This is a genomic window from Pyxidicoccus sp. M6, from assembly GCF_055568925.1.
In genome coordinates, this window is sequence record NZ_CM145714.1 from 57672 (window position 1) to 115342 (window position 57671).

The window sequence follows — 57671 nt, forward strand, 5'->3', positions numbered from 1 at the left end:
CGTCGAAGTAGCGGATGCCGTCGGAATACGCGGCGTCGAGCACGGCATGTGCCTGCCGCTCCATTGCGGAGACGGAGCGGTCCTGCCCAAAGTCCGAGCCATGCCCCAACGTGATGTAGCCCGGCCGGCCAAGTGCGGCGAGGCCGAGGCCCAGCGAGGAGACGGCAGGCCCATGAGCACCGAGCGTTCGAGTCATGACCCCCTGCGTAGTGCGTGTCTGCGATTGCCAACAACGCTTTTCATGACGCGCCACGTCGCAAACCAGACAGCCCGCCAGGCGAACCCGGTTATTGACACTGTGCCAATAACTTCCCATCATCCCCTTCCACAGAGGCACGGAGGCCGTCACCGCATGACCTACCAACACATCCGGTCTTCCATCTCGGACCGGGTTGCCACGCTGGAGCTGCACCGTCCGGAAGCGCGGAATGGATTCACGGTGACCATGGCGGACGAGCTCGGCGACGCGCTCGAGGCCGCCGATGCGAACGAGGACGTCCGCGTCGTCGTGCTCACCGGCGCCGGCAAGGACTTCTGCGTGGGCGCGGACCTGAGCGGCCAGTCCTTCGAGGTGATGAACACGCAGACGCTGGAGCGCGGCTGGGTGGAGCCGGCCACGCGGGTGACGCGCCGGATGTTCGCGCTGCGCAAGCCGGTCATCGCCGCCGTGCAGGGTGCCGCGGTGGGCGTGGGCTCGACGATGATTCTCCCCGCGGACTTCCGTCTCGCGGCGAAGGACAGCCGCTTCGGCTTCGTCTTCAGCCGGCGCGGCATCTACCCGGAGGCGGGCTCGAGCTGGTTCCTGCCTCGCATCGTCGGGATGGGACGCGCGCTCGACTGGATGGTGAGCGGCCGGCTCATTCCCGCGGAAGAGGCGCTCGCCGCGGGCCTCGTGAAGTCGCTCCATGAGCCCGGGGCGCTGCTCGATGCCGCCTATTCGCTCGCCCGCGAGTTGGTGGAGACGACCGCGCCGGTGTCCGTGGCCGTCATCCGGCAGGAGCTCTACCGGATGAGCGCGCTTCCCTCGCCCGAGCCCGCCTTCGCGCTCGACAGCCAGCTCATCGCGAGCCTGGGCCAGAGCGAGGATGCCGTGGAGGGCGTGATGTCCTTCCTGCAGAAGCGGCCCGCGAAGTTCCCCCGCACCGTGGGCCAGGACCTGCCGGCGTTCCTGCCCTGGCTGGAGAAGAAGTCATGAGCCACGCCGCGGCCAAACACCGGAAGAGGCTCGAGCCGGACACGCGCAGGGAGCAGATTCTCGAGTGCGCCGTGCGGCTGTTCGGCGAGCGCCCCTATGCGGACGTGTCCACCACGGACATCGCGAAGGAGGCGGGCGTCGCCCGGGGGCTCATCAACCACTACTTCGGGCAGAAGCGAGACCTCTACTTGAAGGTCGTGAAGAGGATGCTGCTCATGCCCGGCCTGGAGGAGAGCGTACCCATGACCGGGAGCTTGAGACAGCGGGTGGAACGCAGCGTCGAGTGGTACCTCGACACGGTCGCGACGCACGGAAAGACGTACGTGGCGGTGACGGGCTCGGCGAGCGTCGGCTCGGACCCGGAAGTCGAGCGCATCATCTTCGAGGCGGACAACGTGGCCTCCTTGAAGACGCTCGAGTTCCTGGGCCTCAAGGTCGAGGTGGGAAGCGACGCGCGGCAGCGCGCGATGATGCGCTCCTACGCCGGCCTGGTGAAGGCCACCATCCGCGAGTGGATTCGCGGCGGCACGCTCTCCCGCGAGGAAGCGCACCTGCTCCTGAGCGAGGCGCTCATCACCATCGTGCGTGACGTGTTCCCCCAGCTCGCCCAGCAGACGGGCCCCGAGCGCGACGAACCGAAGCCGATGCACAAGCGAGGAAAAAGCGAATGACGACCTCCAGGCCGCTGGCGGGACGCACGCTGTTGATGTCCGGAGGGAGCCGGGGAATCGGGCTGGCGATTGGCGTCGCGGCCGGACGGCTCGGCGCCAACGTCGCGCTCCTGGCGAAGACGGACACGCCGGACCCGCGGCTGCCCGGGACGGTGCACACGGCGGCCGCGGAAATCGAAGCCGCGGGCGGCAAGGCGCTCGCGGTGGTCGGCGACGTGCGCGACGAGGCGGACGTGCAGCGGGCCGTGGACGAGACGGTGGCGCGCTTCGGCGGCATCGACTTCTGCGTGAACAACGCCAGTGCCCTCGCTCCGCTCAAGACGGAGGAGCTGCCCGTCAAGCGGTTCGATTTGATGCAGCAGATTCAGTTGAGGGGGACGTTCCTGCTGACGCGCGCGTCGCTGCCGCACCTGCGGCGCTCGTCGCATCCGCACATCCTCTCGCTCTCGCCGCCCATCAATCTCGCGCCGCACTGGATGGGCAAGCATCCGGCGTACACGATGGCCAAGTATGGGATGACGCTGCTCACGCTCGGGTGGGCGGCGGAGCTCGCCGAGGCCGGCATCGCGGCGAACGCACTCTGGCCCAAGACGCTCATCGCCACCGCCGCCGTGAAGAACCTGCTCGGGGGCGACACGTCCATGCAGCGGGCCCGCACGCCGGACATCATGGCGGACGCGGCCGTGGCCATCCTCCAGCGCCGGCCGCGCGACTGCACCGGAAACACCTTCATCGATGAGGACGTCCTCCGCGCCGAGGGCGTCACCGACTTCACCCGCTACGGGGGCGGCACCGACATCCTCCTCGACCTCTACGTCGACCCCTGAAGAGGAACACAGCTCCCAGTAAGTCCAAACCCTGAAGCGCAGGAGGTGCCCGTGCGTCCGTCACTCGCAGCCATGGAAGCGCAGTGCAATTCGCAGGCGGACAAGCTCACGCTACCGCTGCTCCTCCAGCGCAATGCCGCTGAATACGCGGACGCTCCCGCGCTCACCGCCGGGGACAAGACGCTCACCTGGGCGGAGCTTCGCGAGCGGACGGCGGCGCTCGCTCGCGGGCTCGGCGCGCTCGGGCTGAAGCGGGGCGAGCGGATGATGATCATGATGTCGCTGCGGCCGGAGCACTGGCTCATCGACTACGCGGCGGCCCACCTCGCCGCCATCTCATGTACCGCGTACCAGACGCTGAGCACGGAGCAAGTGGGCTTCGTCGCGCGGCACAGTGCCGCCACGGTGGTGGTGCTGGAGGGCGCGGACGAGCTCGCACGGTGGAAGCCGGTGCTCCACACGCTCCAGGCGCTCAAGCGCATCGTCGTCCTCGACGCCTCGGCCATCCCCGCTGGCGATGCGCGCTTCATCTCCTTCGCGGAGGTGGAGGCGGAGGGACGCGCTCTGCACCAACTGGACGCCACCGTCTTCGAGGACGGCTGGAAGGGCATCCGGCCGGATGACGCCCTCTCGATGATCTACACCTCGGGCACCACCGGCGACCCGAAGGGCGTGGTGCTGAGCCACCGCAACGTCTTCTACGAGGCCATCGCGGTGGACCTCGCGGCCCCCGTTCCGATGCGGGTGCCCTCCGTCGCCTACCTGCCGCTGGCGCACATCGGCGAGCGCGAGCTGGGCCTCTACCGCGCGCTCTACAAGGCGCTGCACGTGCACATCTGTACGGACCCGGTGGGCGTGGTTCCGCTGCTGGCGCGGACGCGGGCTCCCGCGTTCTTCGGCGTGCCGCGCCTCTGGGAGAAGCTCGCCGCGGGCCTGCGGGTGAAGCTGGATGCGCTCGAGCCCCAGAAGCGCGAGCCCATCCTCGCCGCCCACGCGGTGGCGATGGAGGCCTTCCGGCTCGAAGGTTCGGGCAAGCAGGTGCCTCCGGAGCTTCAACGGAAGGTCGACGAGGCGGAGGCCCGCGTCCTCAAGCCGCTGCGCCAATCCATGGGCCTGGACGCGCTCGTATGGGCGAGCAGTGGCTCCGCGCCCATCCCCGTCGAAGTCCTCGAGTACCTCGGCGGCTTCGGGCTCAAGGTGCTCGAGGTCTGGGGCATGAGCGAGACGACAGGCTGCGCCACCGTCAACACGCCCGGAGACTTCCGCGTGGGCGCCGTGGGCCTGCCCATTCCCGGGGTGCAGATCCGGCTGGCGGAGGACGGGGAAATCTTCGTCAAGGGCCCCATCGTGTTCCTCGGCTACCTCTCCTCGAACGGCGACATCGTCAGCGCGACGGATGCGGATGGCTGGCTCGCCACCGGTGACATCGGCACGGTGGATGCGGACGGCTTCCTCTCCATCACCGACCGCAAGAAGGAGCTGCTCATCACCTCGTACGGGAAGAACATCGCGCCCTCCAAAATCGAGGCGATGCTGCGCGCGCATCCCCTCGTCGGCAATGCGATGGCGATTGGCGATGGGCGTCCCCATGTGACGGCGCTCATCTCCCTCGACCCGGAGGCCGCGCCGCTCTGGGCCAAGGCCCGCGGCGTCGAGGCGCAATCGCTCGCCGACCTCGTGAAGGCGCCGGCGATTCGCGCCGAGCTGGACTCGCTCGTTGCCTCGACCAACGCCCGGCTCTCCCGGGCGGAGCAGGTGAAGCGCTTCGACGTGGTCTCCGAGGTGTGGTCTCCCGCGACGGACGAGCTCACCCTCACCCTCAAGCTCAAGCGCCGCGTCATCCTCGCGCGGTACGCCGAGCGCATCGCCTCGCTCTACGCCAACGCCTGAAAGGGCCTCTTTCTCATGCACGCGAGAACACCGGAGCAAGCCTCGTTCGCCGCCGCCATCGATGCGTTCTGCCGTGACAAGACGGGGACGCGCGCGCAGCGCGACGCGCTGACCCACCACGGCACCGAAGCGCACAACGCCGCGCTCTACGCGCAGATGGCGGAGCTCGGCTGGCTCGGCGTGGGCATTCCGTTGAAGTACGGCGGCTCGGGCGGCGGCATGACGGACATGTGCCTCTTCGCCGAGCGCATCGCGTACGGGCTCGCTCCGGTGGGTGGCTATGTCACCACGGCGGTCGCCGCCGGCCCGTACCTGAAGTTCGGCACCGAGGCGCAGCGGGAGAAGGTCCTCGGCGGCATCACCCGGGGCCGCGTGGAGGCGATTTCGATTTCCGAGCCCGGGGCCGGCTCGGACGTCGCCGCCATCACCTGCCGGGCGACGCGGACGAATGGGGGCTTCATCATCAACGGGCAGAAGACGTGGTGCTCGAACGCGCACCTCGCGGACCACCTGCTGCTCGTGGCACGCACCGGCGCCGCGGGCTCGCGGCACGAGGGCCTCACCCTGTTCTGCATCCCCTCCAACACGCCGGGCGTGGAGATTCGCGGCATCCCGACGATGGCTGGCAAGGACGTCAACGACGTCTACTTCACCGACTGCTTCCTGCCCGAGAGCGCCGTCGTCGGCGTGGTGGACCAGGCGTGGCCCCAGTTGATGGCGGGGCTCAACAGCGAGCGGCTCATCCTCGCGGCCACCATGCTCGGGCGCGGCCGGCGCGCGTTCGATGACGCCGTCGCGTACGTGAAGGACCGCAAGCAGTTCGGCAAGCCGGTGGGCTCGTTCCAGGCGCTCAAGCACCGCATCGCGGACCTCGCCACCGAGCTCGACTGCTGCGAGCTGCTCGTCTACCGCGTGGCGGCCATGGCGGATGAGGCCCCGGAGCGGATGCTCCCGCGCGAGGCGTCCATGGCGAAGCTGAAGACGAGTGAGACGGCCAAGCGCGTGGCGCTCGAAGGCATGCAGATGATGGGCGGCTACGGCTACGCCACGGAATACGACATGGAGTCGCATCTGCGCGCCACCGTCATCTCCACCGTCTACGGCGGCACCAGCGAAATCCAGCGCGACATCATCGGCAAGACGTTCGGGCTCTAGCGGCACACCGCCCGGGAGACACAGACATGACGGCAGCACGTTCTCGGTGGAGCTCGGACGAGCTCGAGCAGGTGCGCGGCCTCGCGGCCAACTACTTCACGAAGGAGGTCATCCCCAACGTGCCCAAGCACGTGGCCCAGGGGTACCCGGACAAGGCGCTCTACCGGCGGGCAGGCGAGCTGGGGCTCCTCTGTATGTCCATCCCCGAGGCCTACGGCGGCGCTGGCGGCACGTTTGCCCATGAGACGGTGCTCATCGAGGAGCAGGTCCGCGCCGGGGACCCGTCCATGGGCTTCGCGGTCCACAACACCATCGTCGCGCACTACGTCCTCGCCTACGCGTCCGAGGCCCAGAAGCAGAAGTGGCTGCCCAAGCTCGCGAGCGGCGAGTGGGTGGGCGCCATCGCGATGACGGAGCCAGGGACGGGCTCGGACCTCCAGGCCATCTCCACCCGCGCGGTACGTGAAGGGGACTTCTACCGCGTGAGCGGGGCGAAGACGTTCATCTCCAACGGCTACGTGTGCGACTTCCTCATCATCGCGGTGCGGACGGGGGAGAAGGGCCACGCCGGAATCTCGCTGCTGTGTGCCGAGGTCTCCGACACGACGCCCGGCTTCGAGCGGGGGCGCATCCTCGAAAAGCTCGGCGGGAAGGGACAGGACACGACCGAGCTCTTCTTCGATGACCTGAAAATCCCGGCGGTGAACCTGCTTGGCGGTGAGGAGGGCCAGGGCTTCATCCAGCTCATGCAGCAGCTTCCCCAGGAGCGGCTGAGCACGGCCGTCATCGCCATGGCGAGCCTGGAACGCGCAGTGGAGGTCACCCTCGACTACACGAAGCAGCGCCAGGTCTTCGGCAAGCCGCTGTTCGCCATGCAGAACACGCGCTTCGAATTGGCGGAGTGTGCGACGCTCCGGCGCGTCTGCCGTGCCTTCATCGACGACTGCATCGAAGCCCACCTGGCGGGCAGACTGGACGTGGCCACCGCGGCCATGGCCAAGTATTGGATTACGGACCAGGCCTGCATCGTCGCGGACCGTTGCCTTCAGTTGTTTGGCGGGTATGGGTACATGAAGGAATACCCCATTGCTCATCTGTTCGCGGACACCCGCGTGCTGCGAATCCTCGCCGGTGCGAACGAGGTCATGAAAGAGCTCGTCGCCCGCTCCCTGTAGGTCCCTTCAACCGTTTCCCAAGGAGGCTCATGTGAGCCAGGAAGCTTTCATCTTCGACGCCGTACGCACCCCTCGCGGCAAGGGCAAGAAGGGCGCGCTGCATGGCACCAAGCCCCTGTCCCTGCTCGTCGGTCTGGTGGATGCGCTGAAGAAGCGCCACCCGAACCTGGACCCGAAGGCCATCGACGACGTGGTGCTCGGCATCGTCTCGCCGGTGGGTGACCAGGGCGCGGATATTGCCCGCACGCTGGTGCTCGCGGCCGGCCTTCCCGAGACGGTGGGCGGCGTGCAGCTCAACCGCTTCTGTGCCTCGGGCCTGACGGCGGTGAACATGGCCGCACAGCAGGTGCGCTCGGGCTGGGAGCAGCTCGTCATCGCGGGCGGCGTGGAGAGCATGTCGCGCGTGCCCATGGGCTCGGACGGTGGTGCGTGGGCCATGGACCCCGCCACCAACTACGACACCTACTTCGTGCCGCAGGGCATCTCCGCGGACCTCATCGCGACGATTGAAGGCTTCACCCGCGAGGACGTGGACCGCTACGCGGCGCGCTCGCAGGAGCTGGCCGCCAAGGCGTGGGCCGGTGGCTACTTCAAGAAGTCCGTCGTCCCGGTGGTGGACCAGAACGGCCTCACCGTGCTGGACCGCGACGAGCACATGCGCCCGGACACCACGGTGGCCTCGCTCGGCAAGCTCCCCGCGTCCTTCGAAGGCATGGGCGAGATGGGCGGCTTCGACGCGGTGGCGCTGCAGAAGTACCACTTCGTGGAGCGCATCAACCACGTGCACACGCCCGGCAACTCGTCCGGCATCGTGGACGGCGCGGCGCTGGTGCTGGTGGGCTCGGAGAAGGTGGGCAAGCAGCTCGGCCTGACGCCGCGCGCGCGCATCGCCGCCACGGCCACGTCCGGCGCCGAGCCGACCATCATGCTCACCGGCCCGCTGCCGGCCACGAAGAAGCTGCTCGACATCGCCGGCCTGAAGCCGGAGGACATCGACCTCTTCGAGCTCAACGAGGCCTTCGCCTCCGTGGTTCTCAAGTACCAGAAGGACCTGCGCATCCCCGACGAGAAGCTCAACGTCAACGGCGGCGCCATCGCCATGGGCCACCCGCTGGGCGCCACCGGCGCGATGATTCTGGGCACCGTGGTGGACGAATTGGAGCGCCGCAAGGCCAGGCGCGCCGTCGTCACCCTCTGCGTCGGCGGCGGCATGGGCGTGGCCACCCTCGTCGAGCGCGTCTGATTCCCTTCCTTTCCAAGACACCCTTTCGAGCGAACCCATGAGCGAGCAGAACACCATCCGCTGGGACAAAGACGCCGACGGCATCGTCATCTTGACGCTGGATGACCCGAGCCAGAACGCGAACACGATGAACGCCGCCTACGTGAAGTCCATGCGCGCGGCGGTGGACCGGCTGGTCCAGGAGAAGAACAGCATCACCGGCGTCATCATCACCTCTGCGAAGAAGACCTTCTTCGCGGGTGGAGACTTGAACGACCTCATCCGCGTACAGAAGGAAGACGCGAAGCAGGTCTTCGAGCTGGGGCAGGAAATCAAGGCGCAGCTCCGCACGCTGGAGACGCTGGGCAAGCCCGTCGTCGCGGCCATCAACGGCGCGGCGCTGGGTGGCGGGCTCGAAATCGCGCTCGCGTGCCACCGCCGCATCGTCGCGGACGTGAAGGGCGCGCAGATTGGCCTGCCGGAAGTGACGCTGGGCCTCTTGCCCGGTGGCGGCGGCGTGGTGCGCACGGTGCGCATGCTCGGCATCGTGGACGCGCTGATGAAGGTGCTCGTCCAGGGCCAGCGCTACCGCCCGCAGGAGGCGAAGGAGATTGGCCTCGTGCACGAGGTGGTGGACTCGGTGGACGCGCTGCTCCCGGCCGCGAAGGCGTGGGTGAAGGCCAACCCGAGCGCGCAGCAGCCGTGGGACGTGAAGGGCTACAAGATTCCGGGCGGCACGCCGTCGAACCCGGGCCTCGCGGCGAACCTGCCTGCCTTCCCGGCGAACCTGCGCAAGCAGCTCAAGGGCGCCAACATGCCCGCGCCGCGCGCCATCATGGCCGTGGCCGTGGAGAGCACGCAGGTAGACGTGGACACCGCGTTCGCCATCGAGTCGCGCTACTTCGTCGAGCTCGCCACCGGCCAGGTCGCGAAGAACATGATTCAGGCGTTCTTCTTCGACATGCAGCACATCAACTCGGGCGGCGGCCGGCCCAAGGGCTACCCGCAGCACACGGCGAAGAAGGTGGGCATCCTCGGCGCCGGCATGATGGGCGCGGGCATCGCCTACGTCTGCGCCAAGGCCGGCATCGACGTGGTGCTCAAGGATGTGAGCGTCGAGTCCGCCGAGAAGGGCAAGCAGTACTCCGCCAAGCTGGTGCAGAAGGGCATCGAGAAGGGCAAGGTCACCAAGGAGAAGGGTGACGCGCTGCTGGCGCGCATCACTCCGACGGCCGACCCCAAGGCGCTCGCCGGCTGCGACCTCGTCATCGAGGCCGTCTTCGAGAGCGTGGAGCTGAAGCACAAGGTGTTCCAGGAGATTCAGGACGTCGTCGCTCCGGACGCGGTGCTGGCCTCCAACACGTCCACGCTGCCCATTACGCTGCTCGCCGAGGGCGTGAAGCGGACGCCGGACTTCGTGGGCATGCACTTCTTCTCGCCCGTGGACAAGATGCCGCTGCTGGAGCTCATCGCCGGGAAGAAGACGAGCGACGCGACGCTGGCGAAGGCCATCGACATCGCGGTGCAGATTGGGAAGACGCCCATCGTCGTCAACGACAGCCGCGGCTTCTTCACCAGCCGCGTCATCGGCACCTTCCTCAACGAGGCCATCGCCATGGTGGGCGAGGGCATCCACCCCGCGTCCATCGAGCAGGCCGGCCAGCAGGCGGGCTACCCCGCGGCGCCGCTGCAGCTCATGGACGAACTCACGTTGACGCTGCCCCGCAAGATTCGCGAGGAGACGAAGGCCGCCGTCCTGGCCTCGGGCCAGCAGTGGCCGGACCACGGCAGCTACGCCGTCGTGGACGCGATGATTGACAAGCACGGGCGCAAGGGTCGCTCCACCGGCGGCGGCTTCTACGATTACGTGGACGGCAAGCGCACGGGCCTGTGGTCGGGGCTCACGCAGCACTACACGAAGCCCGGCTACACCATTCCCTTCGAGGACATGAAGGAACGCATGCTCTTCGCCGAGGCCATCGACACGGTGCGCTGCTTCGACGAGGGCGTGCTGCGCTCCGCCGCGGATGCGAACGTGGGTTCCATCCTCGGCATCGGCTTCCCGGCGTGGACGGGCGGCGTGGTGCAGTACATCAACGGCTACGAGGGGCCCACCGGTAGGGGGCCTCGGGGCTTCGTCAACCGTGCTCGCCAGCTCGCGGAGCGCTACGGCAAGCACTTCCTGCCCCCCGTGTCGCTCGTCGAGAAGGCCGAGAAGGGTGAGTTCTTGAAGTAGTTCCTCCCGCACACAGAAGGAGATGTCCCATGGCTCGGAACCTCAGTCCCCTCGCTGCCGAGCCGTTGCCTTCGCTCGACGCGAGGGACCTTGTTGAAAAGCAGCGCGCGTACTTCGAGACGCGCGTCACGCTCCCGCTGGAGTGGCGGCGGGAGCAGTTGCGGGCACTCGAAAGGGTGGCTCGCAAGTACGAGGCGGAAATCCTCGCCGCGCTCAAGTCGGACCTGTCGAAGAGCGCGGAGGAGGCGTACCTCACCGAGGTCGGCAGCATCTACGGTGAGGTGAAGAACGCCCTCAAGAACGTGAAGGCGTGGATGAAGCCACGCCGGGGCTCGGCGCCCATCGTCATCCAACCCGCGCGGGCCTATCAGTACCTGGAGCCGCTGGGCGTGACGCTGGTCATCTCGCCGTGGAACTACCCCTACCAGCTCGCGATTGCGCCGCTCATCGGGGCGCTCGCCGCGGGCTGCACCGCCGTGCTGAAGCCCAGCGAGCTGTCCCCCGCGACGTCCAGCGTGCTCGCGCGGATGCTGGGCGAGGCGTTTCCGCCAGAGGTCGTCTCCGTCGTGGAGGGTGGCGTCGAGGCGAGCCAGGCGCTCCTCGCGGAGCGCTGGGACCTCATCTTCTTCACCGGTGGCACCCAGGTGGGCCGCGTCGTGGCCCAGGCCGCGGCGAAGCACCTCACGCCCACCGTCCTGGAGCTGGGAGGAAAGAGCCCCTGCATCGTGGACAAGAGCGCGGACCTGGAAGTCACCGCGCGGCGCATCGCCTGGGGCAAGTACGTCAACGCCGGGCAGACGTGCATCGCGCCGGACTACGTGCTCATCCCCTCCGAGCTGAAGGGCCGCTTCACCGAGTTGGTGGGCAAGGCCGTCAGGGACTTCTATGGCGCGGATGCGCGCGCGAGCAGCGACTACGGCCGCATCGTCAGCGCGCGTCACTTCGAGCGCGTCAGCGCGCTCGCGTCCCACGGCACCGTCGCCTTCGGTGGTGAGCGGGACGCGGCCAGCCGCTTCTTCGCGCCCACCGTCATCACGGATGCGCCCCTGGAAAGCCCGCTGATGCAGGAGGAAATCTTCGGCCCGCTGCTGCCGCTCGTGGACTGCCCGAGCGTCGAGGACGCCATCCGCTTCGTACGCTCCCGTCCGAAGCCGCTCGCGCTCTACAGCTTCGCGCGCGACGCCGCGGTGAACGAGCGCGTCCTCGCCGAGACTTCCAGCGGTGGAGCGGTCACCAACGACGTGTGCGTGCACTTCGCGGCGGAGGGGCTTCCGTTTGGAGGCGTGGGCGAGTCCGGCCTGGGCGGCTACCACGGCCAGGCGAGCTTCGACGCCTTCAGCCACAAGAAGAGCGTGGTGAAGCGACCCTTCGCGCTGGACATGAAGCTGCGCTATCCGCCGTACGTCGGGAAGCTCGGCCTGTTCAAGCGCCTCATGTGACGGGCGTCACATGACTTCGAATGCCTGGCGGCCTCGCCAGCGCCCGACGACCTGACCTGTGTCGTCGAACGCCAGGCACCAGACAGAATCCAGCGGGACCTTGGGCCCGGCACCGCGGATGTCGATGCCCCGGTCGAGGAGCGGGTCGCCCGTGGGAGCCGTTTTCGCTTCGGCATCGAGCTGTCGCAGCGTCACCACGGGAGAAGGAACCCACCCTTTCTGCTCACAGGAAGCAGGGGGCGCCGTGACGTGAACCGAGGGTTCTGCCGCGAGGAGCTGCGAGAGCCCTTCTCCGGCCTCGGTTCGCGGCAGCCCCGAATTCCGGTAGGGCGTCACACACCAGCCCCGGGCCGTTGGCCCCGTGGAGGAGAGCAACTGGGGATGGAGCGCGTGGGTGGATGCATGGTGTGGCACGACGCGGGCCTGACCGAAAATCACCTCCAGCACTGCGCTCAGGTGGTTGGCGTTCCTGGCAACCTGGGCTGAAGGAGGAGGCCCCAGCAAGCGGGCGATGTCCGCGTCCGTTGGGGCACGGCATGCGATGGAAGCGGGACTGGTCCCCGTGGAGATGGCTTCACCATCTCGCAAGGGCAGCAACTGCCGGCCCGTCTTGAACTCCCACTCCTTGATGGCCCTGGCCGCGGCCCGGACTGTCATCGCGACATTCCTGGCACTCGTGACCTGCGAAGGGGTTGATGCGAGCAAGGCGTCGATGGCCTCCACCAGGTGGTACTTCGGCGGTGGATTCCCGGTGGTGGCAATGGCTTCCGGGACGAGCACGTCAACCAACTCGGCGAAGCCGGAGGCGTGGTCTTGGTGGGGATGAGTCAGGACCATGGCATGGAGGGGGTCCACGCCGGTGGGGTTCCGGTACTGCTCGAAAAGAAGCTGCTGAGGGAGCTTTTCCTCGACCTTGCACGAGTCGACGAACACCCAGCCCGAGCCCGGCAGCGCGAGAGCCAATCCCTCGCCGACTCCGGGCCCGCAGACGAACAGGTGCAGCCAGCGCCGGTCCAGACTCGTTAGTGTCGCCAGAGGCTGGCTGGCCGTCAGGTGCGTGTCCATTGGCTCAGGTGCGGATCCGCTGGAGGGGCTTCCGAGGAGGCCCATGGAGGTAGCGGCACGCTCTGGGCAATGAGGCGGGCTTCACCACTCTCGTAGCGCGCAAAGATGAAGAACCCCGAGACTTCAGGCAGGGGCCCCCAGCCGCCGTACTGCTGCCACTCCTCGGCCGATAGACTGGTGCGGATGACCCGCCGCTTCTGGGGCTCCGGCGCGGGCACCGCGAGCACCAGGCTGACCTGGTCTGGGTCTGCATCCAGGATTCGCCCCGGAAACCAACCCTGAAGCGGAGAACCATCGGGGGCGACTGGAGAGACGGCATCGGGACGTCGCCACCGCTCGGAGACGGGAAGACCGGCGGGGTAGACCGACTCGCCGAGCGCCGCCGCCTCCTCCGCATCCTCGAGCCGCCAGGCCAGTTGGCGCAGACCTGCATCGCTGGCAATCACCCCGGCCGGAATCTCGTCGAAGGCCTTGCGTGCCCGAGAGACCTCGCCGCTGTCGAGCCAGGCACGAACCACCCATCGGTGGAAGCTCAAGGCCAGCCGCTCATCCTCATGGATTCGCACACGGTCGGGGTCCACCCGCTCCAGCGCGTTGGTCCATTCCTGCTCCGCGTCGCGATAACGCGCCTGGGAAATCAGGAAGGTCACCAGCCGACTGTTCCACCAGGGATTGTCATTCGCGAGCGTGACGGCCTGCCGGTACCCCCACTCGATGTTCTCGGGTTGCTCACCTGCACGGTCGAGGTTGTAGGCGTAGTAGTGGCAGGAGTAGTCGTCTTCCCCAAACTGCTTGATGCACTGCTCGTACAGTGCCGCGGCGCCCAGATGGTCCCGTTGCTCGATGCTGAGCGCCCGTGCCCGGTCCCAATAGAAGTCCCGGGCGGGCAACTCCTGGGCGCTCCACTGCACCGCGCCTGCTGGACCCGAGTGAGCCAGGTGGTGGACCTTCTCCAGCCACGGGACCACGGTCTCGGCCTGGAGTTGCAGAGGACTCGTGACGCCATCGAGGGAAAGGTAGTGCTTGGCCAGACGGTCATGGATGGTGGCGTCCACCATCGGTCTCGACGCGGGCCCGAGCAGCTGCCATCGCAAGGACTCCGGCATCCGCAGCGAAGTCCCGCCATAGGCAAGGCAGTCGGTGAGGAGCGGTGCGTGCTGCGGAGGCACTTCCGCCAGGGAAAGCGCAACCTGGGTAGGCAGAGGATAACGCGCCTGGGCGAAGCGAAGCACTCCTCGATGGAGCGGTGCGTTTTCAGGCTGTCTGAGCCGCAGCTCCAACCGAGCGAGCAGCCTCTCCAGGTTGAGCGTGTTGCCATACCCTGGCGTTGCGTCCTCGAGAGCGTCTTCAGGAGAATCGCCCAGCGCCACCAGCCCTACGAGGAGCCGAAGCTGAGGGGGCGTGAGGTTCAAGCCTTTGTTGAGTCGCGGCTGCAGAGCCTCTCGAACGCGAGTCGCTGCCTTCGCGTAGGGGCCCCAGCCCTGGATGTCGTCCAGGGCTCCCTTTCGCAGCTTCGCCCGGCCCAGCCGGATTCGTTGCGGCTCGAACTCGCCCAGGTCGAGCAGTTGGGCAAGGCCCCCGGTGCCGCCTCCCGTCAACAACACGACCCTGGGCCTGGGAACCGTCAGCAGGCCTCTCAATAGAGAAAGGCTTCGCTCACGAAACCGATCGCGATCTGGATCGCCTCCAAGCTGCCCCAGTCCCCAGGACTCCGGAAGGCGCACGAGTAGCAGGCGGTCGGATTTCGCCAGGGCCTGCCCGACTTCCCGAGCACGCTCGCGGAGGTTGCGCTTGTCGTCGAGCGCGGCCGCAATCACCTCCGGTCCCAATGGAGCAGCGGCCTGGAGCAGCGAGTGCAGCGCCGCGTCCGGGTGACCGAAGGACGGGGCCTCGACCACGATGGTCGCGGCAAACTCACTTGTCAGCGCATCCACGATGCGCGTACGGCCAGCACCGGCGGAGCCGCTAACCCAGATGAAAGGCTCGCCCTGCCGGACGCGCTGAATCACTCGCTCCGCGCTGGCATCAGGCTGGGTGTTGTCGATAAGGCGAAGCATGTGTCAGCGGACCACGCTAGCACGCTGCTCCCGGGGTCTCGGGGAGTTTGGAGCACCTGGACCTGCTCACAGAGGACGGGGAGCCAGGCGCATGACATTTCGCGGAGGTGACAGGGGCCAAGGTCAGCTCAGAGCGCATCCAGGAACGGTGCCCGCCGTACGGAGCGCCACGTCGCGCTCCCGCGGCTGCCCACTGCGGAAGAGGATGACGCCCAGGTTCCCGTGCCCTGGGCGTCATCCGGACGCCATCACCTGGCGTCCTGCCTCACAGCGTCTTCAGGTACTCGATGAGGGCCCAGCGCTCGGTGTCGGTGAGCGACTGGGTGAAGTCATGGCCTTCGTTGCCGAGCCCGTACAGGTGCGAATTGAAAATCATTCGCGAGCGAATCTGCTTCTGGGTGATGGGCGGGGGCGACTGGTAGGCGAGCGAGTTGTAGTTGGCGGCGAGGTTGGCGATGTTCGCGAAGATGATGTCGGGCGTCGCCATCTCCTGGCTGCACGGGATGAACGGGTCATTCGCCGGCGCGTCGCCGCAGGTCAGGGCCGTCACCTTCCAGCCGAGCTTCGCGAAGTCATACGACGCGAAGCTCGGGTCGTAGCCAGCATTGGTCCCCAGCACGTTGGTGGAGGTCTGCTGGCGCTTCCACACCTTGCGGCGGTCCGACGGCTTCAGCACCTCCCAGAGGGTGGGCACGCTGCCGTTGTGGAAGAAGGGCGCGGACGCCCACGCGCCATAGAGCGGCGGCGCGACGTAGCCGAACGGGTTGATCCACTCGTTGGGTCCCACGGGTGAGAAGACGGGGCCCATGCCATTGTCATACGCGGCGCGCGGCACGCGGCGCAGGGCGCTGGTGATGGGGTCGTCGTAGAAGGGGCCGTGGTCCGGGGCCTCGTCGTTGTAGCCGAGGAAGGACGTGTTCCAGGCCCTGCGCTTGCGCTCGTCCTCCATCAACCCCACGCGCGCCGGGTCCGTGCGGATGGTTTCAATGGGGGTGATGACACCGGCGATGCCCTTGAGCCGCGGGTCGGGCAGGTACGCCGGGTCCGCCGCGTGGCGCGGCGAGTAGACGCCATGGCAGCTCGCGCAGGAGCCATTGCCCGGCGTCTTCGGGATGTTGGCGTTGGCGCCGTTCGCCCAGAGGTCCCTCTCGTGGAAGAGGATGGCGCCCTGCTCGGCGAGCGCGGTGTTGACGGTCTTGGGGAAGGTGGGGGGCGAGAGCGAGAGGAAGAAGTTGTCGTTGTCGTCGAACTCGGCCGTCAAGGCGCGGCGCTTCGCCGCCGAGCGGCCCAGGTTGGCGATTCCGAAGGCCATCTCCGAGCGGACGTTGTCCGAGGTGAGCGCGCCGTCCCAGAACTGGCGCGTCTTGAACGCGCGGTACCACCAGTTGGGCGCGCGGGACATGCCGCCCGCGTGGGTGGGGAAGTACTCGAGCAGGCTCGGCACGAAGGCGAGCGAGTCCATGTCGAAGATGGCGGGCAGCAGGTCGACGATGCCGATGGCGTCGCTCGTGCCGCGGCCCACGCTCCAGGGAATGGGCGCGAGGAGCAGCGGTGTCTCCCAGACGGTGGCGCGGAAGAAGTCGGACTGGATGAGGCCGGCGTCAATCGCGTCGTTGCTGCGGCCCCACGCGAAGTACGCCTCCGACTCCGTCCCCAGCCGCGAGTCGTGGCAGCCCGAGCAGCCCGAGGAAATCTTGCCCGTCCAGCGCCCGTTGTCGTCCTTCTCCTGCATCATGCCCAGCGGGAGCTGGCCGCTGCCGCCGTTGGTGAGGTTGGGGTTCTCCCAGGGCAGCGGATAGGGATTGCGGAAGGGCGCCTTCGAGAGCCCGTAGCGCTTGATGACCTGCTCGTCGAAGTCGGAGGGGCGGATGAGGAAGCCCCAGAGCAGGTAGAGGTTGTAGTAGGAGGTCGAGTCGATGAAGGGTTGGAAGTAGGCGCGCGTCTCGATGTTCGAGCGGCCCCGGGCCACGCTCGCGCGGAACTCGCCACACGTCGTCGGGTTGGGCGCCAGCGTCGAGACGAACGGTGCCGGCGGAGTGTGCAGGTCCACCCAGTACGCGTTGAACTGCACCGCCGCCCCCGGCTTGTTGACGCCGGGCACGACGAGCGTGCGCGGGTCCACCGGCAATGGAGTCGAGTCCGGCTTCCCCTGACACGCCGCCGAGAACGGCGCGCGGATGGCCGTCGTGTCCAGCAACGGCAACGGGTCCGCGGCCGCCTGCGATGCGCCCATGGCGAGAGCCAGGGAGCTCGAAGCAGCCCATTTCCAAGTCCATCTCAGTCTCATGCGCGCAGCCCTCAATCGGTTATTGGCACAGTGCCAATAACGCAATACGTAGGCGCACGCGGCGTGTGGCCACAATACGCGTCGCGTCAATGCTGCTTCGTGGAGGGGGGCTGTCCGGCGGCGAACGGGTGGGCGCGAGCGCGCCCTCAGGAGCCTTCGCCGAGGAGGAACGGCAGCATTTCCTCTGCGCGTCCGAGCACTTCCAGGTCGAAGTCCGGGTGGCGGGGCTGCATGGGCGTGAGGTTGAGCAGCAGCGTCCAGGCTCCCGCGTACTTCGCTCCGCGGACGAAGTTCGAGGCGGGGGCGACGGTGCCGGACGTGCCCACCGCGAGGAAGAGGTCGCACTCGCGCAGGGCCTTCTTGGCGGCCCACTCCGCGTCCACGGGAAGCGGCTCATCGAACAGGGTGATGTCCGGCCGCAGGGGCTGTCCGCATCGCTCGCACGGCGGTGCCCGCACGTGCTCCGCGGAGTCTTCGAACGGGGGCAATGCACACTCCGGATTGCCGCAGCGGGTGTGGAGCAGCGAGCCGTGCAGCTCGACGACGTCGCGGCTGCCCGCGCGGGTGTGCAGCCCGTCCACGTTCTGGGTCACCAGCGTGAAGGAGTGTCCCGGAGGCATCCGGGACTGCCACCGCGCCAGCGCCAGGTGGGCGGCATTGGGAGCTGCGGCCTGGAGGGGCTTTCGCAGCGGACCGAACAGGCTCCAGACGCGAGACGGGTCCCTGGCCATCATGGCCGCGTCTGGAACCTCTTCCAGCTCCGGCCGGGTCCACAGCCCACCGGGGCCGCGGTAGGTGGGCAGCCCGGAGGCAACGGAGATGCCCGCGCCGGTGAGGACCACGACGTGGCGCCATGAAGTCGCCCCCAGTCGCTCGCGCACCCGCAGCAGCTCTTCCTCGCTCGTGAAGGAGTCCGCCATCAGCCGACCTCGAAGCGGGCGCCCTCGGTGGCGCGCGGTGCCCCGCGCGTGCCCTCTTCCAGCGCCTGCCGGAGCGCCTCGTCACGCACCCGAAGCCGCACGTGGGCGCCACCCTCCGTGAGTCCCAGGGCGGATACTCCAAAGGCCGCCCGGTCGAGGAGCCGTGGGCCCCAGTTCGAGAGGAACAGCGCGCCCGCCACGGCGACCCCGATACACACCAGCCGGAAGGCCTTGTCATGTTCCCCCAGGAGGAGGAGCCATGGCCCGAAGAGGAAATAGAGGAAGGCCAGGATGGGAACCGCCCAGGCGGCGAGGCCGAGCATCGTGCGACGCGACTTGCACGCGCGGCACACGGGCGCCTCGAAGTCCCGGACGAGGAAGAAGCCAATCAGCAGGAGCGTGAAGCCCCGGCGCGCCTCGAGCTCGATGACCGTGTCTGACGGACGCTGGCAGCCGATGCACTGCCCCTCTGGAAAGCGGAGGCTCATGAGGGGCAGGTCGAGCACGTCCGCTCGTGAGCTCCCGCGTCGCGGATGTGACGGGCTCGTGGGGAGCGAGGCGAGGAAGTCGGTGATGCTCGTCGCTTCCGGTCCCACCGCGGGGAGCAGGAACCACGCGCCGTCACGGAAGATGATGCGCTGCATACCGATGGGCCACAGCTCGAGGCGAGCGAAGTCCGACAGCGGGCGGCTCCAGCGCAGCCGTCCACGGCGGAAGAAGCGGATGTTCTCGAGGCCCACCTCGATGCGCCGAGCACCAACGAGGGCGATGAGCAGTGTGCAACCGAGGAGGCTGACCGCCATCACGTCGAGCAATTCGATGCCGATGCCGAGACCGCGTGAGACAGCCAGATACACGGCGGCCACGAAAGCGAACAGCATGAGCAGTGGCCAGCTCGTCACGTCCTCGTACACGGCGACGGCTGCTTCCGAGGGCTCCTGAGGCGACATGCCGGTCAGGATACCCACTTCAAAGTTGCTTCATCTCCGGATGTGGAAAAGCAACTCGATGGCATCCGTGGCCCATCCCTCAGGGGCTACGTCCAGCTCTATTGGATGCCCTGCTCGCGAGGCGCGCCGCCGGGTGCGGGCCACCCCATGCGACGCGTCAACCCGCCGGCCTGACGACGGGCACCCCAAGGGGCACGGACGCTACACGCAAAGTGCCTGCCCGTACCAGGGGTGAACCCGCATCGGCTGCGGGTTCGTCCAGGCATCCAGCCTGTCACGACACTCCCCGGAGAACCGACCCTGCGGGTGGACAGCCACCGCGCAGCCGATATGCTTCGGCCCGCGCAGGTGTTGGACACTGTGGTGGTATTCCACGGTGCCCACGCAGAGGCCGCCCGGGATGCACCCCCATTGGTTCCGGCGCTCGCGTGGAAGGAGTGCGGTTGCCCGGACGACCTTGGAGGTCCGGCGTGCGGCGGCTCCGTTGCATCGTGGGGGGCCTGCTCGGGCCCCGGGGGCATGAAGTATCCCGGGGCCCGAGAGTCCTCGTTTCCCTCTGACGCTACGGCTGCTTGCCCGACGCCTGCGCCGCCGGTGCTCCCGCGACGAAGGACATCAGGTAGGCGGGCTCGTCCTTCGTGTTCAGCTCCAGCAGCTCCTCCGTGAGCGAGTGCAGCGGCCAGCGCGACAGCTGCGTCTTGCGGAACGCCGAGACGGAGCTCTCCAGCGCCTCGATTTGCGACAGCGCCAGCTTCCGGCCCATCTCGTCGCCCATGTCCTGCGTGCCGGCGCGGACGAGCTGCAGGCCCGCCATGCGCTCCATCAGCGTCGGCTGCTCCACCATGCGCGCGCCGATGTCCCGGTTGATGCGCCCCAGCCGCTTCACTCCCTCGGGAGGCAGCTCGCCGCGCGTGCCCACGTTGCGCGTGCGCAGAATCCACGAGCCCCGGTCCACCACGCTGCGCGACACCGCGGCCATGGCCGTGGCGCCGGCGTCCGGTACTCCCGCGTCCTTCAGCAGCTTGTGCGCGCGCTGGTACAGCTCCGCGTACGAGTTCTCCCGCCACACCGGTAGCGCGGCCACCTTCTCCAGCGCGTCCACCTCCGCGGCGCTCATTGCCGAGCCCTGCTCCGTGTCACCCAACAGCAACAGCAACTGGAGCTGCATGGCGCGCGGGTGCGCCTTCGCCAGCTTCTCCAACTGCTGGCGGAACACCTTGCGGGCCTCGTCGAAGGAGGACTCGGGCAGCACGTTGCCGCGCAGCGCGTCCATCACCGCGTGGTAGAGGGCGGGGTCCTCCAGCTTCGGCACCTGGGCCAGCAGGAAGAGGGCCTGCTCGGTGTCCAGCCTCCGCGCGCCCAGCGCGAGCAGCAGCTTCACCTCGTCCGAGGTGGCGCGCGCCCACGTGGCCTTCTCCGCCTCCGCGATGGTCGGGTCCGGCGGCAGGGGCGTGGCGCCCGGCAGCAGGGTGCTCTTCTCGAAGTCGGGCCGGCCCAGGGACACCCAGGCCTCGCGGAAGGCCTGCTGCCACGAGGTGCCCGGTGCGCGCCGCAGCTCGCGCAGCCGATGCAGGAGCTGCGCTTCCTGGCTGCCCGGCGCGGCGTCCTCCATCTTCTGGAGCGCGGTGTCGGCCTCCGCGTCGTTCCCCGTCTCCAGCGCGAGGCACGCCTGGACGAGCAGCGCGGGCGCGTGGTCCGGCGCCTGGTTCAGCGCCTCGGCCAGCGCCGTGCGCGCCTTCTCCAACTCTCCCGTGGCGACGGCTCGCGCGGCGCGGTCCGTTGCGAGCAGGACGGGCATGGGGGCCCGGGGCTTCGCCGGCTTCGGGGCCTTCGCCTCGTGCTCGTGCCCATGGCCGTGTCCGTCCTCCGGCTTCGAGCTCGTGCCGGGACGGCCCTGCGTCAGCACGAAGGCCGCTCCAGCGAGCGCCACCACGAGGCCGCCGATGGCCCAGCGCAGGCCTCCACGGCGCCGGGGCGGGCCGGAGGGGGAAGAGGGCGGAGCAGGCGTCGGGTCCGTCATCGGGGGTTCGTCTCCAGAGGGTGGGGGAGGCGCATTCCAGCGTTCCGGGGGATTCAGGGCAAGCCGGGTCGCGTCGCGGGGGCTGTCGGTCGCACCCCTCCTTGGCGAGCGATTGACGAAGGGTGCGGGCTGCTTCGGAATCGCCCCAGGCAGACGAGGCACAGGAGGCCTTCCCATGGCGCTCGCGTTTCCCGTCCACCCGGTAACGGTGGGTCCCATCGTCGGAGCCACCACGGACACGTCGGTGCGCCTGTGGGGGCGGGGCGAGCCCTCACGCCCGCCGGGTGGCCGCTACTGCTACCTCGTCGCCCAGGTCCTCATGGCGGGCTCCACCCAGCCCGTGCAGGGGGCCTATGTCCAATTGCGCGCCGAGGACGACTTCACCGGCAGCGTCGACTTCACCGGCCTCGAGCCCGGGCACATGCATGCCTACCGCATGGGCTATTTCTTCTCCGACGTGGAGCCGCACCTGCTCGCGCCCGCGGTGGGGTTGGACCTGCAGGGGGCGTCGGGCGGAGCCTTCCGCACCGCCCGTCCGCCGGGCAGCACGGAGCTGTCTTTCGTCTTCGGCTCGTGCCGTCACCCGGGCCCGCCCGGGGAAGAAGGCGTGGGCAACCGGGGGGACGTCGTCTTCGGCACCGTCTACGACCAGGTGGAGCGCACGCCCACGGACCTGCTGCTCATGGTGGGGGACCAGATCTACTCCGACGTCCGGCACGACGCGCGCACCTTCGCGGAGTACTGCGCCACGTACCGCGAGGCCTTCACGCAGCCGAACCTGAGAAAGCTCATGGCGCGGGTGCCCACGTACATGACGCTGGACGACCACGAAATCGCCGACAACTGGTCCATGGACAAGCTGGTGGACCCGAAGCTGAGCAACGAGGCGCGCTGGGAGAACCGGAAGCGCTTCCTCGCGGCGATGGAGGCGTACCGCGCCTATCAGGTGGTGCACGGGCCGGTGCTGGAGCGGCGCAATGAGCCGGGGCTCACCAACGCGCTGACGCGCTACTGGTACGACTTCCAGGTGGGGCCCGCGCGCTTCTTCGTGCTCGACACGCGCACGGAGCGCTACCACCACGCGAGGCCGCCGCAAATCATCGGCCCACCGCAGATGGAGGCGCTGAAGCTCTGGCTGACGAAGGACCCGGGTGGGCTGAAGTTCGTGGTGTCCTCGGTGCCGCTCTTCCCGGACGTGAGGCTGGCGGGCCTGATGGAGGCGGAGCGCGAGGACAAGTGGGCGGGCTTCCTGCTCCAGCGCCAGCACCTGCTGGACTTCATCCGCGATAACGATGTGCGGCGCGTGGTGTTCCTCTCCGGAGACATCCACGCGTCGATGTGGAGCGAGCTGCGCTGCTCCTCGCGGCCGGACTTCCGCCTCTACTCCGTCATCTCCTCGGCCTTCGCCGCGCCGGCCTTCGTGCCGCCGGAGTTCATGTACGAGCAGGCCGGCATCCTCGACGGACAGTCGGACTACGTCATCACGCGGCACGGCGGCTACGTGCAGCTCAGCAACTTCACTCGGCTCACCTGGCGGGAGCCGGTGCTGCGCGTGGAGATATTCGAGCGGAAGGGCGCGCGCCTCCACGACGCGGAGCTGCGGCTGGATGCGTGAGCGTCAGTCCTTGTAGGTGACGCGCGAGCCGCCGCTGGTGTCCACGTCGCTCTGCTCGGGGCGGGACATGAGGCGGATGGTGCTGCCGCCCGAGGCGTCACCGCTGACGCGCTGGGAGACGTCCGCCTCCACGCGCGAGCCGCCGCTGGCCTCGGCCTCCAGCGTCTTCATGCCCTTCACGTCGAGGGCGAGCACCTCGGCGCCGCCGCTGGCCTCGGCGTCCATCTCCCGCGCGCGGCCGGAGAGCTTCACGCGCGAGCCGCCGCTGGCCTCGGCCTCCACCTTGCGCGCGTCCACGCCGCGCACGGAGAGGACGGCGCCGCCGCTGGCCTCGGCGGAGAACTCGTCGGTGTCGGTGGCCTCGGCGTCGACATGGGCACCGCCGCTGGCGCTCACACCCTCGATGCGGGGGTTGGTGACGTAGAGGTGGACCTTGCCGCCGCTGAGGCCTCCGAAGAGGCCCTTGCGCTCCACCTCCGTGACGAGCGTCCCGTGCTCCACCTTCAGCTTCACGCGGGAGAGCAGGTCCGACGGGCCCTCGAGGCGGACGGACTTGGGGCCGACCTTCACCTCGGCCTGGATGCCGTTGGTGACGGCCACCTTGTCGAAGTCGGGTACGTCGCGGGGCTCGCCCTTCTGGGCGGAGGTGTCGCTCTTCTGCGGCTCCTGGGCCTCGGCATGGGCACAGGCGGAGAGCGCGAGGAAGGAGACGAGGAACGAAACGCGGGTGGTCTTCATGGGGGACGCTCCAAAGGCAGCGGGGGCCCGTGCAGGCCCGTCACGCCCAGGGTACGCATGACCCGTGAAGCCGATTGCGTACGGCTAATGCCCGGACAGCATCTCCAGCGGGACGCGCAGGGTGGTGGTCTCCCCGGGCTTGATGTCCACGGGGAGCTTCATCGCCTTGCCGTCGCCGCCCACCAGCCTGAGGACCTGCTTGCCGGAGGGCAGTGACACCTTGAAGAGCGGGGTGTCACCCAGCACACGGCCGCCGAGAGAGACCTTGGCGTAGGGCTCGGTGACCAGGGTGAGGAAGCCGGGCTCGGCGGCCTGGGCGCTCTCCGAGGCGGCGGAGTCGGCAGCGGCATCGGTGTTCGCCGCCGCGTCCCGGGCCTCGGGCTTGCGCGCCGTGGTGTCGCGGGTGCGCCTGGCGGGCTTGCCGGCCTTCTTCGTCTGAGCGGGAGACTCCTCGGACGAGGGGACCTCGGCCTGCGCCTCCATGGGCTGGGCTTCCGTGGGGGCTGCGTGCGGATTCGCGGGGGCTGCCTGCGGATCCACGGGCCTGGCTTCGGTGCCGGGCTGGGTGGCGGCGGTGTCCACCACCGTCATGGGGTCCACCGTCGGCGTCGGACCGGGGGAGGGCGTCTCCGTGCCGGTGGCGCCGGCCGTGGCCGGCTTCGCGACGGGAGCGGCGCCCTCCGAGGGAGTGTTGCCCTGGGCCGTGGCCGGAGGCGGCGTGTTCTTCGGCGCCATGCCGAGCATGGGCTTCACCCAATTGGAGACGCGTCCTCCGTCCAGTCCCAGGATGACGGCCACCGCGCCACCGCCGAGGAGTACCAGCACCACGGCAAGGGCAACCCAGACGCCGCCGCGCCGCTCGCGGAGAGGGGCGTTGAGCCCGGCCTGGGTGTTCACTCGCGCGTCGTCGTCATCGACCGCCGCGCCCTCGAGGTCCCCGGGGAAGACGTCCTTGCCGAGGGCGAGCGCGCGGACGGACTCCGTGCGGACCTCCGGCTCGGGGAAGACGGGAGGCGGGGGTGGCTGCCGGCGCCGGCTCGACTTGAGGCGGCGCGGTGTGTGCGTGGGCGTGATGGAGACGGTTTCTTCCGGGCGCTCCGCCGGCAGCACGTGGCCACGGCCCGACGACTTCACCTCGCGCTCCGCGGGGGGAGCGGGACGGGCCATCGCGCTTGGTATCTCGTGGCTGGGACGCGACGCCAGCATGGGCTGCGTCTCTCGCTCCGGTGGAGGAGGCGGGGGAGAGCGCGGGGACTGTGCTTCCCGGTCCGCGGAGGGTGTGGCCGTGCGGGAGGGCTGTGCCTCGCGGTCCGTGTGCTGCGAGGACGAACGGGAAGACGGGGCCTCGCGGTCCGCGTGCTGCGAGGGTGAACGGGAATTCGTCGGCTCGCGCTCGGCGTACATCGAACGAGACGGCGCCTGGGCTTCGCGCTCGGACGGAGGCGGAGGCGGACGGGAATTCGTCTGCACCTCACGGTCTGCCTGTGCGTTGGACCGTGCTCCCGCGCTCTGCACCTCCCGCTCGGACGGAGGCGGGGGCGGACGGGAATTCGTCTGCACCTCACGCTCCGACGGAGGCGGCGGAGGCGGACGCATCATCGCCGTCTGCAGGTCGCGCTCCACGGGCGGCGCGGGCGGACGCACCATCGCCGTCTGGAGGTCACGCTCCACGGGTGGCGAGGGCGGACGCACCATCGCCGTCTGGAGGTCGCGCTCCACGGGCGGCGCGGGAGGCCGCATCATCGTCGTCTGGAGGTCGCGCTCGGGCATGGCCCCGCCGGCGGTCCGCACCATCGCCGTTTGGAGGTCGCGCTCGGGCATGCCTCCGCCAGCGGTCCGCACCATCGCCGTCTGCGCATCGCGCTCGGGGGTGGGAGGTGTCAGCGCCGGAGTGATGCGCAGGTTGTCCATCGTGGCACGCCCGGCACGAGGCCGTGCGTCCGCGCGTGGTTCCTCCGTTGGCGCCACCGCGCGGAGCCCATCCATCGTGCGAGGACCCCGGGGCCGGGGCTCGACACGGGGCGCCTCCTCCTGGAGCGTCGCGGGCTCCGGAGTGGGCGCCTGCTGCGCGCGCAACGTGTGCTCCGGAGACAGCGCGGGCCGCCCCGGCTGTGTCCGCGCCGTCGAGTGCTCCTGCGCGGCCTGCGACATCGACTCGGGCGGAGGCGGCGGTCGCGACACCTCGCCGGACATGGTGCGCGCGGCCCCGCGCTTCTGCGCCGCCGGGGATGACGCCTTCCGCACCGTGCCCACCTCGGCGGGAGGCGGAGGCAGCGTGGGCGTGGACGCCGTGGGCCGCTTCACCGCGGGAGTCCCCTGCGCCGGAGTGACGGCGCGCGCCTGCGCACTACCCTTCACCGGGGGCGCCGCCACCGAGGGGCGCTGCGGCGCGGGAGCCGGCGTCATCGGAGGCGTCTCCGCGGCCTCCGAGCCCATGGCCAGCACCTTCGCGAGGTTCAGCTCCCCCGTCGAGTCCGCGGCGATGGACTGCCCGCTCATGAGCAACTGCCGCGTCTGCTCGCGCCGGTCCGCGAAGAGGCGGCGCATGAGCTCGCTGCTCTGCTCCGGGTGCCAGATGAGCGGGCCCACCGCGCGCTCCAGGGCGCGGGCGAACTCCAGCGTGGAGGCGTAGCGGTCCTCGCGCTTCCTCGCCAGCGCCTTCATGACGATGGCGTCCAGCTCCGGAGGCACCTGCTTGTTGGTGCGTGAAGGCGGCGTCACCTCGCACTTCAGCACCGCGTTCATCATCGCCTCGGCCTGCTTCGCGTAGAACAACCGCATGCCGGTGAGGCACTCGTGCAGCACCACGCCCAGGCTGAACAAGTCACTGCGAGCATCCAGCGGCTCGCCCATGATCTGCTCCGGGGACATGTAGCCGCTGGTGCCCTTCACCATGCCCACGGCGGTGCGGCTCGCGCGGGCCAGGCTCTTGGCGATGCCGAAGTCGAGCAGCTTGGTGACGCCCTCGTACGTCACCATGATGTTCTTCTCCGCCACGTCGCGGTGGATGACGGGGGAGGGGCGACCCAGCGGGTCCGTGAAGGTGTGCGCGTAGTGGAGCGCCACGGCCGTGTCGCGCACCGACATCAGGCTGAAGCCCATGGGGATGGGGTGGTTGGCCTGACGGCACGCGCGCGCCACCTCCACCAACGTGGCGCCGGGCACGAACTCCATGGACAGGAACAGCTCGCCGTCGGCGATGTCCAGGTCGTACACCTGGGCGATGTGCGGGTGGTTGAACGCGGCCGTCACCTTGGCCTCGTCCAGGAACATCCGGACGAATTCCTCTTCGCCTCGGATGTCCGGCAGAATCTGCTTCAACACCACCAACTTGCGGAAACCCGCGAGCCCACGCTGGGATGCGAGGAAAATCTCCGCCATCCCGCCTGTCGACAGGCGGCAGAGCACCTCGTACTTGCCCAGCGAGCGCGCATCCGGCGCGAGCGGCAGCGTGTTCCCACTCATTGGAAGGAACCCGAATCTACACTCCCAGCCGGACGGACGCGAAAGCCCGGGCCCCGTCGGTCTGTTACCAGACTCCCCGACTTCCTGGGATGGGCTGGATTTGAACCCCAATTCAGGTAGGGAATCGTGTGCGGACCCGGCCAGGCGGGTGGGTTGGCCGGGCGGCTTCAGGGAGAGGTGGCGGGGAGGGAAGGCTTCAGCCGGTCAGCGGGGATGACCTGCCTGGAGCGGTGGGCGCTGGACCCGGGGAGTGGCGCGTCCAAGTGTGCCGTCCACGCGCTCCACCTTGGCGGCTGAGAAGTCCTGGGTATCGAAGTACTCGGCGCTCAGGCCCGTGCTGGCGATGGAGGGGTGAAGAGGGCGGTGTACCGCGTGTCCAGGTCCGGCGTGTGCAGGTCATGCGAGGGCTATCTGTCCGGCTGGCAGACCCAGGGACGGTCGGGCTTCTTTCCCTGCTCACAGCGGTAGCCCTCGGCACAGGTGTTGGGGCCGTTGGGGTCACAGCTCGGGAGGCAGTGCCAGCGGTCACAGGTGAAGCCTTCGGGGCAGGGAGGCTGGTCGGGGCCGCAGCGTCGTACGCACTCGGTCCAGGCCTTGCCGGGGTGGGGAGTCGAGGTAATCACCTGGCACTCCCGGTCCTCAGGACACGGCGTCTGCTGGCAGTCGGGCCCGTAGACCACCGCGCACCGTGAGGCGCCGTTGTCGTGGCGGATGCAGTACTGTCCTTCGGGGCACCCGCGGGTCTCGCACGTCGGCAGGCAGAGGGGCTCTGGCGTCAGTCCCGCGCAGTAGAAGCCTTCCGGACAGCTCGCGGTTCCATCCCAATCGCAGGGACGCCCGCACCACTCCTGGCGGTTTCCGCCACAAAGCAAACCTGGCTCACAGGCGTATTCCGGGTCAGGCGCGAGCTCGATGCATCCCTCGCCCTCCTTCCGGACTCCCAGCGGGATGCAGAACCGCACCAGCGGGCCTCCACCGACGGTATTCAAGCTTCGGCAGATGGAGCCCTCCGGGCACTGCGCATCCGTCATGCATTGGCTGTCGGTGCAGTAATGCTTGAACACCCGTCCATCCCTGAGGCAGCCCAAGGGGGCCTCACAGTCGGAGCGCTGCTGGCAGCGACGGCGGTACGTCATGCGCTGTCTGCGCTCCTCGAAGGAGAGCATGGGGCTGACGCGTGGATCCTCGGAGGCGCGCGAACGCGCAGGAGGATTCAAGCTGAGGCCCAGCAGCATGAATGGCACCGGCAGGAACCAGCCGATGACCAGCCCGAGGATGACATGCCGTTTTGTCAGCCGCACTGCTCGAGACACTCCTTGCTGTGTTCCTTGCCCTCGCAGAACTCGCGGTGCTCATCCTGTGAGCATTTCTTGTCTTCGATGCGCTCCTCCATGTCCTCCCGGGACGCCTGGTCCACGGCACCGCCACGGCCGTACGTACCCGGACAGCCCGTCAGGACCCCCAGCAGCAACACGTCTACGCACACGGTTCGCCAACGCATTCGCGGTCCCCCCGGCGAAAAGCAGGCCGCTCGAACGTAGCAGGCCCCGGGGGACGTCACTTTCCGCGCGCTCCCACACTCCGTCCTCCCGTGGACACGCTCCACCGGGCACGAAGTGGGCTAAGACGCGCCCCAAGGCTCACTCACATGGATACCTCTTCTTCCTCGCGCACCGTCACCGGTCGCATCGACGTCCACCCTCGCGGCTTCGGCTTCCTCACCGTGCAGTCTCCCGACTCGCACGAGGTGCTCTCCGCCTTCATTCCTCCTCCCGACCTCAACCCGTTCTTCGCCGGTGACGTCGTCACCGCCACCGTGACGGCCGCGGCGGACGGACGCTGGACGGCGAGCAACCTTGCGCTCGTGGAGCGCCCGCGTACCCAGGTCTACGGTGAAGTCGTCCTGCGCAAGGGCACGCCCTTCCTTCGCGTGGACCGCGAGGTGGCCAACGCGGACTGGGCGCTCGACACCGCCGGCGTGCAGGTGGCGTTCGGCGACGCGGTGGTGGCGCGCATCGCCGAGGGCAAGCTTGTCCTCCTCTACCGCGTGGAGCCCGGGGAGGACCGCTCGTTGGAGCGCGTCATCGCCCGGCACGGCCTGCGCAAGTCCTTCCCGCCCGAGGTCCTCGAGGAGGCCCGCCGCGCCCGCGCGGTGCCGCATGCGCTCGGGGCCCGGAGGGACTTGCGCTCCATTCCCACGGTGACGGTGGATGCGCCGTCCACGCGAGACATCGACGATGCCATCTCCGTGCTGCCCGCGGGGCCGGACGGCGCGCTGCGGTTGCTCGTCTCCATCGCGGACGTGGGCGAGTACGTGACGGAGGGCTCGGCGCTGGACGTGGAGGCGCGCGAGCGGGCCACCAGCGTGTACCTCGCCGGACGCGTGCTGCCGATGCTGCCGGAGGAATTGTCCTCGCACTGGCTCAGCCTGGTGCCCGGCGAGGAGCGGCTGTGCCTCACGGTGGAGCTGCGCATCGACCCGCAGGGGAGGGTGACGGCGGCGGACGTGTACGAGAGCATCATCCGCTCGTGGGCGCGGCTGAACTACGACGAGACGGCCGCCTTCCTCGACAAGGGCGAGGTGTCCCCGGCCATGGAGCCGGTGAAGGACGTGATGCCGTGGTTCCGCCTCGCGGCGGCGCGGCTCGCGGTGGCACGCGCGGCTCGCGGCGGCATGGAGTTCGCGCGCGAGGAAGCGCGTTTCACCTTCGACGAGCGCGGCGAGCTCTCCGGCCTCGTGAGTGAGCAGCTCACCTCCGCGCACGGGATGATTGAGCGCTTCATGGTGGCGGCGAACGAGGCCATCGCCACGTGGCTGCTGGCGCGCGGCGTGCCGGGCGTGTTCCGCGTGCACGAGCAGCCGGACCCGGTGCGGGTGGCGGACCTGAATGCCTTCGCGGAGACCTCGGGCTTCGCGGCGGGCTTCGGGCGCGAGCTGACGCCGCTCGCGCTGGCAGCGTTCGACCGGCAGATTGCCGGTGCCGCGGCGGAGGCGGCGCTGCGCTCGGTGCTGCGTCGCTCGCTGGGCCCGTCGCGCTACACGGTGAAGCCGCTGCCGCACTTCGGGCTCGCGGCGCCGCTGTACCTGCACTTCACGTCGCCGATTCGACGCTACGCGGACCTCGCGGTGCACCGGACGCTGAAGGCGTACCTGCGCGGCCGGCGTGACTTCGTGGACATGGACCCTGCGATGGAGGGGCTCGCGGTACACATCAACGCGAAGGCCCGGGCCTCCGCCCGCGCGGAGACGGACCGGCATCGCGAGCTGGAGGCACGGTGGATGGCGGCGCGCGTGGGCCAGCAGTTCCCCGCGCGTGTGACTCGGGTGAAGCCCTTCGGCCTGGTGGCGCAGCTCGACGGCATGCTGGTGGAGGGCGTGGTGCCCGCGGACGGCCTGCCTGGAGGCCCGTTCCGCCCCGACGCTCGCGAGCTGTCCCTGGTGGGCAAGGAGCGGACCTTCACCGTCGGCATGCCGGTGACGGTGAAGGTGTCGTCCACGGACGAGCAGCTCGGCCGCGTGGAGCTGGCGCTGGTGCAGTAGCCCGTTACCGGGCCGCGGAGAGCTCCGCGGCCACGGAGTCCGCGCCCAGGCCGATGAGGAACTCGAGCCCCGCGCCTGGGTAACGCCGCTTCATCTCTTCGGTGAGGGCCTTCTTGCCCTCCTCCGTGAGCGTGTCGCGGCCCGCGCGCAGTGCCTCCACCTGCGCGCGGTACGTCTTCAGGTACTCGCGCTGCCAGGCGAGCAGCTCGCGGCCTCCCGGTGCTCCGTGTCCCGGGTAGAGCTTCGCCACACCCGCCAGCTCCCGGTCGAGCCGCGCCAGGTTCTCCAGCCACCGCGTCGTGTGTCCATCCGTGACATACGCATGCACGCCCGCGAGCACGGCGTCGCCGATGAACGCGTGCCCTCCCCCCGCGTCGAGCACCCAGTACGAGTCCGCGTGCGACTCACCCTGGCCCAGGGCATGGACGGTGAAGCGCAGGCCGTCGAACGTGACGCTCTCCCCAGCTCGCGCGGTGCGGTTGGGGAACGTCCGGTGCTCCGGCCACTCCGGGCCGAACATCGGCTTCCACTGCTTCTCCTTCGCGGCGTCGCTCTCCTCAATCACGTGCGCCACGTCGGTGGTGGCGATGACGGGCACTGCGTCCAGGCCCGCCGTGAGGATGCCCACGCCGTTGTAGTGGTCCGGGTGCCCGTGCGTGAGCAGCACCGCGCGCAGCGGCTTGCCCAGCGCATCCAGCCGCTGCCGCAGCGCCTTCGCGTCGCTCACCGTGAGCGCGCTGTCGATGGCGACGACGCCCGTGGCGCCCTCGACGAGATAGGAATTGACCAGGATGCCGCCGGGGCTGGCCTGCACCCGGTGGATGGTGGGGGACGCCGAGGCACCTTCAGGCGCGTGCGCGCAGGCGCCAACGAGCACACCCGCCGCGAGGGCGAGTGTGAGGACCGGGGTCTTCATGTGGGGAGCTCCGCTTGAAAGGAATTGAAGCGGCCCACTGATAAAGGCGGGGCTGTATCGCTTCAAGAGCGTACCGGAAGGAGCGGAGCGCACCTTCCGGTGCGGGCCTCACCCTTCCGAAGCGGGCGGCGCTTCGGTGCGCAGCAGCTCCAGCGCATGTGCCTCGGACCAGCGGCAGATGGCGTCGAGCGGCTCCTTCAGCGACTCACCGAGCGGCGTGAGGCGGTACTCCACCTTCGGAGGCACGGACGGGTACACGGTGCGGTGAATCAGCCCGTCCCGCTCCAGGGCACGCAGCGTCTGGCTGAGCATCTTCTCGGAGATGCCGCCGATGCGGCGCTGCAGGTCCGCGTAGCGCACCGTCTGTTCCCGCAGCGCGTAGATGACGAGCAGCGTCCACTTGTTCGCGACGCGCTCCAGCAGCAGCCGCGAGACGCACTTCTCATTGAAGACGTTGGGAGTCGTCGGAGCGTCCATGGCGGCCTCAGCCCGCGAGCGGCAGGTCGGAGGTCTTCCCCGAGAGGTCCTTCCCGGTGGCCCAGCCGAGCAGCCCGGTGGCGGACTTCACGAGGTAGAGGTACTCGCCCGGAGGGCCCAGGGGCGCGGCGGCCAGCACCTGAATCTTCGAGCCCTGCGCCAGCGTGGCCACGGCACTCTTGTCGGTGCGGCTGCGCTGGAGCGGGAAGGACTGCTTCACGGTGGCCTCGACGCCGACGGCGTACAGCTCCTGGGGCACCTCGGCGACCATGCCCTTCTTGTCGAGCACGTACTTGTCACGCCGGTTCCAGAAGCCCTGCCACGAGTCGGACAGGATGATGCCGTTGCCCTTGGCCTCGGTGAGCGCGGGGACGTTGCCGATGGACTTCAGCGTCTTTCCGTCGAAGGCGTAGAGGTGCTGCTGTTTGTCGTAGTCCGTGTTGCCCGTGGAGACGACGAGCTCCTTGCGCTTGTCGCCGCTGTCGATGTCCACCACGACGAAGCCCTCGGGCGAGTTGCCGTCCGTGCCACCGCGGATGGTGGAGTTGCCCGCCTTGAGGACGAACTCGTCCTTGGGCTCGTCCCACGTCAGGGAGATGGCCTCCGGCTTGCCGTCACCATTCAGGTCCACCGAGGCGGACTTCGTGGGCTCGCCCTGTGCGTGCGCGAGCGGCGCGGTGAGCAGGGTGAAGGTCATCACGGCCAGGGCAGGGGACTTCGTCTTCATGGCGGACCTCGGGGTGTGGCGCACGGTGGCGGCGCATCGTAGTCGGGGCGGCTCAGTCCCGCCGGCCGAAGCGTCCACGGAAGTGCTTGTCGAGGAACGCCTCCGCGCGCTCACGAGCGGCATGGGCCTGTGGTGGCAATGGGCCTCCGTGCTCCGGCTTCTCCGCGCGGCGGGCCCGCTGCATCACGGAGCGGGGCTCATCGCTGGAAGCGGGCGGCAGCTCCTGTCCCACGGCGTCCACCAGTGCTCGCGCTTCGTCCACCACGGAGAGGGCCTCATCGAGGGAGACCTCCTTCTCCGCGAGCGCCGCGTAGAGCTGGCAATGGTAGCGGCGGCAGCTCGCAGGGCGGTCCGCGTAGACGGTGCAGGTGCGCCCATCCAACGCCGCGCAGTGCTGCGCGAGCGCCGGGGACCCGTCCGCTCGCTGCGTCAGCGGGAGTCCGCGCTGCTGCAACGCGGAGACTTCCCCCGGCTGGAGTGAGACGTGCGTGAAGAGCGTGCCGTCACAGCACATGCCACAGCGCAGGCAGAGGGTGGAGAGGGGCAAGCGGGGACTCGGTGGAGGAGGGACTCTCTACCAACGCTCTCGCGAGGGCGCTCCATCAATCCGGCCCGCCGTGGAGGGGCCTGCCTGCCCGGGCGGGCCTCTCAGCGGAACGCCCAGTAACCGTCGATGAGGGGACGCCCCCCCTTCTTCGCCGTGCCGAAGTGGCGCAGGACTTCGTAGTCCCAGACCTCGTCCGACTGGAATGACACCCGCTCGCCAGAGGATGGAAGCTCCAGCTCGATGCGCAGGAGCGAACGGCTCTGGGCTGCGTAGTCGTACGAGACGTGCTCCACGGCCGCGCCCTTCAACACGCAGTAGATCATCGTCCGCATCTCCAGGGTCATCGGAGAGGCGAACGCCTGGATGAGGGGCTTGAAGGCCGAGGGGTCGGCTTCGAGCTGCTCCAGCAGGGACGGCTGCATGCGTCTCGACAGCTTCCGCTCATAGTGGGCCTGGACGGCTCGGACGTCCTCGAGGACCTGGGCAACACGTGCCTCACGTTCCTCACGGAAGAGCTGCCCGACGCCCGCGGCCTCGAAGGTGAGCACCACGCGATTCATTTCTTCCCGGGTCATGCTGCCGCCTCTCGTATCTGCCAGCGGTTCTGTTCGAGGCTCTCGATGAGCTCGCGCACCATGCGCCCCAACGGCGAGTTCCGGTCGTCGATGACGAACACCAGGCAGTCATCGTTCACGGCAATCCATATCAATGCATCCGAGTTCTGCTCGGTGAGCCCTTCCCTGCGCCAGGACTCGAAGCTGTCGCGGTCACGGTAGATGAACGCTTCCGCTGCATCCGTGAGGGGGAAGAGTGCATCGCTGGTGATGGGCAACACTCCACGTCCTGGAACATCCACGACGGCCTGCCGCCATTCCCGGCGAAGCCAACGCACGGCGAAGTCGAGCTCGCTACCGCGAGGGATGCCTTCCAGCACGAGGTCGTCCCCACCAATCATTCGAGCCCGCTCCCGCCATGAAACTCCTGCCGCTCCCGCTCTACAGAGTAGTCATCCGGCGAGTAGAAGATGGTCCTGAGCCGCCCACGCCCTCCAGGCAGGGGCAACAGGTCTCCCCGGTCCACGAAGGAGAACAGGTACTGAAGCTTCTCGCGAGGGATGCGCAGCCTGTCCGCCAGCCTGGGCTCGTCCGGACCGTAGGTGGTGAAGTACGCGCCCTTGGGATTGTGCGTCGCGGGAGGCTGAGCCGCCTTGAAGAGCCAGTGCTTCTGACTGCGAATCGCGTTGAAACCCGTCTGATTCGTGAAGTGGTTCACGCGACGGACGATAGACGGGGCGTCTGACGTCACAGGTAGACACCGCTGGACACAACCCGGTGAACCTCGTGCTTTACCTCGCGCGGTGCAGGCGGGAAACAACTGCCTCGATGTGGATGCTCTCCCAACAACCCGCCCGCGAGGTTCGACTCCGCCGCCGAGCGCTTCACATCCGCCATGTCCGCCCCGACGCCGCGTGTGGAACACACGTTGGCGGGAAGACACCGGCGCGCGCGTGTTCATCATGGGTGACACCGGACCCGATGGGGGATTGTCCGACACGCCGCTCGAAGTGCAGGTGCGATGTCCATGAAGCAATCCGCCGGGTTGCGAGCGGCGCCTCCCCGACACTCCCAACGTCACCCGAAGACGACTGTCCCAGAGAACGAGTTCTTCGCGGTTCATCCGTGTGCAGGCTGCCCACAAACACGCCCCACGCACTCGTACTCCAGGGCTCGTACTTTCAGTGGGACTGACTCTTTTTGCGTGAGCCTGTATCGTTACAGCCATTCAACAACGGGAGTTGTCATGCTGGCGGACACGCTGGATGAAATGAGCGGCCGGGAGTCGTTGCTGGGCTACCGGGTGGGGACGGAGCTGACGGCGCTGGCGTCGTTCGGCAACCGCCACGCACCGGGCCGGCTGGTGCAGCTCTCGCTGGAGCACCTGACACTGCAGCTCGCTTCGCAGGCACTGGTGGAGCCGGGGCAGCCCGCGTCGGTGGTGCTGGGCCATGGCGAGCGCTGGGCGACGGCGCTGGACGCGGAGGTGATGGACGTGCGCGGCGCGCCCGAGGTGAGCCTGCGCTTCGTCGCTCCGCCGCTGGACGCGGGCCGCCGCATCGTCTCCGTGCTGGAGGCGCTGCGTGACAACGGCCTGCTGCTGCCGCCGGAGACGCGGCCGGTGTGGCGCGAGCGCATCGACCATCCGGACCGCGTGGCGCGCATCTGCGACGCGCTGGCGGCGCGGCAGGCGCGCGGTGTGGCGCGGCTTCCGGGCGGGCACAAGGTGGAGGTGTCCGCGGCCTTCTTCGAAATGCACGAGGGCCTCATGGGCTGGCGCTTCGACGGCCCGGTGCCCGACGCGCCCTTCGTGCTGGAGGCCTTCGGCTACAGCAGCGTGGTGCACATCGAGGTGAGCGAGGTGCGCGAGGCCGCGGGCCTGGTGGTGATTGCCGCGCCGAAGGAGCTGGTGCGCTACCGCCACCGCTGGCTGCGTCGCGCCACGCCGAGCAGCCCGTGCACCGTGTCCTTCAACCACGCGCTGTGGCCGCAGGTGCACGTGCGCCGCCCGGTGCTGGACCTCTCGTATGAGGGCCTCGCCTTCATGACGGAGCCGGGCGAGGACCTGATGTACCCGGGCATGCGTCAGCCGGTGCTCGAGGTCTCCATGGAGGGCCTGCCGCCGGTGCGGCTGCGCGCGGAGGTGCGCAACATCGCCAGCATGTCCACGGGCCGCCGCTGCGGCATGTCCGTGCGCCCGCTGGACGTGGCCGGCTCCCGCGCGTGGCGCGCGCTGGTGGAGGCGCAGATGCACCCCACCACGAAGGTGGAGGGCGACTGGAGCGACGCCACGTGGGACCTCTTCGAGCGCTCCGGCTACTTCCGGCTGCCGGGCAAGTCGCCCGAGGACTTCGACGACCTGCGCTCCACGTACGACGCGACGCAGGCCCGGCTGGAGAGCCGCACGCACCTGGGCTACCGCGTGGTGCGCCCGGCCGGCGAGGTGCTGGAGGCTTCGGTGTCGGTGGCCCGGCCGTACGAGGGGAGCTGGATGGCGCACCAGCTCGCGCGGCAGCAGGTGCCGGGCACGCGCTCCTCCGCGCGCGAGGCGCTGCGCGACATCTACCTGCGCGGCTACGAGCCCACGCAGGTGGACCCGGACGTGAAGTGGTTCTTCGCCTTCTGCGAGGCGAACGTGCGCTGGGTGCGCTTCACGAAGTTCGACTTCGCCACCTGGTACGCGCACACCGGCCAGACGTGCCTCGTGCCCTTCCGCCTCATGGAGGCCGAGGTGGAGCGTGCCTGGGAGGTGCCCATGGGCATCGACGTGGCCACGCCCGACGAGAAGGAGCTCGCGCGCTTCTTCGAGCATGTGTCCCTCACTCGCCCGGTGGCGTACCGAGAGGCGCTGGACCTCGTGCCCGAGCGCTTCGACCTCGCGGGCCCGCGCGAGAGGTGGGGCCAGGCGGGCCTGCGCCGCGAGCGCGAGCTGTTCGTCGCGCGGCACGGTGGCCAGCCTGTCGCGCTGGCGGTGGTGGAGTCCGCCGAGCCGGGCCTCAACCTCTTCAACGTGCTGGACGGCGTGCGGCTGGTGCCGCTCGCGGATGACTCGCTGCCCGAGGTGCAGGACGCGTTCGTGGCCCTGCTGGCGCGCGCCGCGGACTGGTACCGCGCGCGGGGCCGCAAGGTGTTCGTGCACTACGTGGAGTCGGCGTGCGTGGAGTACGTCGAGCGCGCCTCGCTGGCGGACCTCGGCGAGGGCAAGCTGTGGGTCATCTCCGCGAGCCTGCTGCCCGAGTTCCTCGAGCACCTGCACGAGTCCACCACGCCGCCGCGCGGGGGCTGAAGACACGACGGGCCGGGTGGCCTCGACAAGGCACCACCCGGCCCGGTGTCACCCACTCAGGCGCTGAGGCCGCGCATCACTGCAGCGGGCCGGCCTGCAGGTAGTACGTCACGCCGCCGACCTGCGGGTTGCCTTCCTTGGCCTGCGGGTCCTCCTGGACGACGCCGAACTGGTACTCGACGTAGGCGCCCTGGGGGTCCTTGGCGGGCTTGAGGTCGGTGAACGTCATGCCCACGTCGAACTCCTTCTCCGCGTCGAGCTGGATGGCGAAGTAGGCCTTCGTCGGGTCCACCACCTGGAACTGCGTCTCACCCACCTGCTTGATGCCCTCGGCGCGGCCACCGGACGCCTTCCACACCTGCGTCAGCTCGGGGCCGAGGTCCAGCGTCACGGTGCCGCGGGCGAGGAAGGGCTCCGCACCCGTCGCGTTCAGCTCGGTGAAGCGGAAGTTGTACAGGCGCGGCTCGCGCAGCACGTTGCGGAGGATGAAGCGCACGTCCACGAAGCCGAAGGGCAGCAGGTTCACCACGTTGGTGTTGCGCCAGATGATGTTGTTGCTCAGGCGCGTGTTGAAGTTCGGGTCCACCGTCTCCACGAAAGCGATGGGGTCCTGCGGGGTGAGCATGCGCGCCAGCAGGCAGTAGTGGCCGACGGCGGGCGGGCTCCAGGGGATGACCACGTCGACGGAGCCGCCCGGCGGGATGTACACCGCCGTGGCCTGGCCGATTTCCGTCCACCCGGCCTGCCACGACGTGCTGGTGGCCGCGTTGGTGCCGTACGCCTTCACGACGACGTTGTGCGCCGCCACCGTGGTGCTGCGGTTGCGGACCTTCACGTACACATAGTTCGTCTGGCCGTACTCCGGATTCTGGTGCGGGCCGCTGGTGGCGGTGTTGCGGACCCAGATGTCCTCGCTCTCCCACATGACGTTGGCCGCGGTGGCCGCGTCAGGCTGGCCGCCGGTGTCCCACGGCTTGTCCTTGCCCCACACGTCCGACTTGCAGGCGGCGGGCACGTTGAAGCCGTTGGTGACGGCGGTGGTGTTGGGGCCGCCGGCCACCGCGTCCACGCCGAGGCCGAAGTTGGCGAAGGCCGTCCACAGGCGGCAGACGTCCTCGCCGCTGTGCAGGGTGGTGGCCGCCTGGATGATGCCGTCACGCACCTGCGTGAAGGTCGGGCTGCAGGGCGTGTTCTTCAGGCCCTGCGTGAAGTACAGCATCATGCGCTGGTTACCGGCGCTGCCCGTGGCGTTGTACAGGTTGCTGTTGAAGCCCCAGCGGTCCACCAGCGCCCAGTAGGCCTCCCACATGCCCTGCGCGAAGACCTGGCCCACCGCGTGCGGGCCGGACATGGACGTGAGGCTCTGGTACGTCCACGTGTTGACGGCGGGGTTGGTGCTGTAGCGCTGGGCGCGGATGCCCACGCCGGTGATGGGCTGGTTCAGCACGTACGTGCCGATGCCGCGGCCCTGCGGGCCCGTGTCCGAGGCCTTCGCCGTGTACATGAGCGCGAGGAAGTCGCTGATGCCCTCGCCCGGCTGCTGCACGTTGCCGAGGCAGGACACGTTGCTCGGACCGCCGACGAGGCGGTTGGAGATGCCGTGGCCGTACTCGTGGACGATGACGCCGCTGTCGAGGTCACCGTCGCGGTTCGGCGTGACGGTGTTCCACAGGTACATCTGCATGCGCGGGCGCTGGCCGTCGACGGGCGTGAAGAAGTTGGCGTTGTTCATGCCGCCGCCGTCCTGGGCCTCCGCGCGCACGTCGTCGTTGCCCAGGCCGCCGTTGCCGTAGTTGTTGACCTGGAAGTTGCCGGACAGCTCGTCGAACCCGTACTGGTACTGGATGTCGTGGATGATGTTGTTCCAGTAGAACAGGTTGGCCACCGCCGCCGAGGTGTACGCGGCCGGCGAGGAGCCCAGGCTGATGACGAAGTTGCAGTTGAGCGTCACGCCGCAGTCGGGCTGCACGGCGGGAGGCAGGTTGTCGGCGTTGGCGTCCTCGTACGCGTGGACGTTGTTGCCACGCATGATGGTGAACTCGGCTCCGATGAGGCCGTTGGTGTCATGCCAGCCGAAGGGCGAGGCGATGGCGTTGGCGGGGTTGAGCACGTTCAACCGGGCGTCCGAGGGCGGAAGTGGAGAGGTGTGGTTGGGGCTCTCCACCGGGCGCGGATAGACGCGGTACGTGTCCGCGGCCACCCAGTCCACGCGCGTCCAGACCTCGCCGGTGCTCGCGTCCACCGTCATGTCGAAGACGTGCTGCTGGTCCGGGGTGTGGACCTGGAAGTTCCACACGAGGCGGGCCTCGCCGGAGCGCACCGGCAGCACCGCGAGCTGGGCCTCAATCTTCTCGGTGGAGACACCGGCGTTGTCCACCTCCGTGCGCTGGCGCGGTCCCAGCTCGGTGCGCAGCTCGCGGGGCGTGGCGGCCAGCTTCAGGCCCAGGTGGCGCGCGGCACCGGCCACGGCCTCACCGGCGCCCAGGCGCGGCTGCGCGCTGGCGATGGCGCGGGAGAGCGACGGCAGGAAGTCGCTGTGCACGCTGAGCACGCGCCCGTCCGCGTCCACGTTGATTTGCAATTGCCCGTTGTAGACGGGCACGCCCTGGTACGTCTGGCGCAGGTAGAGGTTGGTGACGCCGCTGATGCGCGAGTAGACGCGGTCCACGACCTCGAGGTTGGCGATGTCCTCCAGCTCCAGGCCGAGCAGCTCGCGCTGGGACTGGACGAAGTTGAGGCCGATGGCGAGCGCGTCACCGCTGCGCGGCGCGGAGAGCGCGCCCACGGGGTTGGTCAGCGAGCGGACGATGCCGAGCGAGGGGTCCTGCTCCACGCGCAGCTCGGGGACGCTCTTGCGCAGCTCGGAGGCCTTGGACTCCTGGAGCGCGGAGAGGCCGCGCTTGAGGCCGGTGTTGTGGGTGATGCGCGCGTCGAAGTGGCGGGTGCCATCCGGCTCTTGTACGGCCCCCAGTGCGACGGGGGCCGCGAGGGCGCCCGTGACGACGAGCGCCTGCAGCAGGCGCTTCCGGTAAAGACCCAACGACATGGTGTCTCCTTCCAACGACTCATCGGGGTGTGAGCCGGCCCTTGGCGCCGGCCGCCCGCGCTGAGCAGAAGCCGTGCCAGACGGCGCTTGCCTCGGAGACACGGGAGAGAAGTAACTCCAGGCACAACAATCCGGCGGTGTCTGTAACGGGAAATGTCACTGCGCGGAGTGCTCCCCTTGACGTTCTAGGGGAGTGCTTCTACTTTCCCCTAGAATTTCTAGGGGAAGCACCGACGACGGGGCGCGTGAGATGCAAATCGACCTGCTTCAGGGGACGCTGGACATGCTCATCCTCAAGGCGCTCACCGGGGGGCCCATGCACGGCTACGCGGTGGCGAGCTGGCTGCAGCGCACGACGGACGACGCGCTGCGCGTGGAGGAGGGCTCGCTCTACCCGGCGCTGCACCGCATGACGCGGCGCGGTTGGGTGAAGTCGGAGTGGGGCGTCTCGGAGAACAACCGCCGCGCGAAGTTCTACACGCTGACGGCGGAGGGACGGCGGCAGCTCAAGGAGGAGTTCTCCGCCTGGGAGCGGCTGACGGAGGCGGTGTCCAAGGTGCTCCACGCGCAGCCGGCGGCGCAGGGCGCCTGAAAGGAGACGCACGCATGAGCTGGATGACCGACCGTTACCAGGCCCTGCGCTCCCTGCTTCGCCGCGGGCACCTGGAAGACGAAGTGGCGGAGGAATTGGAGTTCCACCTCGCCATGCGCACCGAGGAGTACGTCGCGCGGGGCATGACGCCGGAGGAAGCGCGAGCGGAGGCGCAGCGGCGCTTCGGCAACATGGACGCGTACCGGAAGCAGACGCACCAGATTGACGAGGGCATGGCGCGCGAGCAGCGCCGCACGGAAGTCTGGGACATGGTGCGGCGCGAGACGCGGCAGGCGCTGCGCTCGCTGGCGCGCAGCCCGTCCTTCGCGGTGATGGCGGTGCTCACGCTGGCGCTCGGGCTCGGCGCGACGACGGCGCTGTACTCGGTGGTGGACGCGGTGGTGCTGCGTCCTCTGGCATATGACGCGCCGGAGCGGCTCGTCTGGCTGGACAGCCCCGTGCCCCGGTTGGGGCCGGACGAGCGGTGGGGGCTGTCGCAGGCGGGCTACCTGCACTTCGCGCGGGAGGCCCACGGCCTCGCGTCGCTGGGTGCGTTCGACATGTACAACGGCAGCCTCGCCACCGACGAGGGCGCGCTGCGGGTGGACGTCGCCTGGGTGACGGCGAGCATGATGGACGTGCTGCGCGCACGGCCGGCGCTCGGCGGCCTCATCACTCCGGACATCGATGCGCCCGGCACGCGCCGTGTCGCCGTGCTGGGCTACGACTTCTGGGTGCGGCAGTACGGCGCGGACCCGCGCGTGCTCGGCACGTCGGTGCGGCTGGACGACGAGCCCACGGAAGTCATCGGCGTCATGGCTCCGGGACTCCAGCTTCCGGATGACACCGTGGACGTGTGGACGCCGCTGCGGCTGGACCCGGCGCACCCTCCGGAGAACTCGCACTGGGTGCGGGCCATCGGCCGGCTGAGGGACGGAGTGGCCCTGGAGCAGGCCCGGGCCGAGCTCACCGGGCTGACCACGCGCTTCCCGGAGCTGTTCCCCCGCGCGTACAGCGAGGGCTTCATGCGCGAGACGGGCTTCACCACGCAGGTGACGCCGCTCGCGCGGCACGTGGTGGGCGACGTGGACCGGGTGTTGTGGATTCTGCTCGGCTCGGTGGCGCTGGTGCTGCTCATCGCGTGCGCCAACGTGGCCAACCTCTTCCTCGTGCGCGCGGAGGCTCGGCGCCGCGAGCTGGCGGTGCGCTCCGCGCTGGGCGCCGCGCGCGGAGACCTGGCCTGGCATGCGCTCACGGAGAGCCTGCTCCTGTGCCTGCTGGCGGGAGGGCTGGGCCTGTTCCTGGCGCACGTCGCCCTGCGCCTGCTGGTGACGCTGGAGCCGTCCGGCCTGCCGCGCCTGCGGGAGGTGGGCCTCGGCTGGCATGGCGTCGTGTTCGCGGGGGTGCTGTCCGTCGTCGCCGGAGTCGTCTTCGGCCTCTTCCCGCTGGCACAGGGCGGGAAGGACCTGGCCACGTTGCGGGAGTCGGGCCGGGGGCTGACGGCCTCGCGCCGGCGCAACCTCGTGCGTGGGGGCATGGTGGTGGGGCAGGTGGGGCTGGCGGTGGTGCTGCTCGCCGCCGCGGGGCTGATGCTGCGGAGCTACTGGACGCTGCACCACGTGGACCCGGGGTTGGACCCGGGCAACGTGCTCACGTTCGACATCGTGCTCCCCCAGACGCGCTACACGAACTACGACGAGGTGAACCGCTTCCACCGCGAGTTCCTCGCGCGCCTGGAGGCACTGCCGGGCGTGACGAGCGCCAGCGTGTCCACGCACCTGCCGCTGCGTCGCTTCGGCGGGTGCGCGGCCCTGGACTTCGAGGGCGCGCCCACGGAGCCGGACAAGCAGCCCTGCCTCGCGGTGCCAGGGGTGGGACCGGGGTACTTCAAGGCCCTGGGCATTCCGCTGCTCCAGGGGCGTGAGCTCACCTGGAGCGACCTCGACGCGAAGGCGGACGGCGTGCTGGTGACGAAGTCGCTCGCCGAGCGGCTCTGGCCGGGCCAGGACGCGCTGGGGAAGGGACTCCGGGGCAACGGCCGTGGGCCGCCGTACTACCGCGTCATCGGAGTGACGGGGGAGCTGCGGGCCCATGGGCTGGACAAGCCTCCGTCGGAGGCGGTGTTCTTTCCGCTCGCGCCGGCGGAGGGCCTGCCGCTGTGGGGGCCGCGCCGCTCGCCCATCGTGGTGGTGCGCACGGCGACCTCACACCCGGAGTCGCTCACGCCGCAGGTGCGGCGCATCCTGGCGGAGATGGACGGCACGGTGCCGCTGGCCAACGTGCAGACGATGGAGCGCGTGGTGGCGAAGTCTCCGTCGGTGGCACGTGCGTCGTTCACGCTGTTCCTGCTCGGCATCGCCGGGGGCATGGCGTTGCTGTTGAGCGCGGTGGGGCTCTACGGCGTCATCGCCTTCATCGTCGGCCAGCGGCGCGGGGAGATGGGCATCCGCATGGCGCTGGGCGCGAGGGCGGCGCAGGTGGCCGGCATGGTGGTGCTCCAGTCGCTGCGGTTCACCACGCTGGGAATCGCGCTCGGACTGGCGGGAGCGCTCGCGCTGGGGCACGTGATGAGCGCGCTGCTCTTCGAGGTGAGCGCGACGGACCCCGTGGTGCTGGCGGCGGTCTGTGTGTTGCTCATCACCCTGGCCATGCTGGCCGCCTACGGGCCCGCGCGCCGAGCCGCGCGCGTGGACCCAGCCGAGGTGCTGCGCTCGGAGTAGCCGGCCGGGCCGTTCCGCCCTCCAATTCGTGGCCAGAGGACAGGGGACGTCATACGGTTGCGGTAGAGTCCACCCCCGATTCTTCGAGGAGAGGCACGTGGCCACGGCAGAGCAATTGAAAGCGCTCGTGAAGAGCTACGCCGATGGCGACGAGGCCCAGTTCTTCTCCATTGCCATGCAGGTTGCCGCGCATGCGGCCCGGCAAGGGCATGCTCGGCTGGCACAGGAGCTCCGCGCGCTCGTCGATGAGGCGAAGGCGCGTGGTGGAAAGGTGGCTCCTCGCCGCGTCGAGCCTCCGACACCGCTCGCGCAACCTCGCGGCGAGCTGTCGGGTCTGCTCTCCGTCAGCTATCCCGACACGCGCTTGAGTGAGATGGTCCTGCAGCCCGGTGTGCGTGACCGCCTCGACCGCATCCTTCGAGAGCACAAGCAGAGCCACAAGCTGCGGGAGCATGGGCTCCGTCCCCGGCACCGCGTCCTCCTGGTGGGACCTCCGGGCTCGGGCAAGACGATGACGGCGGCGGCGCTCGCGGGGGAGATGCAGATTCCCCTCTTCACCATCGTCCTGGATGGACTCATCACCAAGATGATGGGGGAGACCGCGGCCAAGCTCCGGTTGGTCTTCGATGCCATCCGCTCGACGCGGGGCGTCTACCTCTTCGACGAGTTCGACGCGATTGGCGGACAGCGCAATGCGCCGAACGACGTAGGGGAAATTCGGCGAGTCCTGAATTCCTTTCTTCAATTCCTGGAGCAGGACCAATCGGACAGCCTCATCATCGCGGCGACGAACCACCCCGAGCTGCTCGACCACGCGCTCTTCCGCCGCTTCGATGATGTCCTCGAATACGACCTTCCCGCTGGCGAGCTGATTGAGAGGACAATCCTCGCAAAGCTGGGAACGTTCGCGCCCGAGGAGCTCGATTGGAAGTCGCTGGGCAGGTCGGCCAAGGGGCTGGGCTATGCCGAGCTGTCGCGTGCGTGCGATGATTCCATCAAGGAGGCCATCCTTGATGACCGGTCGTCGGTGACGACCCAGAGCCTCCTGAGAGCATTCGACGAGCGCCGGGCTGCACGACGCTCGTAGAAGTCGCAGCACAGGGGGGGGATTGCTTGGCAAAGCGGGTTGATTGGCCCCACCTCTTCGTGGAGGTGAGGCCGGAGTCGTTGCGCTTCACGTCACCCAAGGCTGGCGGCGGTGGCATCAGGACAAAAGGAAGAGATCGCGCGGCACACGGGGCTCATCTCAAGGCCCAGTTCGAAGCCGCGCTGCCTTCCGATGATGAGGACGACCTCCTCACGTTGAGGTTCGAGTTCGAGAGCGAGCCGGACTTCGACCTCAAGCTCGAGAGCCTCGAGGTCGAGAGCAAGGGCATCGAGCTCCTCAATGTCAGACACGTCGTTCTGCCGACGGGGACGGTGACGCTGGCGACGGTGCTCGTGCCTCGCAACCAGCTCGGATACTTCCTCAAGATATTCGAGGACTATCTCACCAAGACGCGTGGCAAGAAGCAGCAGCCCGCCAACAAGCCGCTGGTGGAGAGCATCTCCAATGTACGGCGTGCCTCGGTGCGTTCGCTGTGGACGGACCCGGGCGCTCCCTTTCCTGAAGAAGACGGCCCGTTCTGGTGGGAGGTCTGGCTGCGGCGCACGAAGGACGCGGAAGCGGTGTTCCGGGCCGAGGCTCGGAAGGCAGGGCTGTCAGTCAGCCAGTTCCCGCTGACGTTCACGGACCGCATCGTCCTGAACCTGCATGCAACGGTCATCCAGCTCAGCCACCTGCTCGAACGGGACGAGCTCATCGCGGAACTGCGGCGGACCCGGCTGCGGACGGCGGAGTTCCTCGAGCTGAGCCCTCGTGAGCAGGTCGCGTGGACCCAGGACCTTCTCAATCGCGTGTTGCCTCCACCACCGGATGCTCCGGCTGTCTGCATCCTCGACACGGGTGTGAATCGCGGACACCCGCTCCTCGGCATCGCCCTGCCAGCGTCATCAATGCTGACGGTCCATCCGCTGTGGAGAAGTGATGACCATCACGGTCATGGCACCCAGATGGCAGGTCTTGCCTTGTACGGGGACCTGGGTCCCCTTCTCGCGTCCAATGAGCATGTTTCTCTGCGGCATGGCCTGGAGAGTGTGAAGCTCCTCCCGGGCCCGGGAAACGCGAACGCCCCTGAGCTCTATGGCGCCGTCACGCGGGAGGCCGCGGCTCGTGTGGAAGTGCAGGCGCCCCATCGGGCACGAACCTTCTGCATGGCCGTCACGGGTGAGGATGGAGATGGGAAGGGTTCGCCCTCCTCCTGGTCCAGTGCGGTGGACCAGATGGCCTTTGGTGGTGAGGACGGGGGGCGCAGGCTGGTGTGCATCTCGGCGGGCAACATCGAGCCGGAGCACCTCACGGGCTACCCGGCGCGCAACGAGGTCGAGTCCGTGCGGGACCCGGCACAGGCCTGGAACGCACTCACCGTGGGCGCGTTCGCGGACCGTGATGTGTTGACGGAGAAGGATTACGCGGGCTGGAAACCGATGGCACCGCGCGGAGGGCTCTGCCCCTCCAGCACGACGTCCGTCCTCTGGACGGACACGCCCTGGCCATTGAAGCCGGAAATCGTGATGCCGGGTGGGAATGCAGCCATCGACCCCGAGGGAATGAGCTGCGACTTCGCCTCCAGTCTCTGCCTGCTCACGACACACCATCAGCCGCTTGTCCGGCACCTCACGGACTCACGGGAGACCAGCGCGGCCACCGCGCTCGCGGCAGGGCTCGCCGCGCGCATCCAGGCCCAGTACCCCACGCTATGGCCGGAGACGGTGCGCGCCCTTCTCGTCCATTCCGCGGAGTGGACGGAGGCGATGAAGGCGCCGCTGTCTTCGAAGAAGAAGGGGAAGAAGGCGCCGAAGCCCAAGAAGAGGCAGTACGAGCAGTTGCTCCGGATGTTCGGCCACGGGGTACCGGATGAGCGGGCCGCGCTCTACAGTGCGGCGGATGCGCTGACCCTCATCGTCCAAGGTGAGCTCCAGCCCTACGGTGTGCACCCCAAGAGGAAGAGCGAGCTGGTGACGCGGGACATGCACGTGCATGCGCTGCCATGGCCCACGGAGGTGCTCAGGGACCTCCGAGAGACCGAGGTCGAACTCCGTGTCACGCTCTCCTACTTCATCGAGCCATTGCCTGGAGACCGTGGGTACGCCCAGTCACAGCGACATCGCTATGCCTCGCACGGGCTTCGCTTCGAGCTGAAGACGGCGACGGAGACACCGGCGCAGTTCAAGACGCGCATCAACAAGGCCATACGCGAAGAGGGCGAGAAGGCCACGAGCGAGAGCGACTCCGCGGACTGGATGTTCGGAGCGAACCTGCGGAGTGCCGGCTCCCTTCATTCGGACCGATGGAAGGGAACAGCGGCCGACCTTGCCGAGAAGGGCCACATCGCCATCTACCCGACCATCGGCTGGTGGAAGGAGCGTCCTCGCTACAGGCGCTGGGAGAACCGGACCCGCTACGCGCTCGTCGTCTCCATCCGCACGCCGGGCGTGGCCACGGACATCTATACGCCCGTGGCCATCCAGCTCGGCATCCCTGTGACTGTCTGAGGGACGCGGGGCCGCTAGACCCCCTCGTCCTCCTCCGGGTCCGGGTAGGACTCGAGGTCCTCGTCCTCTTCGACGTGGGCCTGGCGCTTCTTGCCCTTGCCCTCCGCGTGCCCGCCGTGGCCCGTCTGGACGTCGAAGTCCGGCGCCACCACGTACCACTGGCGGCCCTGCTGAATCCGGCGCAGCAGTCCCTCCTGCTCCAGCGCCGCCAGCAGCCGGGCGAAGTTGGAGAAGCCGTGCTCGCGCTCGTCGAAGTCCGGCTCCTTGCGGACGATGGCCTCCTTGATGGCCGACGGATTCACCGGCCCCGTCGCGCGCGCCAGCAGGCTCTGCACCACCTCGCGCGCAATCTCCGGCACCTCCGTCTTCGCTCCGCCCTTCGCCGCGGGTGCCTGCGTCGCTGCTTCCGCCTTGCCACCGCGTCCCGCGTCGCGGCCATGGCGCCCGCCGCGCTTGCCGTGCCCCGCCTCCTCCGCCACCACGCTCTGCCGGCCGCCCTTGTCCTTGTCTCCCTTCTCCGAGCGCGACTGGCGCGGGCGCAGGTAGATGAACTCGTCACAGGCCTTCACGAACAGCGGCGACGTGGACTCCTTCACCGCCAGCCCAATCACCGTGCGGCCGTTCTCACGCAGCTTGTACGCCAGCGGGCAGAAGTCGCTGTCCCCCGAGCCGATGACGAACGTGTCGATGCTCTCACGCGCGTAGCACAGCTCCAGCGCGTCGATGACCAGGCGCATGTCCGCGCCGTTCTTCCCCGCTCGCGTGGAGGGCGGCACGTCGATGAGCTCCACGCCGAACTCGTGCAGGCGAATCTTCGCCTCCCCGAAGCGCGACCAGTCGCAGTACGCGCGGCGGAAGACGACCTTCCCCTTCTCCAGCAGCCGGTCCAGCGACGGCTGCAAATCGAAGCTCGCTGAGCTGATACCGGTGTTGGTGACGAGGTTCTCGAAGTCGATGAAGAGGGCGATGCGGTGTTCCTCGGTGCGACCGTTCACGTGCGGCCCCTGCGTATGTCCGCCCCCAGCAGGAGGCGGTGGATGGTTTCCGGGCGCTCGCGGTGGAGCCGTGCCGGATGGCCCACCCTAGCCCTTTCCGTCCCACCATGGGGATGAAGCCTTCATGGGTTGAACACTCGCATGCTGGGCCCGTACCTCGGGCGTGCAATCGAGCGGTGCACGGCGCTCCGAGTGGCCATGCCTCCGCCGACTGTCCTCCTCCGGCCCGCGTCGGACTTCAACGGGGGCGCGAGCGCCCGTGTGAAACACACGGGCCCGGTGGTGCGATACATCGTCCCAACGGCGTTACGCGGCACGAGCAGAGGCCCGGTGCGCGGAACGAGGCACGGCCCTCGGTACGTCCGCGCGTGGGACTCTCGGGCCCGCACGCGACTTCAGCCCCTACTTTCAGGGGAACGGGTCGATGGACCCCGAGCCCGGAGCAGGACCATGACGTCGATGATTCCCAAGAGGTGGCGCGCGTTCGCGCTGGCGGCGCCCTCGTTGACAGCGTTGCTGTTGCCCCTGGCCACCCAGGCCGAAGCCCCGGAGCAACCCACGGAGGAGCGCAAGCGCGAGATTCGCGATGACCTGGAGGTCAGTGGTGGCCGCGCGGGGCTCTTCCCTCCCGTCACACGCCAGGGCATCAACCAGATAAGCGCGGGCGCGGGCATGCCGGTACGTCGCGTGACGCCGGAGCCCGAGCGGATGCACCAGCTCTCCGGAGAGGTGGTGAAGCTCAACGGCCAGGTGCTCTATGTGGAGAGCGAGCTGGGCGCGGTGGTACCGCTGGACCTGAGCGCGCTCGAAGTCCGCAAGGCGCCGGAGAAGGGCCAGAAGGTGGTGGCCACCTATCAGGTCGAGAACAAGACGGAGAACGTGGCGCTGTCGCTCGCGGGTGAGGTACCCGAGGGCTGAGCGCCGCGTCAGTCCTCCGGGTGGAGCTGGACCAGCGAGGGCAGCTCCGCCGCCCGCGCGCGCAGGCGGGGCTTGGGGCGGATGGCCACCGGGACGCGCGCGGCGGACAGCATCTCGAAGTCGAACACGTTGTCGCCGAACGCCGCGTACAGCGTCTGGGACGTGCGCTCGCGCAGGCCGCGCACCTTGCCGGCCGCGTAGGGGATGGGCTCGACGATGGAGGCCAGCACCGTGCCGGCCTCCACGCGTGGCGTGCAGGCCACCACGTTGGCGGGGTCGATGCCCACCTCAACCACCGCGGCCTCCACCACCGCGAGCGGCGACGCGCTGACCACGTAGCAGGCGATGCCCCGGGCCAGCGCCCACTCCACCACGCGGCGGGTTTCCGGGTGCAGGCGCCGCTTCACCTCCCGGCGGGCCACCACGTCGCGAGCGAAGGCCCGCACGGAATCCACGCGCCAGCCGGCGAAGAGCCACGCCACCATCTCGTAGATTTCCTTCTCCGGGACGCGCCCCGCCTCGAACGCGGTGAAGAGCTGGTGCGCCAGCTCGCGCGCCTCCAGGTCCGGAGAGAGTCCGTGCGCGGTGCCCAGCTCCTGGAGCGCCGCGTGCGCGGGCGGGCGGATGTCTCCGTGCTCCAGCAGGGCGAGGAAGAGGTCGTCCCCCACGTCCCCGCTCCACAGCGTGCCGTCGCCGTCGAACGCCAGCACCCCGCCGGGCGCACGCGCGGCCTCCTGGCCGATGCGCTCCAGCGTCTCCTCCACGCGCTCCATCTTCATGGGCGCGCATCCTCCCCCGGGCCCGGGGCCGGTGTCACTTCGTCGCCGCCGTGCCGCCGCCGCGCACCTCGTCGAGGACGCTCAGGTCCACCAGGCCCTTGATGTCCGCGTCGGTGGTGAAGCCCAGGTCCTTCGCATGCTGCGCGGCCGCGGCGAGCGCGGAGGGCACCGGGTCCAGGCTCGGCTCCAGCCGCGAGAAGGCCTCCTTCACGATGGGCCCCGGCATGGGCTTGTGCGTCAGCCGGCCGAACGCCGCGTTGACCGCCGTGCTGAAGCCCTCCGGGTCGTTCTTCCACCGCTCGGTGAGCTGCACGTGCGCGCGCAGCAGCGCGGCGATGCGCGGACGCTGCGTCTCCAGCACCTTGCGCGTCGTCACAATCACCGTCGTCGGGAAGCGCCGCTCGGGCCACAAGTCCCGCTCGTCCACGAGGATGTGGCCGCCGCCCTCGGCCACCATGCGCGCGCCCCAGGGCTCGGGCACCCACGCGCCCTCGATGCCGCCATTCAGGAACTGGCCGAGGATGTCCGGGTTGCTCAACGGCACAATCTGCACGTCGCCGGTGCCATGGACGTCGGTGGCCAGCCCCTTCTGCTTCAGCCAGTAGCGCAGCGAGATGTCCTGCGTGTTGCCGAGCTGCGGCGTGGCCAGCTTCTTCCCCTTCAGCTCCTCGGCGGACTTCGCGCTCTTCACCACCAGCACCGCGCCGCCGTTCACCGCGCCGGAGATGATGCGCAATTCACGTCCCGCCTTGAGGAACGTGTTGATGGCCGGACCGCTGCCCACGTAGGACACGTCCAGCGAGCCGGCCACCAGCGCCTCCATGGCCGCGGGCCCGGCGTTGAACTGTTTCACCTCCAGCCGTCCCACGCCGGGCTGCGAGCTGAAGGTGTCCTCGGCGTTGCCTACCAGGGCCTGTGCGTGGGTGATGTTGGGGAAGAAGCCCAGCCGCAGCGGAGCATTGGGCCCGCTGGCGGGCTGGTCGCGCTTGCAGCCGGCGCCGAGCACCGCCAGGCCGGCCAGCGCGAGGAAGAGCAGAGAGCGGGTCGAGCGCATATGGCTCGAAAGAAAGGTACGACCCCTCGGGATTTCAACGGCCCACGGGACGAAGCGTCGGGCGCCTCACGTCCAGTGCGTCACACCGTGCTCACCAGCCCCCACCGGCGGCGCAGCCGGCCTTCCACCGTCTGGAAGAAGACACGGTCCACCGTCATCCCGATGAAGATGATGGCCAGCATGACGGCCATCACCTGGGCCACGTCCATGAGCTCGCGCCCCACGGTGAGCAACTGGCCCAGGCCGCCGGAGACGAAGAGCAGCTCGCCGGCCAGCAGCGCGCGCCACGCGAAGCTCCACCCCAGCTTGAGGCCGGTGACGATGCCGGGCAGGGCCGCGGGCAGCATGACGCCGAGCTGGAAGCGCATCCCCTTCACGCCCAGGGTGCTGGCCACGCGGACGAGCTGCGGGTCCACGCCATTGACGGAGTCCTCCGTGGCGATGGCGATGGCCAGCACGCTGCCCATGACGACGACGAAGAGGATGGCCGCGTCCGTCAGCCCGAACCACAACAGCGCCAGTGGCAGCCAGCAGATGGAGGGCAGCGCCTGCAGGCCGCTGACGACGGGCTTCACCGCGTTGCGGAAGAAGGACAGGCGCGCCATCAGCAGCCCCAGGGGGACGCCGATGCCCACCGACATGAGGTACGCGCGGCCCAGCCGTCCCATGGAGCGCAGCGTGGCCTGCGCCATGCGGCCGTCCTTCACCATGGCCCACAGGCTCTCCGCCACCGTCATGGGCCCGGGGAAGAGGTGGGGCGACCAGATGCCCAGCCGCGTCAGCAGCTCCCACGTACCGAGCAGCAGCAGGACCATGCCCAGCTTCTGGACGTAGCGCTTCATGGCTCACCTCGCGGCGCGGGGCACTCCGGCTTCTGGACGTGGCGCTTCATGGCTCACCTCCCCGCTCACCTCGCGGGACGAGGCACTCCGGGGGCGGGAAGGGAGGGTCGCGCGGCGGTGCGCTCGGGCTCTCGCCGGGTGCTGGATGCGGCGGCGCGCTCGGGCTCCTCCACGTCGCGCAGGAGGCTCCGCAGGTGCCGCACCATTTCATTCAGTCCGGCGTCCTCCGCCTGGCGCGGCATGGGCAGGTGGACCTCCAAGTCCTTCACCACGCGGCCCGGCCGGGGCGCCATCAGCACCACGCGGGTGCCGAGCATCAGCGCCTCGTGCACGTCGTGTGTCACGAACACCACCGTCTTGCCGGTGCGCATCCAGATGGATTGAAGAAGCTCCTGCATGTGGATGCGCGTCTGCGCGTCCAGCGAGCCGAAAGGCTCGTCCATCAGCAGCACGGCCGGGTCCATGGCCAGCGCGCGGGCCAGCGAGGCGCGCATCTTCATGCCGCCGGAGAGCTGGTGGGGCAGCGTCTCCTCGAAGCCGGTGAGCTGCACGCGGCGGATGTACATGTCGGCCCGCTCGCGGCGCTCGGCGCGGGGCACGCCCTTGGCGCCCAAAGCAAAGGTGATGTTTCCGCGCACGGTGAGCCACGGGAAGAGGGCCGCGTCCTGGAACATCAGCAGGCGCTCCGGCCCGGGCCCGCGAATCTGCTTCCCGTCGATGCGCACCGTGCCGCCGGTGGGCGTCACCTGGCCCGCCAGCGCGTAGAGGAGCGTGGACTTGCCGCAGCCGGATGGCCCCAGCAGACACACGAACTCGCCCGAGCGGACGTTGAGGTCCACGTTCTGGAGCGCCACGACCTTGTTGGCGTACTGGTGGCCGAGCTGCGCGACGGAAATCTTCGCGCGCTCCGCCTCCACATGTGCCGGCCGGAGCAGGCGCAGGGAGCTTCGCCATCGGCCGAGGAGCGCACGTAGCATCAGCGACAACCTAGGCACGTGGGTGCAGGTGGGAAGGGGGCATGAGCGGACGCGACGACAGCGGCTCGCCTGGCCGCCCGCTCGCATCCGTTTCCTGGAGAAACCTTCGTCCTTCTCCCAGCGCGGGTCATCTGTGCCCGGGTCCAATGCCCTCCCTCTCGCAATCTGGTGACGGATGGCGGAGCCGCTTTCGCCGCCCGCCCGCCCGTCCTGGACAGGAGGGCATGTTTTCTAGACGCGGAAGCCGCCCACCACGCCCTGGATGCCGCGGAAGGCCACGTTGAGCCGCTCAATCGCGGTCTCCACGTCCGCGTTGGCCTGCACGCTCTCCTTCATCAGCTTCGAGAAGTCCGTCACCACCGCCGTCATCTGGATGATGCCGGCGTTCTGCTGGGTGACGGAGCTGACGATGTCCTGCGCGGCGCGGCTGCTGTCGCGCACCGCCTCGGTGAGCTCCTGGAGGCTCTTGCCCGAGGAGAGCGCCTCGGCGAGGCCCTCCGCCATCTTCTTCTGCCCCTCCTCCACGGACGCGGTGACGGCGCGCACCGTGGAGCCCATCTCCGTCAGCAGCGTGCCGATGCTCTGCGTGCTGCGGCTGGATTGCTGGGACAGCGAGCGCATCTCCCGCGCCACCACCGCGAAGCCGCGGCCCTGCTCGCCCGAGCGCGCCGCTTCAATCGCCGCGTTGATGGCCAGCACGTTGGACTGGTCCGACAAATCCTTCACCGTCTCCAGAATCGCGGAGGCCTTGAGCGAGCTGTCCGTGAGCCGGCCGATGGTGGGCATCAGCTCGCCCACCTGGACGCGCAGGTGCTCCAGGGCCTCGCCGCTCTGGCGCAGGCGCTCCTGGCTCGCCGCGCTGGTGGCCTCGGCCTTCGCCGCCTTGTCCTGCACCGTGCCGGCCTGACGGGACGCCTCGCGCGAGGTGGCCTCGATGTCGCGCATGGCGAGGCTCGCCTCCTCCAGGCTCGCGGCCTGCCGCGAGAGCTGCTGGGACTGCTCGCGGCTGATTTGCGTCAGCCCCTCCACGCTGCCCGCCAGCTCCTTGAGGGACTCCTGGAGCGTGAGGGGGATGGTGCGCAGGCGCAGCACCAGGTGGTTGATGCTCTGGGCCAACAGGCCGATTTCGTCCTGCGAGCGGATGGAGATTTCCTGCGTCAAATCTCCCTCGGTGGCGATGCGCGAGGCCACCTGGGTGAGCTTCACCAGCGGCTGGGCCACCTGCGACACGAGCCAGATGGAGAGCGTCACCAGCACGCCCACCATGACGAGCCCCAGCACCACCAGCCGCCGCTGGGAGCGGGTGTGCTCCTCCCTCGTCTGCGCGAAGGAGTCGCTCATCTTCTTCTGGTCATCCTCGATGGAGCGGTGGAGCGCGTCCCGCACCCGCGAGTAGCGCGTGGCCATCTCCGGGAGCTTCGAGGAGGCCTGCGCGTCCTTCTGAATCATCGCCTCGCTCGTCGCGCGGGCAAGCTGGACGTAGTCGCGGAACTGCGCCTCGAGCGCGTCCAGGCGCAGCGCGTCGATGGCGGAGTTGGCGCGGCCATCCTTCACGCGCTGGAGGAAGCGCTCGGCGATGGCGTCCGCTTCGGTGAGCGCGTCCGGGTCCTCGGCGGCCACCGCGTCCTGCAGGTCGCGCTGCATCTCGTCCAGGAGGACGTCCAGGTCCCGGCTGAGCATCACCGCGGGGACGTAGCCGTTCTCGATGCGCTGCAGGTGCTCGTGCGTGCTGCGTCCGAGCAGCTCGGACATGAAGATGATGGCCACGAGGAAGAGCGCGGCCAGGACGGGCAGCAGCAGGACCTTGTGCTTGAAACGCATGGCGCGCGCGCTCACTCAGTCCACCACCATCAGGACCTTCACGCCCTGGAGGGAAGTGCCGGCCGCCACGTAGCCCACGGCCCCGGGGTTGGCGCGCACGAAGGCGAGGACGTCCGCGTCGGTGGCCTTCTCCGGCGGCGGCACGTCGCGGCCGGAGAAGATGCGCTGTTGCCAGTACGCGCGCACCGCCGGGAGCGAGCGCTTCAGCACCTCGTCGCAGAAGGCCTCGCGCACCGGCGAGTCGCCGCCGAGGTCCACCGGCTGGGCCGGCTTGCCCCCTTCCCACGTCGTGCTCTTCTTGAAGAAGAGCTGGGCGAGCTGCGAGCGCTTCACCTCCGTCAGCGGGTTGGAGGGGTGTACCACTACCTGGAAGCCGACGGGCTGGGCGCTGATGGACGGCTTCGCCCACAGCACCAGCGTGAGGCAGGAGAGAAAGAAGACGAAGCGTTTCATGGCTGTTCCTAGAAGCTGAACTGCGTGCCGAGGGAGATGGCGCGCGTGTGCGGGTTCGCGCTCGTGGCGGGAGTGCCGTCGGCATTGGCCTCGGGCAGGGCGAACCGGTTGCCGATGACGTTGTGGAAGGAGAGCTTGAAGACGAACTGCGGGGTGACCCAGTAGTTCACGCCCGCCGCGAGCTCGCGGTGCCGGAGGATGGTGATGAGGGACTCGGGCAGGGGGATGGCCAGCCAGCTTCGGTAGGCCTCGGCGCGGCCGGCCACCTGCCAGTGCTGGGTGAGGAAGTACGCCAGCTCCAGGTAGGCGGTGCGCGCGTCGGTGAGCTTGGAGAAGAGGTTGAAGGCTTCCGCGCGCACCCACAGCGACTCGCCGAGGTACTCGGCCCCGAGGCCAATCACGCCGCGGGTGAGGTGCTCGTCCAGCTCCACCGTCTTCCTGGGGTCCCTGGCCACGTAGCCGGAGGTGGTGATGCGCAGGCCCTCCAGCGGCGTCCAGAGCGCCACGCGCCCGCCCAGCGCCTGCACCGAGCGCTCACACTCCAGGGACGTCGCGCAGGCGGAGGACAGCGGGTCCTTCAGGTCCAGGAAGCCGCCGTAGGCGTCGTACTCCAGCGACCAGTCCTCCCCGAGGCCGAAGCGGCCGTTGACGCCCACGCCGTCATGGTTCTCCACGCCGATGTTGGAGACGCCGTAGCTGCCCTGGGGGAGCTGGTTGAAGGGGCGCAACGTGCCCACGTCGTAGATTTCGGAGTACAGGCCCAGCGGGAGCTGGTTGCGGCCGGCGCGCAGGCGCAGCTTGTCGGAGAAGGCCCACTCGGCGAAGGCGTAGTCCACGCTCGGCTCGAAGCTCTCGCCGATGTTGTTCTTCTCGAAGGAGAACTGCGTGTTGAGGGTGAGGTGCTCCACCGGCAGCGCGCGGAACATGAGCGTCGCGCCCATGTCGTGCAGCCCCACGTCCTCGTTGTTGCCCAGGTAGACGTTGTCCCAGCTCTTGCCGGTGGCGACGCGGCCGTAGCCGTTGATGAAGAATTTACCGTCCTCCAGTGGCATGCCAGAGGCAGCACCCGCGGCGAAGAGAACGGCAGACAGGAAGAGACGACGAACATGAGACATGAGGGGGTCCTTCAGCGGCGTCCGGAAGGACACCGCTGTTCGCTCCGAGGGGAGGCGTGTTCTGCATTGAGGAGGACCCTGTCTGTATAATTCCAATAACAGTCATTGTCGAGCGGCCTGCGACAGCCCTTCCCCAGTGCGGGTAAAGCCATTCAGAGCTGCGAATTGTCTGAGATTGGTAAAGCGTGTCTGTCTATTCCGGCTTCCAGGCTGGACGTGAAGCGCGGCTGCGTCGTTCAAGTCCGGGCTGTACGGACCTCGGGCACGCCCGGAGCGACTCCGCGTGGGAGCGCGTGGCCTGGGGTCGTGCGGGGCGTGAAGACAAGCGGGCGAGGAAGCGTCCCGGGAGCCGGTGCACGCGCGGACGTCAGCGTGCGGCGAGCCGTTCCAGCCAGACAGGAACGGTGGAGGTCAAAAGGCAGCGCGCTCCGCGAGCCGGTGCGCGCGTGTCCTCAGGGCGAGCCAGCCGCTGAAGACGAGCAGCAGCAGCCCCACGCCCGTGAAGGAAGCCCCGACGCGCAGTGAGTCGCGCCGGTCGTCGTGCTCCAACTCCAGACGGCCCTCCTGGGGCGCGGCGAGGTAGCGCTTCACCTGGTCCACCACGCGCGTGGCCTCGGCTTCTTCCGTGGCCCACTGGTGGAAGAGGGGGAAGCGGCCCTGGGGCGTCTCCACTTCCGGGCGGAAGATGGGGACGCTGTCGCGGCGGGCGCTGCGGGTGCGCTCCACGCGGACGGCCTGGACGTCGGCCGGGGCGAAGCGCGCCGTCTCCTCGCGGGTGAGGTAGCCGGCCTGGATGAGGACGCACGGGCCGCCGGGCTCGCAGCGCAGCTCGACGCGGGCCTTCACGTCGAGCATGAACAGGCCGAGCACGAGGAAGGGCAGCGCCAGTAGCAGGGCGGCCACCGCGGCGATGGCGGTGGAGCGGCTGCGGCGCGGCTCGGCGTCGGACGGGAGGGCGGGGGAGGAGGGCTCGCTCACGGCCCCTCTCATAGACCCGGGCGGCCCCGGGGGGCAGCGGTTTCGTGCGCAGCCCCGAGCTTCGACTACTGGGCAGCAGCCGGGCGGGCACCGTGCACCGGTGGACCGTCCGCCCCACCTTTGTGTGCGCGCCCGCCGCGCTTCCGGCAGGACTCACCGGCCGTGGGGGGCATGCGCCCTCGACGCCAAGGAGCTCTCCTCGCATGAAGGCCGTCGCCGTCTTCCCGAAGCAACGCGAGGTGCGCGTCATCGACGCCCCCGAGCCGCGGCTCCAGTCCCCCACCCAGGTGAAGGTGCGCACGCGCGAGGTGGGCGTGTGCGGCACCGACAAGGACATCCTCCATTTCAGCTACGGCACGCCGCCGCCCGGCTCCGACTACCTCATCGTCGGCCACGAGTGCCTGGGCGAGGTGGCGGAGGTGGGCAACGCCGTGCGGGGCCTCCAGAAGGGAGACCTCGTGGTGCCGCGCGTGCGCCGCCCCTGCCCGCACGCCACCTGCCCCGCGTGCCGGCACGGGCACCCGGACTTCTGCCTCACGGGCGACTACACGGAGCGCGGCATCAAGGACGCGCACGGCTTCTGCGCCGAATTCTTCGTGGAGGACGTGGCGTACCTGCACCGCGCCCCCACGGAGCTGCGCGACGTGGCGGTGCTCACCGAGCCGCTGACGATTGCGGAGAAGGCCCTGCGCGAGGTGAAGCGGATTCAGGAGCGGCTGCCGTGGAGGCCGGAGGTGGGGCGCGCGGTGGTGCTGGGGGCGGGGCCGGTGGGGCAGCTCGGCGTCATGGCGCTCCTGCGAAGGGGTTACGCC

Annotated in this window: 45 protein-coding genes (2 of these 45 cut by a window edge); 18 read left to right on the forward strand and 27 right to left on the reverse strand. The window is 69.1% G+C overall.

Features of this window, described 5'->3' with window-relative positions; translation table 11 throughout:
- Positions 1-196, reverse strand: the 5' end (the start) of a protein-coding gene (locus ACVTJA_RS00235; protein WP_465832727.1) for an aldo/keto reductase. It extends 785 nt beyond the left edge of the window; the window shows 196 of its 981 coding nt (coding positions 1-196); its start codon is at positions 194-196; its stop codon lies beyond the left edge, outside the window.
- Between the two features lie 156 nt (positions 197-352).
- On the opposite strand from ACVTJA_RS00235, the gene ACVTJA_RS00240 reads away from it, so the two are divergent.
- Genes ACVTJA_RS00240 through ACVTJA_RS00280 form a run of 9 tightly spaced genes read left to right on the forward strand, consistent with a single transcriptional unit; the run spans position 353 to position 11810 of the window.
- Positions 353-1195: an enoyl-CoA hydratase-related protein gene (locus tag ACVTJA_RS00240; RefSeq protein ID WP_465832729.1), complete on the forward strand. Its 843-nt coding sequence runs from the start codon at positions 353-355 to the stop codon at positions 1193-1195.
- Complete coding sequence (locus ACVTJA_RS00245) at positions 1192-1866, forward strand: TetR/AcrR family transcriptional regulator (protein ID WP_465832731.1); 675 nt, start codon at positions 1192-1194, stop codon at positions 1864-1866. The genes ACVTJA_RS00240 and ACVTJA_RS00245 overlap by 4 nt, the downstream gene beginning before the upstream one ends.
- Positions 1863-2693: an SDR family oxidoreductase gene (locus tag ACVTJA_RS00250; RefSeq protein ID WP_465832733.1), complete on the forward strand. Its 831-nt coding sequence runs from the start codon at positions 1863-1865 to the stop codon at positions 2691-2693. The genes ACVTJA_RS00245 and ACVTJA_RS00250 overlap by 4 nt, the downstream gene beginning before the upstream one ends.
- Before the next feature lie 51 nt (positions 2694-2744).
- The gene (locus ACVTJA_RS00255) at positions 2745-4583 is read left to right on the forward strand and encodes an AMP-dependent synthetase/ligase (protein WP_465832735.1); all 1839 of its coding nucleotides are present in this window, start codon (positions 2745-2747) and stop codon (positions 4581-4583) included.
- 15 nt (positions 4584-4598) lie between these two features.
- Entirely contained in the window at positions 4599-5738 is a 1140-nt protein-coding gene (locus ACVTJA_RS00260; RefSeq protein ID WP_465832737.1) for an acyl-CoA dehydrogenase family protein, read from the forward strand.
- A 26-nt stretch (positions 5739-5764) separates the two neighbouring features.
- Complete coding sequence (locus ACVTJA_RS00265) at positions 5765-6913, forward strand: acyl-CoA dehydrogenase family protein (protein WP_465832738.1); 1149 nt, start codon at positions 5765-5767, stop codon at positions 6911-6913.
- 31 nt (positions 6914-6944) lie between these two features.
- On the forward strand, positions 6945-8156 hold the full coding sequence (locus tag ACVTJA_RS00270) for an acetyl-CoA C-acetyltransferase (RefSeq protein ID WP_465832740.1): 1212 nt from the start codon (positions 6945-6947) through the stop codon (positions 8154-8156).
- A 37-nt stretch (positions 8157-8193) separates the two neighbouring features.
- Positions 8194-10371: a 3-hydroxyacyl-CoA dehydrogenase NAD-binding domain-containing protein gene (locus ACVTJA_RS00275; RefSeq protein WP_465832742.1), complete on the forward strand. Its 2178-nt coding sequence runs from the start codon at positions 8194-8196 to the stop codon at positions 10369-10371.
- A gap of 29 nt (positions 10372-10400) precedes the next feature.
- The gene (locus ACVTJA_RS00280; protein WP_465832743.1) at positions 10401-11810 is read left to right on the forward strand and encodes an aldehyde dehydrogenase family protein; all 1410 of its coding nucleotides are present in this window, start codon (positions 10401-10403) and stop codon (positions 11808-11810) included.
- A gap of 6 nt (positions 11811-11816) precedes the next feature.
- Here ACVTJA_RS00280 and ACVTJA_RS00285 read toward each other — a convergent pair whose 3' ends face one another.
- The 6 genes from ACVTJA_RS00285 to ACVTJA_RS00310 all read right to left on the reverse strand — a co-directional run bounded on the left by ACVTJA_RS00285 (position 11817) and on the right by ACVTJA_RS00310 (position 21109).
- Positions 11817-12875, reverse strand: a complete 1059-nt coding sequence (locus tag ACVTJA_RS00285; RefSeq protein WP_465832745.1) for a ComEC/Rec2 family competence protein — start codon at positions 12873-12875, stop codon at positions 11817-11819.
- Positions 12860-14932, reverse strand: coding sequence for a hypothetical protein (locus tag ACVTJA_RS00290; protein WP_465832746.1), 2073 nt, complete (start codon positions 14930-14932; stop codon positions 12860-12862). The genes ACVTJA_RS00285 and ACVTJA_RS00290 overlap by 16 nt, the downstream gene beginning before the upstream one ends.
- A 265-nt stretch (positions 14933-15197) precedes the next feature.
- Positions 15198-17165 carry a rubber dioxygenase RoxA gene (gene roxA, locus ACVTJA_RS00295; protein ID WP_465832748.1) on the reverse strand — a complete coding sequence of 656 codons (1968 nt, stop codon included), beginning with the start codon at positions 17163-17165 and terminating at the stop codon, positions 15198-15200.
- 200 nt (positions 17166-17365) lie between these two features.
- On the reverse strand, positions 17366-18139 hold the full coding sequence (locus ACVTJA_RS00300; RefSeq protein ID WP_465832750.1) for an SIR2 family NAD-dependent protein deacylase: 774 nt from the start codon (positions 18137-18139) through the stop codon (positions 17366-17368).
- Positions 18139-19089 (reverse strand): hypothetical protein, encoded by a 951-nt coding sequence (locus ACVTJA_RS00305; protein ID WP_465832752.1) that lies wholly within the window; start codon positions 19087-19089, stop codon positions 18139-18141. The genes ACVTJA_RS00300 and ACVTJA_RS00305 overlap by 1 nt, the downstream gene beginning before the upstream one ends.
- A 562-nt stretch (positions 19090-19651) precedes the next feature.
- Positions 19652-21109 (reverse strand): tetratricopeptide repeat protein, encoded by a 1458-nt coding sequence (locus tag ACVTJA_RS00310; RefSeq protein WP_465832754.1) that lies wholly within the window; start codon positions 21107-21109, stop codon positions 19652-19654.
- A gap of 175 nt (positions 21110-21284) precedes the next feature.
- On the opposite strand from ACVTJA_RS00310, the gene ACVTJA_RS00315 reads away from it, so the two are divergent.
- Positions 21285-22724 carry an alkaline phosphatase D family protein gene (locus tag ACVTJA_RS00315; protein ID WP_465832755.1) on the forward strand — a complete coding sequence of 480 codons (1440 nt, stop codon included), beginning with the start codon at positions 21285-21287 and terminating at the stop codon, positions 22722-22724.
- Between the two features lie 3 nt (positions 22725-22727).
- Here the strand turns inward: ACVTJA_RS00315 and ACVTJA_RS00320 are convergent, their stop codons facing one another.
- From ACVTJA_RS00320 to ACVTJA_RS00330, 3 genes are all read right to left on the reverse strand, one after another.
- Positions 22728-23462 (reverse strand): head GIN domain-containing protein, encoded by a 735-nt coding sequence (locus ACVTJA_RS00320; RefSeq protein WP_465832757.1) that lies wholly within the window; start codon positions 23460-23462, stop codon positions 22728-22730.
- Between the two features lie 84 nt (positions 23463-23546).
- Positions 23547-26927: a protein kinase domain-containing protein gene (locus ACVTJA_RS00325; RefSeq protein WP_465832759.1), complete on the reverse strand. Its 3381-nt coding sequence runs from the start codon at positions 26925-26927 to the stop codon at positions 23547-23549.
- Positions 26928-28218: 1291 nt separating this feature from the next.
- Complete coding sequence (locus ACVTJA_RS00330; protein ID WP_465832761.1) at positions 28219-28428, reverse strand: hypothetical protein; 210 nt, start codon at positions 28426-28428, stop codon at positions 28219-28221.
- 147 nt (positions 28429-28575) lie between these two features.
- On the opposite strand from ACVTJA_RS00330, the gene ACVTJA_RS00335 reads away from it, so the two are divergent.
- Positions 28576-30468: a ribonuclease R family protein gene (locus tag ACVTJA_RS00335; protein WP_465832763.1), complete on the forward strand. Its 1893-nt coding sequence runs from the start codon at positions 28576-28578 to the stop codon at positions 30466-30468.
- Between the two features lie 4 nt (positions 30469-30472).
- On the opposite strand, the gene ACVTJA_RS00340 is transcribed toward ACVTJA_RS00335, so the two are convergent.
- The 7 genes from ACVTJA_RS00340 to ACVTJA_RS00370 all read right to left on the reverse strand — a co-directional run bounded on the left by ACVTJA_RS00340 (position 30473) and on the right by ACVTJA_RS00370 (position 34407).
- On the reverse strand, positions 30473-31384 hold the full coding sequence (locus tag ACVTJA_RS00340; RefSeq protein ID WP_465832764.1) for an MBL fold metallo-hydrolase: 912 nt from the start codon (positions 31382-31384) through the stop codon (positions 30473-30475).
- Positions 31385-31492: 108 nt separating this feature from the next.
- Positions 31493-31861, reverse strand: coding sequence for a winged helix-turn-helix transcriptional regulator (locus ACVTJA_RS00345; RefSeq protein ID WP_465832765.1), 369 nt, complete (start codon positions 31859-31861; stop codon positions 31493-31495).
- A gap of 7 nt (positions 31862-31868) precedes the next feature.
- Positions 31869-32588, reverse strand: a complete 720-nt coding sequence (locus ACVTJA_RS00350; RefSeq protein ID WP_465832767.1) for an FG-GAP repeat domain-containing protein — start codon at positions 32586-32588, stop codon at positions 31869-31871.
- A gap of 52 nt (positions 32589-32640) precedes the next feature.
- Complete coding sequence (locus ACVTJA_RS00355; RefSeq protein ID WP_465832768.1) at positions 32641-33135, reverse strand: YkgJ family cysteine cluster protein; 495 nt, start codon at positions 33133-33135, stop codon at positions 32641-32643.
- A gap of 101 nt (positions 33136-33236) precedes the next feature.
- Positions 33237-33710, reverse strand: coding sequence for a hypothetical protein (locus ACVTJA_RS00360; RefSeq protein WP_465832770.1), 474 nt, complete (start codon positions 33708-33710; stop codon positions 33237-33239).
- Positions 33707-34090: a hypothetical protein gene (locus tag ACVTJA_RS00365; RefSeq protein ID WP_465832772.1), complete on the reverse strand. Its 384-nt coding sequence runs from the start codon at positions 34088-34090 to the stop codon at positions 33707-33709. The genes ACVTJA_RS00360 and ACVTJA_RS00365 overlap by 4 nt, the downstream gene beginning before the upstream one ends.
- Positions 34087-34407, reverse strand: coding sequence for a hypothetical protein (locus tag ACVTJA_RS00370; RefSeq protein WP_465832774.1), 321 nt, complete (start codon positions 34405-34407; stop codon positions 34087-34089). The genes ACVTJA_RS00365 and ACVTJA_RS00370 overlap by 4 nt, the downstream gene beginning before the upstream one ends.
- 528 nt (positions 34408-34935) lie before the next feature.
- Here ACVTJA_RS00370 and ACVTJA_RS00375 point away from each other — a divergent pair.
- Positions 34936-36975 (forward strand): PilZ domain-containing protein, encoded by a 2040-nt coding sequence (locus tag ACVTJA_RS00375; protein WP_465832776.1) that lies wholly within the window; start codon positions 34936-34938, stop codon positions 36973-36975.
- 76 nt (positions 36976-37051) lie between these two features.
- Here ACVTJA_RS00375 and ACVTJA_RS00380 read toward each other — a convergent pair whose 3' ends face one another.
- Entirely contained in the window at positions 37052-40021 is a 2970-nt protein-coding gene (locus ACVTJA_RS00380) for a M36 family metallopeptidase (RefSeq protein WP_465832778.1), read from the reverse strand.
- A 250-nt stretch (positions 40022-40271) separates the two neighbouring features.
- Here ACVTJA_RS00380 and ACVTJA_RS00385 point away from each other — a divergent pair, with 250 nt between their 5' ends.
- The 4 genes from ACVTJA_RS00385 (at position 40272) to ACVTJA_RS00400 (ending at position 46927) form a co-directional block, all read left to right on the forward strand.
- Positions 40272-40613: a PadR family transcriptional regulator gene (locus tag ACVTJA_RS00385; RefSeq protein ID WP_465832779.1), complete on the forward strand. Its 342-nt coding sequence runs from the start codon at positions 40272-40274 to the stop codon at positions 40611-40613.
- A gap of 14 nt (positions 40614-40627) precedes the next feature.
- Positions 40628-43333, forward strand: coding sequence for an ADOP family duplicated permease (locus ACVTJA_RS00390; RefSeq protein WP_465832781.1), 2706 nt, complete (start codon positions 40628-40630; stop codon positions 43331-43333).
- Positions 43334-43430: 97 nt separating this feature from the next.
- Positions 43431-44420 (forward strand): AAA family ATPase, encoded by a 990-nt coding sequence (locus tag ACVTJA_RS00395; protein WP_465832782.1) that lies wholly within the window; start codon positions 43431-43433, stop codon positions 44418-44420.
- A gap of 215 nt (positions 44421-44635) precedes the next feature.
- Entirely contained in the window at positions 44636-46927 is a 2292-nt protein-coding gene (locus tag ACVTJA_RS00400) for a S8 family peptidase (protein WP_465832784.1), read from the forward strand.
- 14 nt (positions 46928-46941) lie between these two features.
- On the opposite strand, the gene ACVTJA_RS00405 is transcribed toward ACVTJA_RS00400, so the two are convergent.
- Entirely contained in the window at positions 46942-47922 is a 981-nt protein-coding gene (locus ACVTJA_RS00405; protein WP_465832785.1) for an NYN domain-containing protein, read from the reverse strand.
- A gap of 450 nt (positions 47923-48372) precedes the next feature.
- Between ACVTJA_RS00405 and ACVTJA_RS00410 the strand changes: the two genes are divergently transcribed.
- Positions 48373-48840 carry a hypothetical protein gene (locus tag ACVTJA_RS00410; RefSeq protein ID WP_465832787.1) on the forward strand — a complete coding sequence of 156 codons (468 nt, stop codon included), beginning with the start codon at positions 48373-48375 and terminating at the stop codon, positions 48838-48840.
- An 8-nt stretch (positions 48841-48848) separates the two neighbouring features.
- Here ACVTJA_RS00410 and ACVTJA_RS00415 read toward each other — a convergent pair whose 3' ends face one another.
- The 8 genes from ACVTJA_RS00415 to ACVTJA_RS00450 form a co-directional block, all read right to left on the reverse strand.
- A complete protein-coding gene (locus ACVTJA_RS00415; protein WP_465832789.1) occupies positions 48849-49619 on the reverse strand; it encodes an HAD family hydrolase in 771 nt (256 codons plus the stop codon).
- 34 nt (positions 49620-49653) lie between these two features.
- Positions 49654-50673 carry an ABC transporter substrate-binding protein gene (locus ACVTJA_RS00420; protein ID WP_465832791.1) on the reverse strand — a complete coding sequence of 340 codons (1020 nt, stop codon included), beginning with the start codon at positions 50671-50673 and terminating at the stop codon, positions 49654-49656.
- An 80-nt stretch (positions 50674-50753) separates the two neighbouring features.
- Positions 50754-51515, reverse strand: a complete 762-nt coding sequence (locus ACVTJA_RS00425) for an ABC transporter permease (protein WP_465832792.1) — start codon at positions 51513-51515, stop codon at positions 50754-50756.
- A gap of 65 nt (positions 51516-51580) precedes the next feature.
- Positions 51581-52492 (reverse strand): ABC transporter ATP-binding protein, encoded by a 912-nt coding sequence (locus ACVTJA_RS00430; protein WP_465832793.1) that lies wholly within the window; start codon positions 52490-52492, stop codon positions 51581-51583.
- A gap of 231 nt (positions 52493-52723) precedes the next feature.
- The gene (locus ACVTJA_RS00435) at positions 52724-54313 is read right to left on the reverse strand and encodes a methyl-accepting chemotaxis protein (RefSeq protein ID WP_465832795.1); all 1590 of its coding nucleotides are present in this window, start codon (positions 54311-54313) and stop codon (positions 52724-52726) included.
- Positions 54314-54328: 15 nt separating this feature from the next.
- A complete protein-coding gene (locus ACVTJA_RS00440; RefSeq protein ID WP_465832797.1) occupies positions 54329-54766 on the reverse strand; it encodes a type 2 periplasmic-binding domain-containing protein in 438 nt (145 codons plus the stop codon).
- Positions 54767-54774: 8 nt separating this feature from the next.
- Entirely contained in the window at positions 54775-55881 is a 1107-nt protein-coding gene (locus ACVTJA_RS00445; protein ID WP_465832798.1) for a porin family protein, read from the reverse strand.
- 411 nt (positions 55882-56292) lie between these two features.
- Positions 56293-56859: a hypothetical protein gene (locus ACVTJA_RS00450; RefSeq protein ID WP_465832799.1), complete on the reverse strand. Its 567-nt coding sequence runs from the start codon at positions 56857-56859 to the stop codon at positions 56293-56295.
- 203 nt (positions 56860-57062) lie between these two features.
- Between ACVTJA_RS00450 and ACVTJA_RS00455 the strand changes: the two genes are divergently transcribed.
- Positions 57063-57671, forward strand: partial view of a glucose 1-dehydrogenase gene (locus ACVTJA_RS00455; RefSeq protein ID WP_465832800.1) — the 5' portion only. Its footprint extends 483 nt past the window's final position; the window shows 609 of its 1092 coding nt (coding positions 1-609); it begins with the start codon at positions 57063-57065; its stop codon lies off the right edge, out of view.

What these genes read in the sequence shown, in the direction of transcription:
- ACVTJA_RS00240 (WP_465832729.1), top strand. Translation starts at nt 353, where the DNA reads ATGACCTACCAACACATCCGGTCTTCCATCTCGGACCGGGTTGCCACG.
- ACVTJA_RS00245 (WP_465832731.1), top strand. Translation starts at nt 1,192, where the DNA reads ATGAGCCACGCCGCGGCCAAACACCGGAAGAGGCTCGAGCCGGACACG.
- ACVTJA_RS00250 (WP_465832733.1), top strand. Translation starts at nt 1,863, where the DNA reads ATGACGACCTCCAGGCCGCTGGCGGGACGCACGCTGTTGATGTCCGGA.
- ACVTJA_RS00260 (WP_465832737.1), top strand. Translation starts at nt 4,599, where the DNA reads ATGCACGCGAGAACACCGGAGCAAGCCTCGTTCGCCGCCGCCATCGAT.
- ACVTJA_RS00265 (WP_465832738.1), top strand. Translation starts at nt 5,765, where the DNA reads ATGACGGCAGCACGTTCTCGGTGGAGCTCGGACGAGCTCGAGCAGGTG.
- ACVTJA_RS00275 (WP_465832742.1), top strand. Translation starts at nt 8,194, where the DNA reads ATGAGCGAGCAGAACACCATCCGCTGGGACAAAGACGCCGACGGCATC.
- ACVTJA_RS00280 (WP_465832743.1), top strand. Translation starts at nt 10,401, where the DNA reads ATGGCTCGGAACCTCAGTCCCCTCGCTGCCGAGCCGTTGCCTTCGCTC.
- ACVTJA_RS00285 (WP_465832745.1), bottom strand. Translation starts at nt 12,875, where the DNA reads ATGGACACGCACCTGACGGCCAGCCAGCCTCTGGCGACACTAACGAGT.
- ACVTJA_RS00290 (WP_465832746.1), bottom strand. Translation starts at nt 14,932, where the DNA reads ATGCTTCGCCTTATCGACAACACCCAGCCTGATGCCAGCGCGGAGCGA.
- roxA (WP_465832748.1), bottom strand. Translation starts at nt 17,165, where the DNA reads ATGGGCGCATCGCAGGCGGCCGCGGACCCGTTGCCGTTGCTGGACACG.
- ACVTJA_RS00300 (WP_465832750.1), bottom strand. Translation starts at nt 18,139, where the DNA reads ATGGCGGACTCCTTCACGAGCGAGGAAGAGCTGCTGCGGGTGCGCGAG.
- ACVTJA_RS00305 (WP_465832752.1), bottom strand. Translation starts at nt 19,089, where the DNA reads ATGTCGCCTCAGGAGCCCTCGGAAGCAGCCGTCGCCGTGTACGAGGAC.
- ACVTJA_RS00310 (WP_465832754.1), bottom strand. Translation starts at nt 21,109, where the DNA reads ATGACGGACCCGACGCCTGCTCCGCCCTCTTCCCCCTCCGGCCCGCCC.
- ACVTJA_RS00315 (WP_465832755.1), top strand. Translation starts at nt 21,285, where the DNA reads ATGGCGCTCGCGTTTCCCGTCCACCCGGTAACGGTGGGTCCCATCGTC.
- ACVTJA_RS00320 (WP_465832757.1), bottom strand. Translation starts at nt 23,462, where the DNA reads ATGAAGACCACCCGCGTTTCGTTCCTCGTCTCCTTCCTCGCGCTCTCC.
- ACVTJA_RS00325 (WP_465832759.1), bottom strand. Translation starts at nt 26,927, where the DNA reads ATGAGTGGGAACACGCTGCCGCTCGCGCCGGATGCGCGCTCGCTGGGC.
- ACVTJA_RS00330 (WP_465832761.1), bottom strand. Translation starts at nt 28,428, where the DNA reads ATGCGTTGGCGAACCGTGTGCGTAGACGTGTTGCTGCTGGGGGTCCTG.
- ACVTJA_RS00335 (WP_465832763.1), top strand. Translation starts at nt 28,576, where the DNA reads ATGGATACCTCTTCTTCCTCGCGCACCGTCACCGGTCGCATCGACGTC.
- ACVTJA_RS00340 (WP_465832764.1), bottom strand. Translation starts at nt 31,384, where the DNA reads ATGAAGACCCCGGTCCTCACACTCGCCCTCGCGGCGGGTGTGCTCGTT.
- ACVTJA_RS00345 (WP_465832765.1), bottom strand. Translation starts at nt 31,861, where the DNA reads ATGGACGCTCCGACGACTCCCAACGTCTTCAATGAGAAGTGCGTCTCG.
- ACVTJA_RS00350 (WP_465832767.1), bottom strand. Translation starts at nt 32,588, where the DNA reads ATGAAGACGAAGTCCCCTGCCCTGGCCGTGATGACCTTCACCCTGCTC.
- ACVTJA_RS00360 (WP_465832770.1), bottom strand. Translation starts at nt 33,710, where the DNA reads ATGACCCGGGAAGAAATGAATCGCGTGGTGCTCACCTTCGAGGCCGCG.
- ACVTJA_RS00365 (WP_465832772.1), bottom strand. Translation starts at nt 34,090, where the DNA reads ATGATTGGTGGGGACGACCTCGTGCTGGAAGGCATCCCTCGCGGTAGC.
- ACVTJA_RS00375 (WP_465832776.1), top strand. Translation starts at nt 34,936, where the DNA reads ATGCTGGCGGACACGCTGGATGAAATGAGCGGCCGGGAGTCGTTGCTG.
- ACVTJA_RS00380 (WP_465832778.1), bottom strand. Translation starts at nt 40,021, where the DNA reads ATGTCGTTGGGTCTTTACCGGAAGCGCCTGCTGCAGGCGCTCGTCGTC.
- ACVTJA_RS00385 (WP_465832779.1), top strand. Translation starts at nt 40,272, where the DNA reads ATGCAAATCGACCTGCTTCAGGGGACGCTGGACATGCTCATCCTCAAG.
- ACVTJA_RS00390 (WP_465832781.1), top strand. Translation starts at nt 40,628, where the DNA reads ATGAGCTGGATGACCGACCGTTACCAGGCCCTGCGCTCCCTGCTTCGC.
- ACVTJA_RS00410 (WP_465832787.1), top strand. Translation starts at nt 48,373, where the DNA reads ATGACGTCGATGATTCCCAAGAGGTGGCGCGCGTTCGCGCTGGCGGCG.
- ACVTJA_RS00415 (WP_465832789.1), bottom strand. Translation starts at nt 49,619, where the DNA reads ATGAAGATGGAGCGCGTGGAGGAGACGCTGGAGCGCATCGGCCAGGAG.
- ACVTJA_RS00420 (WP_465832791.1), bottom strand. Translation starts at nt 50,673, where the DNA reads ATGCGCTCGACCCGCTCTCTGCTCTTCCTCGCGCTGGCCGGCCTGGCG.
- ACVTJA_RS00425 (WP_465832792.1), bottom strand. Translation starts at nt 51,515, where the DNA reads ATGAAGCGCTACGTCCAGAAGCTGGGCATGGTCCTGCTGCTGCTCGGT.
- ACVTJA_RS00430 (WP_465832793.1), bottom strand. Translation starts at nt 52,492, where the DNA reads ATGCTACGTGCGCTCCTCGGCCGATGGCGAAGCTCCCTGCGCCTGCTC.
- ACVTJA_RS00435 (WP_465832795.1), bottom strand. Translation starts at nt 54,313, where the DNA reads ATGCGTTTCAAGCACAAGGTCCTGCTGCTGCCCGTCCTGGCCGCGCTC.
- ACVTJA_RS00440 (WP_465832797.1), bottom strand. Translation starts at nt 54,766, where the DNA reads ATGAAACGCTTCGTCTTCTTTCTCTCCTGCCTCACGCTGGTGCTGTGG.
- ACVTJA_RS00445 (WP_465832798.1), bottom strand. Translation starts at nt 55,881, where the DNA reads ATGTCTCATGTTCGTCGTCTCTTCCTGTCTGCCGTTCTCTTCGCCGCG.